47 protein-coding genes (1 of these 47 cut by a window edge) are annotated in these 57671 nt (G+C 72.5%); 16 read left to right on the top strand and 31 right to left on the bottom strand.

The genetic code is table 11. The features are described from left to right. Positions 1-168: 168 nt before the first annotated feature. Both IH00_RS0118245 and IH00_RS0118240 read left to right on the top strand, forming a co-directional pair. Complete coding sequence (locus tag IH00_RS0118245) at positions 169-408, top strand: hypothetical protein (protein WP_031074856.1); 240 nt, start codon at positions 169-171, stop codon at positions 406-408. A gap of 95 nt (positions 409-503) precedes the next feature. Next, positions 504-1058: a hypothetical protein gene (locus IH00_RS0118240; RefSeq protein ID WP_031074855.1), complete on the top strand. Its 555-nt coding sequence runs from the start codon at positions 504-506 to the stop codon at positions 1056-1058. Here IH00_RS0118240 and IH00_RS0118235 read toward each other — a convergent pair. The 6 genes from IH00_RS0118235 to eccD all read right to left on the bottom strand — a co-directional run bounded on the left by IH00_RS0118235 (position 1048) and on the right by eccD (position 8464). Next, on the bottom strand, positions 1048-1503 hold the full coding sequence (locus IH00_RS0118235) for a tetratricopeptide repeat protein (RefSeq protein ID WP_031074854.1): 456 nt from the start codon (positions 1501-1503) through the stop codon (positions 1048-1050). The two genes, IH00_RS0118240 and IH00_RS0118235, sit on opposite strands and share 11 nt — an antisense overlap. 3 nt (positions 1504-1506) lie before the next feature. Beyond that, on the bottom strand, positions 1507-2262 hold the full coding sequence (dapB, locus tag IH00_RS0118230) for a 4-hydroxy-tetrahydrodipicolinate reductase (protein ID WP_031074853.1): 756 nt from the start codon (positions 2260-2262) through the stop codon (positions 1507-1509). Between the two features lie 34 nt (positions 2263-2296). After that, complete coding sequence (locus tag IH00_RS0118225) at positions 2297-3676, bottom strand: M16 family metallopeptidase (protein ID WP_031074851.1); 1380 nt, start codon at positions 3674-3676, stop codon at positions 2297-2299. Continuing rightward, a complete protein-coding gene (locus tag IH00_RS0118220) occupies positions 3673-5895 on the bottom strand; it encodes a polyribonucleotide nucleotidyltransferase (protein ID WP_031074849.1) in 2223 nt (740 codons plus the stop codon). Before IH00_RS0118220 ends, IH00_RS0118225 begins: the two co-directional genes overlap by 4 nt. Before the next feature lie 561 nt (positions 5896-6456). Next, on the bottom strand, positions 6457-6747 hold the full coding sequence (gene rpsO / locus IH00_RS0118215) for a 30S ribosomal protein S15 (RefSeq protein WP_023586232.1): 291 nt from the start codon (positions 6745-6747) through the stop codon (positions 6457-6459). 214 nt (positions 6748-6961) lie between these two features. Next, a complete protein-coding gene (eccD, locus tag IH00_RS0118210) occupies positions 6962-8464 on the bottom strand; it encodes a type VII secretion integral membrane protein EccD (RefSeq protein WP_031074846.1) in 1503 nt (500 codons plus the stop codon). 556 nt (positions 8465-9020) lie between these two features. On the opposite strand from eccD, the gene eccCa reads away from it, so the two are divergent. Next, positions 9021-12992 (top strand): type VII secretion protein EccCa, encoded by a 3972-nt coding sequence (gene eccCa, locus IH00_RS0118200; protein ID WP_031074844.1) that lies wholly within the window; start codon positions 9021-9023, stop codon positions 12990-12992. Positions 12993-13296: 304 nt separating this feature from the next. On the opposite strand, the gene IH00_RS0118195 is transcribed toward eccCa, so the two are convergent. The 7 genes from IH00_RS0118195 to eccB all read right to left on the bottom strand — a co-directional run bounded on the left by IH00_RS0118195 (position 13297) and on the right by eccB (position 20647). Further along, positions 13297-13596: a WXG100 family type VII secretion target gene (locus IH00_RS0118195; protein WP_324615787.1), complete on the bottom strand. Its 300-nt coding sequence runs from the start codon at positions 13594-13596 to the stop codon at positions 13297-13299. A 61-nt stretch (positions 13597-13657) separates the two neighbouring features. Continuing rightward, positions 13658-14020: a WXG100 family type VII secretion target gene (locus IH00_RS0118190; RefSeq protein WP_031074841.1), complete on the bottom strand. Its 363-nt coding sequence runs from the start codon at positions 14018-14020 to the stop codon at positions 13658-13660. Between the two features lie 76 nt (positions 14021-14096). After that, positions 14097-15380, bottom strand: coding sequence for a S8 family serine peptidase (locus IH00_RS0118185; RefSeq protein ID WP_234334880.1), 1284 nt, complete (start codon positions 15378-15380; stop codon positions 14097-14099). A 37-nt stretch (positions 15381-15417) separates the two neighbouring features. Beyond that, entirely contained in the window at positions 15418-17208 is a 1791-nt protein-coding gene (locus IH00_RS41935; RefSeq protein ID WP_031074837.1) for a hypothetical protein, read from the bottom strand. Between the two features lie 6 nt (positions 17209-17214). Then, a complete protein-coding gene (locus IH00_RS0118175) occupies positions 17215-17658 on the bottom strand; it encodes a hypothetical protein (RefSeq protein ID WP_052411461.1) in 444 nt (147 codons plus the stop codon). A 161-nt stretch (positions 17659-17819) separates the two neighbouring features. Continuing rightward, on the bottom strand, positions 17820-19103 hold the full coding sequence (gene mycP, locus IH00_RS0118170; protein WP_052411460.1) for a type VII secretion-associated serine protease mycosin: 1284 nt from the start codon (positions 19101-19103) through the stop codon (positions 17820-17822). 17 nt (positions 19104-19120) lie between these two features. Continuing rightward, entirely contained in the window at positions 19121-20647 is a 1527-nt protein-coding gene (gene eccB, locus IH00_RS0118165) for a type VII secretion protein EccB (RefSeq protein WP_031074831.1), read from the bottom strand. Between the two features lie 181 nt (positions 20648-20828). Here eccB and eccE point away from each other — a divergent pair, with 181 nt between their 5' ends. The 9 genes from eccE to IH00_RS0118120 all read left to right on the top strand — a co-directional run bounded on the left by eccE (position 20829) and on the right by IH00_RS0118120 (position 32931). Then, positions 20829-22163 carry a type VII secretion protein EccE gene (gene eccE, locus IH00_RS0118160; RefSeq protein WP_031074830.1) on the top strand — a complete coding sequence of 445 codons (1335 nt, stop codon included), beginning with the start codon at positions 20829-20831 and terminating at the stop codon, positions 22161-22163. Beyond that, on the top strand, positions 22163-22927 hold the full coding sequence (locus tag IH00_RS0118155; protein ID WP_078887817.1) for a hypothetical protein: 765 nt from the start codon (positions 22163-22165) through the stop codon (positions 22925-22927). Before eccE ends, IH00_RS0118155 begins: the two co-directional genes overlap by 1 nt. A gap of 156 nt (positions 22928-23083) precedes the next feature. Continuing rightward, the gene (locus IH00_RS0118150; RefSeq protein ID WP_031074826.1) at positions 23084-23317 is read left to right on the top strand and encodes a DUF397 domain-containing protein; all 234 of its coding nucleotides are present in this window, start codon (positions 23084-23086) and stop codon (positions 23315-23317) included. Between the two features lie 353 nt (positions 23318-23670). Next, the gene (locus IH00_RS0118145; protein ID WP_031074824.1) at positions 23671-26946 is read left to right on the top strand and encodes an SCO5717 family growth-regulating ATPase; all 3276 of its coding nucleotides are present in this window, start codon (positions 23671-23673) and stop codon (positions 26944-26946) included. Between the two features lie 169 nt (positions 26947-27115). Then, entirely contained in the window at positions 27116-28924 is a 1809-nt protein-coding gene (locus IH00_RS0118140) for an ABC transporter substrate-binding protein (RefSeq protein WP_031074822.1), read from the top strand. A 3-nt stretch (positions 28925-28927) separates the two neighbouring features. Then, on the top strand, positions 28928-29968 hold the full coding sequence (locus IH00_RS0118135; RefSeq protein ID WP_031074820.1) for an ABC transporter permease: 1041 nt from the start codon (positions 28928-28930) through the stop codon (positions 29966-29968). Further along, complete coding sequence (locus IH00_RS0118130) at positions 29965-30849, top strand: ABC transporter permease (protein WP_031074819.1); 885 nt, start codon at positions 29965-29967, stop codon at positions 30847-30849. Before IH00_RS0118135 ends, IH00_RS0118130 begins: the two co-directional genes overlap by 4 nt. Continuing rightward, complete coding sequence (locus IH00_RS0118125) at positions 30846-31814, top strand: ABC transporter ATP-binding protein (RefSeq protein ID WP_031074818.1); 969 nt, start codon at positions 30846-30848, stop codon at positions 31812-31814. Before IH00_RS0118130 ends, IH00_RS0118125 begins: the two co-directional genes overlap by 4 nt. 28 nt (positions 31815-31842) lie before the next feature. Continuing rightward, the gene (locus tag IH00_RS0118120; protein WP_078887816.1) at positions 31843-32931 is read left to right on the top strand and encodes an ABC transporter ATP-binding protein; all 1089 of its coding nucleotides are present in this window, start codon (positions 31843-31845) and stop codon (positions 32929-32931) included. 47 nt (positions 32932-32978) lie between these two features. On the opposite strand, the gene IH00_RS0118115 is transcribed toward IH00_RS0118120, so the two are convergent. The 9 genes from IH00_RS0118115 to rimP all read right to left on the bottom strand — a co-directional run bounded on the left by IH00_RS0118115 (position 32979) and on the right by rimP (position 44701). Further along, the gene (locus IH00_RS0118115) at positions 32979-33938 is read right to left on the bottom strand and encodes a bifunctional riboflavin kinase/FAD synthetase (RefSeq protein ID WP_031074814.1); all 960 of its coding nucleotides are present in this window, start codon (positions 33936-33938) and stop codon (positions 32979-32981) included. Positions 33939-33980: 42 nt separating this feature from the next. Continuing rightward, positions 33981-37508 (bottom strand): S1C family serine protease, encoded by a 3528-nt coding sequence (locus IH00_RS0118110; protein WP_031074812.1) that lies wholly within the window; start codon positions 37506-37508, stop codon positions 33981-33983. 205 nt (positions 37509-37713) lie between these two features. Further along, entirely contained in the window at positions 37714-38628 is a 915-nt protein-coding gene (truB, locus tag IH00_RS0118105; RefSeq protein ID WP_031074810.1) for a tRNA pseudouridine(55) synthase TruB, read from the bottom strand. Then, positions 38625-39071, bottom strand: a complete 447-nt coding sequence (gene rbfA, locus IH00_RS0118100; protein WP_031074809.1) for a 30S ribosome-binding factor RbfA — start codon at positions 39069-39071, stop codon at positions 38625-38627. The genes truB and rbfA overlap by 4 nt, the downstream gene beginning before the upstream one ends. 63 nt (positions 39072-39134) lie before the next feature. Then, positions 39135-39428: a DUF503 domain-containing protein gene (locus IH00_RS0118095; RefSeq protein ID WP_031074807.1), complete on the bottom strand. Its 294-nt coding sequence runs from the start codon at positions 39426-39428 to the stop codon at positions 39135-39137. 138 nt (positions 39429-39566) lie between these two features. Continuing rightward, on the bottom strand, positions 39567-42635 hold the full coding sequence (gene infB, locus IH00_RS0118090) for a translation initiation factor IF-2 (protein ID WP_031074805.1): 3069 nt from the start codon (positions 42633-42635) through the stop codon (positions 39567-39569). A gap of 156 nt (positions 42636-42791) precedes the next feature. Further along, the gene (locus IH00_RS0118085; protein WP_078887815.1) at positions 42792-43061 is read right to left on the bottom strand and encodes a YlxR family protein; all 270 of its coding nucleotides are present in this window, start codon (positions 43059-43061) and stop codon (positions 42792-42794) included. 141 nt (positions 43062-43202) lie between these two features. Further along, positions 43203-44201 carry a transcription termination factor NusA gene (nusA, locus tag IH00_RS0118080; protein ID WP_031074801.1) on the bottom strand — a complete coding sequence of 333 codons (999 nt, stop codon included), beginning with the start codon at positions 44199-44201 and terminating at the stop codon, positions 43203-43205. Between the two features lie 2 nt (positions 44202-44203). Continuing rightward, positions 44204-44701, bottom strand: coding sequence for a ribosome maturation factor RimP (gene rimP, locus IH00_RS0118075; RefSeq protein WP_031074800.1), 498 nt, complete (start codon positions 44699-44701; stop codon positions 44204-44206). Positions 44702-44855: 154 nt separating this feature from the next. On the opposite strand from rimP, the gene IH00_RS0118070 reads away from it, so the two are divergent. The 4 genes from IH00_RS0118070 to IH00_RS0118055 all read left to right on the top strand — a co-directional run bounded on the left by IH00_RS0118070 (position 44856) and on the right by IH00_RS0118055 (position 48026). Next, positions 44856-45449, top strand: coding sequence for a hypothetical protein (locus IH00_RS0118070; protein ID WP_031074798.1), 594 nt, complete (start codon positions 44856-44858; stop codon positions 45447-45449). A 33-nt stretch (positions 45450-45482) separates the two neighbouring features. Continuing rightward, a complete protein-coding gene (locus tag IH00_RS0118065) occupies positions 45483-45905 on the top strand; it encodes a DUF4439 domain-containing protein (RefSeq protein WP_031074796.1) in 423 nt (140 codons plus the stop codon). 147 nt (positions 45906-46052) lie between these two features. Next, positions 46053-46952, top strand: a complete 900-nt coding sequence (locus tag IH00_RS0118060; protein WP_031074794.1) for an aminoglycoside phosphotransferase family protein — start codon at positions 46053-46055, stop codon at positions 46950-46952. 105 nt (positions 46953-47057) lie between these two features. Continuing rightward, positions 47058-48026: a slipin family protein gene (locus IH00_RS0118055; RefSeq protein ID WP_078887814.1), complete on the top strand. Its 969-nt coding sequence runs from the start codon at positions 47058-47060 to the stop codon at positions 48024-48026. A gap of 12 nt (positions 48027-48038) precedes the next feature. On the opposite strand, the gene IH00_RS0118050 is transcribed toward IH00_RS0118055, so the two are convergent. The 9 genes from IH00_RS0118050 to IH00_RS0118010 form a co-directional block, all read right to left on the bottom strand. After that, positions 48039-49733, bottom strand: coding sequence for a proline--tRNA ligase (locus IH00_RS0118050; protein WP_031074791.1), 1695 nt, complete (start codon positions 49731-49733; stop codon positions 48039-48041). A 68-nt stretch (positions 49734-49801) separates the two neighbouring features. After that, positions 49802-50359, bottom strand: a complete 558-nt coding sequence (locus IH00_RS0118045) for a GNAT family N-acetyltransferase (RefSeq protein WP_031074789.1) — start codon at positions 50357-50359, stop codon at positions 49802-49804. 16 nt (positions 50360-50375) lie between these two features. Further along, entirely contained in the window at positions 50376-51221 is an 846-nt protein-coding gene (locus tag IH00_RS0118040; RefSeq protein ID WP_031074787.1) for a GNAT family N-acetyltransferase, read from the bottom strand. Positions 51222-51362: 141 nt separating this feature from the next. Next, positions 51363-52520, bottom strand: coding sequence for a flavodoxin-dependent (E)-4-hydroxy-3-methylbut-2-enyl-diphosphate synthase (gene ispG, locus IH00_RS0118035; RefSeq protein WP_031074786.1), 1158 nt, complete (start codon positions 52518-52520; stop codon positions 51363-51365). 136 nt (positions 52521-52656) lie between these two features. Next, complete coding sequence (locus tag IH00_RS0118030) at positions 52657-53958, bottom strand: M50 family metallopeptidase (RefSeq protein ID WP_031074784.1); 1302 nt, start codon at positions 53956-53958, stop codon at positions 52657-52659. Further along, on the bottom strand, positions 53955-55226 hold the full coding sequence (dxr, locus tag IH00_RS0118025; RefSeq protein WP_031074782.1) for a 1-deoxy-D-xylulose-5-phosphate reductoisomerase: 1272 nt from the start codon (positions 55224-55226) through the stop codon (positions 53955-53957). The genes IH00_RS0118030 and dxr overlap by 4 nt, the downstream gene beginning before the upstream one ends. Before the next feature lie 61 nt (positions 55227-55287). Next, positions 55288-56076 carry a hypothetical protein gene (locus IH00_RS42775; RefSeq protein WP_031074781.1) on the bottom strand — a complete coding sequence of 263 codons (789 nt, stop codon included), beginning with the start codon at positions 56074-56076 and terminating at the stop codon, positions 55288-55290. 106 nt (positions 56077-56182) lie between these two features. Further along, a complete protein-coding gene (gene aroA, locus IH00_RS0118015; protein WP_031074779.1) occupies positions 56183-57415 on the bottom strand; it encodes a 3-phosphoshikimate 1-carboxyvinyltransferase in 1233 nt (410 codons plus the stop codon). Between the two features lie 235 nt (positions 57416-57650). Beyond that, on the bottom strand, positions 57651-57671 hold the final stretch of the coding sequence (locus tag IH00_RS0118010; RefSeq protein ID WP_031074777.1) for an acyl-CoA dehydrogenase family protein. Its footprint extends 1917 nt past the window's final position; only the last 21 of its 1938 coding nucleotides appear in the window; its start codon lies beyond the right edge, outside the window — the gene reads right to left on this strand; its stop codon occupies positions 57651-57653.

Genomic DNA, 57671 nt, shown 5'->3' with positions numbered 1-57671 from the left:
GTCGCTCGGGCGGCGCCCACTCTACGGCCCGGCACCGACAACCCATGACCGGACGGATCTCGGGGACATTGTTCGGCCGATCCGTGGAAACCGGGCACCAAAGTGCTGCTTCATGCGTCTGTTCCAGTAGCAGCGTCCGTCACGAGTCACAAGGAGGGTTCTCACATCATGTTCCGCCGGCGTGAGGCAGTCCCGTTCGCTTTCGTCGCCGAGGCCGAGCGCTTCCGGAGTAACGTCACTCCTCCGCCCCGCGAGCGTCCCAGTCTGTCCGAGGTCGCCGGTCGTACGCTGATCGGGCTGACCGTCGTGGCCGGGCTGGCGGGATCGCTGCTCTTCGGGATCCCGGCGCTGGAGAGCGGCCCGGCGACCGGTCATACGCAGCAGTCCGAGGCATCCCAGGGCCGGTAGCCCTTTCGGCCACCCTGAGGTGGCCCGTCCGGAAGGTGCTGGGTAGCCTCACCGGGCACAGCCCCATCGAGCGTGCGTATGAGTGAGGATCAGTCGTGCCCCTGCCCTTCCTGACGGCCGACAGTGCTTTCGACACCAGCGAGGACGACGTCGCGCTCCCTTACGAGGATCTCGACCAGTGGCGTCGTCCGTACCGGCCGGGGCCGTGCCGGGTGGGTGCCGCCGCGCTGGCCCTCCTCCTGGCGTCGTTCGTGCTGCTGGCTGCCATGATCATCGCCTTCGCCGGGGCACTGCCGGGCGCGCTGAGCTGTCTGGCGGTGGCCGCGCTGGTGATCGGCGCAGCGCTGCGCCTGCTGCGCATGGGCACCTGGGTGAGCCGGGAAGGGGTGCGGCGCGTCGGGTTCTTCCGGACGGAGACCGTGCCGTGGGCGCGGGCGACCGCCGTGCGGACCGTGCAGCAGCCCGTGCGCTGGCTCGGGCTGCCGCGCACCGTGCAGGGGCAGGCCCTCCTCCTCGTACGGCAGGGGGAGGGTGAGCCGCTGACGCTGCTCACCGATCACAACGCGGACTTCCTGGCGCGGGTCGAGGCGTTCGACCGGGCGGCCGACGCGGTCGAGGCGTGGAGCGCGGAGTACGCGGTCAGTTCCTGACCGGCCGCCGGCCCTCGTGGAGGGCGATGGCGCGCTGCATGGCCTTGCGGGCGCGCGGGGTGTCCCGGGCGTCGTGGTAGGCGACCGCCAGGCGGAACCAGCAGCGCCAGTCGTCCGGTGCGTCCTCGGTCTCCGCGCGGCGCCGGGCGAAGACGGCGTCGGCCGAGTCGCGGTCGATGCGGCCTCCGGGCGTGCGCTTCAACTCGTCGACGGGGAGGCCGCCTTCGGCTTCGAGTTCGGCGGCGAGGCGGTTGGCCCTGGTGACGAACTGCGTGTTCTTCCAGAGGAACCAGACGCCGATGACCGGCAGGACGAGCACCGCGCCGCCGAAGGCGACGGTCAGCGCGGTGCCCTGCTGGATCAGCATCACGCCACGGCTGCCGACCAGGACGAAGTAGACGACCAGGACGGCTGCCGTGACGAAGTAGGTGATCTTGGCGCGCATGACTCAGTTCAGGTCGAGGAAGTTTTCCAGGCCGAAGGTGAGGCCGGGAGTGGTCACCACGCGGCGAGCGCCGAGCAGGATGCCGGGCATGAAGCTGCTGTGGTGCAGCGAGTCGTGCCGGACGGTCAGCGTCTCGCCCTCGCCGCCGAGCAGCACCTCCTGGTGGGCCAGCAGGCCCCGCAGGCGTACGGCGTGCACCGGGACTCCGTCGACGTCCGCGCCGCGGGCGCCGTCCAGGGCGGTCGTCGTCGCGTCGGGCTGAGGGGCGCAGCCGGCCTCGCGGCGGGCGGCGGCGATCAGCTGGGCGGTGCGGGTGGCGGTGCCGGAGGGGGCGTCCACCTTGTTGGGGTGGTGCAGTTCGACCACCTCGACCGACTCGAAGTACGGCGCCGCGATCTGCGCGAACTTCATGGTGAGGACCGCGCCGATGGAGAAGTTCGGGGCGATCAGGACACCGGTGTCGGGGGACCCGTCCAGCCAGCCGGACAGCTGGGCGAGGCGCTCCTCGGTCCAGCCGGTGGTGCCGACGACCGCGTGGATGCCGTGGCGCACGCAGAAGTCGAGGTTGCCCATGACGGAGGCCGGGGTGGTGAGCTCCACGACCACCTGCGTACCGGACTCGACCAGGGTCTCCAGCTTGTCGCCCCGGCCGAGGGCGGCGACCAGTTCCATGTCGTCGGCGGCCTCGACCGCGCGGACGGCCTCCGAACCGATGCGTCCCTTGGCTCCGACGACCGCGACCCGCAGCTTGCTGCTCATGCTCGTACTTCCTTCGGTTCCGTCATGAGTGTCGTCAGGCGACCGCTTCGTGGAGGCGGTCGGCCTGCTTGTCCTTGAGGGGGCCGATCACGGACAGCGAGGGACGCTGTCCGAGCAGCTCGGCGGCCACTTCTCGTACGTCGTCGGGGGTGACCGCCGCCATGTGGGCGAGCATGTCGTCGACCGACATGTGGTCGCCCCAGCACAGCTCGCTCTTGCCGATGCGGTTCATCAGGGCGCCGGTGTCCTCCAGGCCGAGGACGGTGGAGCCGGAGAGCTGGCCGATGGCGCGCCGGATCTCGTCGTCGGACAGACCTTCGCGCGCGACCCGGTCGAGCTCGTCCCGGCAGATCCTGAGGACGTCGTGGACCTGGCTGGGGCGGCAGCCCGCGTACACGCCGAACAGGCCGCAGTCGGCGAAGCCGGAGGTGTACGAGTAGACGCTGTAGGCCAGACCACGCTTCTCCCGCACCTCCTGGAAGAGGCGGGAGGACATGCCGCCGCCGAGGGCGGTGTTCAGCACGCCCAGGGCCCAGCGGCGGTCGTCGGTGCGGGCGAGGCCCGGTACGCCGAGGACGACGTGCGCCTGCTCGGTGCGACGGCTGAGCACCTCGACCCGGCCGGCCGTGCGCAGGGCGCGGGAGCCGCCGCGCGGGGCGACCGGGACGGCGTCGGTGCGGGTGAGGGCGCCGGCCTTCTCGAAGGCGCGGCGGACCTGGCGTACGACCGTGGCGTGGTCGACGTTGCCCGCGGCGGCGACGACCAGGTGGGTCGGGTCGTAGTGCTTCTTGTAGAAGCGGCGGATGCGGTCCGCCGTGAGCGCCTCGATGGTGTCGACGGTGCCGAGGACCGGGCGGCCCAGCGGTGTCTCGCCGAACATCGTCTTCGCGAAGAGGTCGTGGACGACGTCGCCGGGGTCGTCCTCGGTCATCGCGATCTCTTCGAGGATGACGCCGCGCTCGGCGTCGACGTCCTCCTGGAGGATCAGCGAGCCGGTGAGCATGTCGCACACCACGTCGATGGCGAGCGGCAGGTCGGTGTCCAGCACGCGCGCGTAGTAGCAGGTGTACTCCTTCGCCGTGAAGGCGTTCATCTCGCCGCCGACCGCGTCGATGGCGGAGGAGATGTCGAGGGCGCTGCGCTTGTGCGTGCCCTTGAAGAGGAGGTGCTCCAGGTAGTGCGTGGCGCCGTTGAGGGCGGGCGTCTCGTCTCGGGAGCCGACGTGCGCCCAGATGCCGAAGGTGGCGGAGCGTACGGACGGCAGGGTCTCGGTGACGATGCGCAGGCCGCCGGGGAGGGTGGTGCGGCGGACCGTGCCGATGCCGTCCTTGCCCTGGAGAAGCGTTTGGGTACGGGCGACGGCCCGCGCCTCCGGGGAGGTGCGGGCCGTCGCCTGTGAGCTACGGGACGTCACTGGTCGGTGTCGTCCTTCGCGTCGTCGGAGGCGGCGTCCTCGTCCGCGATCACGGGGATCAGGGAGAGCTTGCCGCGCTGGTCGATCTCGGCGATCTCCACCTGGACCTTGGAGCCGACCGCGAGCACGTCCTCGACGTTCTCCACGCGCTTGCCACCGGCGAGCTTGCGGATCTGCGAGATGTGCAGCAGGCCGTCCTTGCCCGGGAGCAGGGAGACGAACGCACCGAAGGTGGTGGTCTTGACGACCGTGCCCAGGTAGCGCTCGCCGACCTCCGGCATGGTCGGGTTGGCGATGCCGTTGATCGTGGTGCGGGCGGCCTCGGCGGAGGGGCCGTCGGCGGCACCGATGTAGATGGTGCCGTCGTCCTCGATCGTGATCTCGGCGCCGGTGTCCTCCTGGATCTGGTTGATCATCTTGCCCTTGGGGCCGATGACCTCGCCGATCTTGTCCACGGGGATCTTGACGGTGATGATCCGCGGGGCGTTCGGGGACATCTCGTCCGGGCGGTCGATCGCTTCCATCATCACGTCGAGGATGTGGAGGCGGGCGTCGCGGGCCTGCTTGAGGGCCGCGGCCAGGACGGAGGCCGGGATGCCGTCCAGCTTGGTGTCGAGCTGGAGGGCGGTGACGAACTCCTTGGTGCCGGCGACCTTGAAGTCCATGTCGCCGAAGGCGTCCTCCGCACCGAGGATGTCGGTGAGGGTGACGTAGTGCGTCTCGCCGTCGATCTCCTGGGAGATCAGGCCCATGGCGATACCGGCGACGGGGGCCTTCAGCGGCACACCGGCGTTCAGCAGCGACATGGTGGAGGCGCAGACCGAGCCCATGGACGTCGAACCGTTGGAGCCGAGGGCCTCGGACACCTGGCGGATCGCGTAGGGGAACTCCTCGCGCGTCGGCAGCACCGGCATGAGCGCGCGCTCGGCCAGGGCGCCGTGGCCGATCTCGCGGCGCTTCGGGGAGCCGACGCGGCCGGTCTCGCCGGTGGAGTACGGCGGGAAGTTGTAGTTGTGCATGTAGCGCTTGCGGGTCACCGGGGAGAGGGTGTCCAGCTGCTGCTCCATGCGGAGCATGTTGAGGGTGGTGACGCCCAGGATCTGGGTCTCGCCACGCTCGAACAGCGCCGAGCCGTGCACGCGCGGGATCGCCTCGACCTCGGCGGCCAGCGTGCGGATGTCCGTCAGGCCACGGCCGTCGATGCGGACCTTGTCCTTGATGACGCGCTCACGGACCAGGGACTTCGTCAGCGAGCGGTACGCCGCGGAGATCTCCTTCTCGCGGCCCTCGAACTGCGGGAGCAGCTTCTCGGCGGCGACGCCCTTGATGCGGTCGAGCTCGGCCTCGCGCTCCTGCTTGCCGCCGATGGTGAGCGCCTGGGCGAGCTCCGTCCTGACGGCGGCGGTGAGGGCCTCCAGGACGTCGTCCTGGTAGTCCAGGAAGATCGGGAACTCGCCGACCGGCTTGGCGGCCTTGGCGGCGAGGTCCGACTGCGCCTTGCACAGGACCTTGATGAACGGCTTGGCGGCCTCGAGACCGGCGGCCACGACCTCCTCGGTCGGGGCCTGGGCGCCGCCCTTGACGAGCTCGATGGTCTTCTCGGTGGCCTCGGCCTCGACCATCATGATCGCGACGTCGCCGTCCTCCAGGACGCGGCCCGCGACCACCATGTCGAAGACGGCGTCCTCGAGCTCGGTGTGCGTCGGGAAGGCGACCCACTGGCCCCGGATCAGGGCGACACGGGTGCCGCCGATCGGGCCGGAGAAGGGCAGGCCGGCCAGCTGGGTGGAGCAGGAGGCGGCGTTGATGGCGACCACGTCGTAGAGGTGGTCGGGGTTGAGCGCCATGATCGTCTCGACGATCTGGATCTCGTTGCGGAGCCCCTTCTTGAAGGAGGGGCGCAGCGGGCGGTCGATCAGGCGGCAGGTGAGGATGGCGTCCTCGGAGGGCCGGCCCTCACGGCGGAAGAAGGAGCCGGGGATCTTCCCGGCCGCGTACATCCGCTCCTCGACGTCGACGGTCAGCGGGAAGAAGTCCAGCTGGTCCTTCGGGTTCTTGGAGGCGGTGGTGGCCGACAGCACCATGGTGTCGTCGTCCAGGTACGCCACGGCGGAGCCGGCGGCCTGCTTGGCCAGGCGGCCCGTCTCGAAGCGGATGGTGCGGGTGCCGAAGGAGCCGTTGTCGATGACGGCCTCGGCGTAGTGGGTCTCGTTCTCCACTAGCGGTTTCTCCATTTACTTGTCGTCTTTGCGTCCCCTGAACGCCCGTGTGGCGGGGGACGTGGCGGAGAAGCGCGCCTTGGGTGCGGGCCGGTCTTCGATCGAAGCACCCGGGGTGATGTGTCCCGGGGGCCACTACCGAGGACCGGCGACGGCGAGGGCGCCCCTCCCTGCCAGCCTTGCGGCTTTTATGGCGTTTTCGTTATTGCGTTGTGCGACCAGATTACTGAGCTCGGGCTCAGGTTGGCATTCCGATCACCCTGCGTACGGGCTGCGGGCCGGTACGGCGGTGCCGTACCCACGTCCCGCAGTGCGTCTCGTACGGCCGGTGCGTGGTGCACGGGCGTACGGCGCGTGCGTCCCGCACGTCTCTGTCCTACGGGTACCCCGTGTACCGACGGCACATCCCGTACCCCGGGTACCGGGCGTGCACACCCGGTACGGGGACCACGCGTGCGTCCCGTGGATCACGCGGGTCACGCGCGTCACGTGTGTCACGCGCAGCGCGTACAGCAAAGGGAGCGGCTCCCTCAGCGTGGGAACCGCTCCCTTCACGGCGTCTTACTTCGCACCGCCGGCCGCACCGCGGCGGATGCCGAGGCGGTCGACCAGCGCACGGAAGCGCTGGATGTCCTTCTTGGCCAGGTACTGCAGCAGGCGGCGGCGCTGGCCGACCAGGATCAGCAGACCACGACGGGAGTGGTGGTCGTGCTTGTGGGTCTTGAGGTGCTCGGTCAGGTCCGAGATGCGGCGGGAGAGCAGCGCGACCTGGACCTCGGGGGAGCCGGTGTCGCCCTCCTTGGTGCCGAACTCGGCCATGATCTGCTTCTTCGTAGCGGCGTCGAGAGACACTCGGTACTCCTCGTGGTGTTCGATGCGCCTGCGAGTGCCCCTGGTCTTGGTCTCAGGGGAGCTTCCGTGACTCGGAGGCGAAGGCACGATGGGCGCTGCTCCCAGATGCTCCGGAAGCGCGTACACAAACGGCCGTCACACAGCGTACCAGCCCCGGAAGGGCCCCTTGCACTTGCGTACCGGGGCCCCGCCTCACCTGCTCGTCACTCGCTCATCACTTGCTCGTCATCGAGCGGATCGAGTGGTAGACGTCGAAGACCGCCAGGCACAGCGGGATCAGCGTCAGCAGGACGAAGGTCTCGGCGATCTCCAGGAAGCGTCCCCAGAAGGGGGTGACGCCCTTGCGCGGCACGATCAGCCCGATCGAGACGATCACCGCGGCGACCGCCGCGACGGCCGCGGTGAGCCAGATCGTACGGATGTCGAGCGCCGTACCGTCCCCGCGCAGCGCGTCCTGGAGCAGTTCCGCCGGAGGGTTGAGGCACAGTCCGAGGCCCAGCAGGACCAGCGAGCCCAGCCCCGCGGCCAGGGCGCAGCCGACCTGCGCGGTGTAACGGAACAGGTGGGCGCGCATCATCATCGCCACACCGGTGCCGAGCGCCAGGAGCTGGGCCCACACGTCGTCGGAGAAGCCGAGGACCGCCGCGGCGCCCACCGCCAGCAGGGCGCAGCCGCCGACGAGGCCGACCAGCAGTTCGTGGCCGCGCCGGGCCTGGGCGGCGATGCGCTCGGCGTCGACCGGGCCCTGCGGCTCGGGGTCGGTGCCGTACCCGCCGATCGCCGTACGGGGCGGCTCGAAGCCGATGGGCAGGCGGGCGAAGCGGGTGGACAGGCCGGGCAGGAAGGCGAGGGCGCCCACGGCGAGCGTCGCGCTCACGCCGGCGGACTCGACCGGCTCCAGCCGGGTGAGGACGGCGACGAAGGTCACCAGGAGCCCGACGGCGGAGGCAAAGACGAACGCCACGAAGGGGCCGTCGCCGCCGGGGGCGACGATCGTCAGCACGACGGAGAAGACCAGGACGGCGGCGCAGGCGAGCAGGAACTGCAGCCGGCCGATGCCCTGCCCGTCCGCCAGCGGCAGCAGACCGGATCCGGCGACGCCGGCGTTGGCCATGGCGCCGATGCCGAGGGCGACGGCCGAGCCGCGGTCGTCGTAGACGCGGGCGCGGACGCACGCCAGGGCCAGCAGCAGGACGCCGGTCACGGCGGCCAGGATGCCGGGCAGGCCGTGCATGTCGTGCCGGGGGTCGGACGACCACAGCACGAAGGCGAGCAGCACGAGCAGGACGGAGCCGCCGAAGAGGCCGGCGCCCCGCATCAGGGCGTCACTCCACAGCGTGCGGTCGCGGGCGACGGCGGAGGCCACGGCGTCGGACACGTCGTCGAAGACGGCCGGCGGCAGCGACTCGGCGAAGGGCCGCAGCGACAGCAGTTCACCGTCGAGGATGCGCTGCGCGGCCAGTGAGCGCGCGCCGTCGAGCACGGTGCCGTCACGCCGCACGAGGTGGTATCCGACGGGGGCGCCGGGTGCCGGGCTCTGCCCGGACAGCCGGAGCACCTCCGGATAGAGGTCGGCGACGGGGATGTCCTCGGGCAGTGCCACGTCGACGCGGCCGTCCGGTGCGACGACCGTGACGCGACAGAAACCGGTTCCGCCGCCGGACGGAGTCACGGGAGCCGGGTGGCCGGTTCCGGTGGCCGCGGCTGGGGCCGTCATACTCACCTGCTGCTTCCCCTCGTGGTTCTCATGCGGCTGGTTCTTGTGTGCGTTCCGCGTCCGGCACGGAGGTTCCGCGTCCGGCGCTCGCCTCCGCGCCCGCTGTGCGCGCGTCCGCGTCGGCGTGCCGGCACCGCGGCGCTCCGTTTCCGGCTCCGTGAACCGTGCCCCGTACTCCGCGGGTCCGGTGCATGGTTCCGGCACCGGGACCCGCTGCTGTCGCGGCGCCCGTTCAGGCCCCGGATCCGGTGCTGGTTCCGGCAACCGTTCCGGTTCTGGTTCCAACTGCCGTTCCGGTGCCGGCTCCAACCGCCGTTCCGGTGCTGGATCCGGCAACCGTTCCGGTGCCGGTTCCGGCACCGGGTGGTCCGTTCCGGGCGACCCGTTCCGAATCACCGGATTCTTTGCGGAGGTTCACAGGTGCGCGTGCACTTCGCGCCACCCTACCGCCCACCCGTAACCCCCTGCGCAAGTAGGATCCTTCCCCGCGGTCGGAACCCGTCGCCACGGGGGCGCCGATAGGAACGTTTCCGTCCGCCAAGGGAATTGGTGAGCTGTGAGTCAAATCGTCGTCAAGCGCCCACCACGGGCCCTGCCCTCCGAAGTGCCCGGTGAGCAGGTGCAGCTGCAACCCCCGCCCGAGCTGCCGAGAGGGCAGCAGGAGGGCGTGCTGATGCAGCTCCTGCCGACGCTCGGCATGGGTGGTTCGGTCGTCTTCTTCTTCATGACGCCGAACCCCATCATGCGGATCATGGGCATGGTGATGATCGCGTCGACGGTCGCCATGGCCATCGCGATGCTCGTGCGCTACCGGCGCGGCACCCAGGGCCAGCTCGCGGACATGCGGCGCGACTACCTCAAGTACCTCACCCAGATCCGGCGTACGGTGCTGAGGACGGCACGGCTCCAGCGCGACGCGCAGTACTACCTCCACCCGTCCCCCGAGCAGTTGTGGGCGCTGGTCGCCGAGGGCAGCCGGGTCTGGGAGCGGCGCATCGGCGACGACGACTTCGGCCAGGTGCGCATCGGTCTGGGGAGCCAGCAGCTCGCGACTCCGCTCGTCGCCCCCGAGACGGCGCCCGTCGACGAGCTGGAGCCGCTCACCGCCGGTGCGATGCAGCAGTTTCTCAGGGCTCACAGCACCCTCGACGGTCTGCCCATGGCCGTGTCCCTGCGCGCCTTCTACTCCTTGACGGTCAGCGGTGACACGGAGTCGGTGCGGTCGGCGGCGCGGGCGATGATCGGCTCGCTCGCTTCGCTGCACTCCCCCGAGGACCTCGTCATCGCCGTCGCGGCCGGCCAGGAGGCGGCCCACCACTGGGAGTGGACGAAGTGGCTTCCGCACGTGCAGGCGCAGGGTGACGGCGACGGCGCGGGGACACGGCGCCTGATCACCACGGACGCGCGCGACCTGGAGGACATGCTCGCGCGGCGCCTCGAAGGCCGGCCGCGCTTCCAGGGCGGCGGCCACCCGCTGCTGGACCAGCCGCACATCGTGGTGGTGCTCGACGGCCAGTCGGTGCCGCCCATGTCGGCGCTGGCGGCGGCGGAGGGCCTCCAGGGCGTGACGATCGTCGAGGTCGTACCGGGTGAGCCGGCCGGTCCGCGCGGCGGCGGCCTGTCGGTGGTGGTCCACCCCGACGCGCTGCGACTGGAGTCGGGCCACGGCCTGGTGTACGAGGGTGTGCCGGACGGGCTGAGCCTGGAGGCCGCCGAGGCGCTGGCCCGTCAGCTCGCTCCGCTGCGGGTCGCCTCCGGCTCGGACGACGACGAACCGCTGCTGGCCAACCTCGACTTCACCGACCTGCTCAACCTGGGTGACGCGGCGTCCATCGACGTCAGCCGGACGTGGCGGCCGCGCTCGCAGTCGGAGCGGCTGCGCGTGCCCATCGGTGTCGGTGAGGACGGCGTCCCCGTGATGCTGGACCTCAAGGAGGCGGCGCAGGAGGGCATGGGGCCGCACGGCCTGTGCGTGGGCGCCACCGGTTCCGGCAAGTCGGAGCTCCTGCGCACGCTGGTGCTGGGTCTGGCCGTCACGCACTCGTCGGAGACGCTCAACTTCGTCCTCGCGGACTTCAAGGGCGGCGCCACGTTCGCGGGGATGTCGCAGATGCCGCACGTCGCGGCCGTCATCACCAACCTCGCGGACGACCTGACACTGGTCGACCGCATGGGCGACTCCATCCGCGGTGAGCTGAACCGCCGCCAGGAGATGCTGCGCGACGCGGGCAACTACGCCAACATCCACGACTACGAGAAGGCGCGTGCCGCGGGAGCCCCGCTCCAGCCCATCCCCTCGCTGGTCCTGGTCATCGACGAGTTCAGCGAGCTGCTCACGGCCAAGCCGGACTTCATCGAGATGTTCGTGCAGATCGGCCGTATCGGCCGCTCGCTGGGCGTGCACCTGCTGCTGGCCTCGCAGCGCCTGGAGGAGGGCCGCCTGCGCGGCCTGGAGACGTACCTGTCGTACCGCGTCGGTCTGCGGACCTTCTCCGCGGCGGAGTCGCGGGCGGCGCTGGGCGTGCCGGACGCGTACCACCTGCCCAATGTGCCGGGCTCCGGCTATCTGAAGTACGGCACGGACGAGATGGTGCGGTTCAAGGCCGCGTACGTCTCCGGCGTGTACCGGTCGAACCAGCACGCCGCGGTGCCCGGCGGCCCGCTGCCGGTGGACCGGCGGCCCGTGCTGTTCACGGCCGCGCCCGTTCCGGTGCGGTACGTCGAGCGGCCCGCGCAGCCGGTCGTGCCGGAGGCCCGTACGTCCGAGGACGACGCGCTGGCGGACTCCGTGCTCGATGTGATCGTGCGGCGGCTCGAAGGGCGGGGAGCGGAGGCCCACCAGGTGTGGCTGCCGCCGCTGGACAACCCGCCGCCGCTGGACGAGTTGCTGCCCGGCCTCGCCGCGGTGCAGGGGCGCGGGCTGACGCAGCCCGGCTACCAGGGGGCGGGGCGCCTCGTGGTGCCCCTCGGTGTGGTCGACAAGCCGTTCGAGCAGCGGCGTGACACGCTCTACCGGGACTTCTCGGGCGCGGCCGGCCACATGCAGATCGTCGGTGGTCCGCAGTCGGGCAAGTCGACGCTGCTGAGGACGCTGATCTCGGCGTTCGCGCTGACGCACACCCCGTACGAGGTGCAGTTCTACGGTCTCGACTTCGGTGGTGGCGGTCTGGCGTCGGTCGCCGGCCTGCCGCACGTCGGCGGGGTCGCCTCGCGTCTGGACCCGGAGAAGGTGCGGCGCACGGTCTCCGAGGTGTACTCCGTCCTGGAGCGGCGCGAGGAGTACTTCCGCAGCGCGGGCATCGACTCGATCGCGACGTACCGCAGGCTGCGCGAGCGCGGGGACATCTCCGTGACGGAGCAGCCGTGGGGTGACGTGTTCCTGGTCATCGACGGCTGGGGCAACTTCCGGACCGAGTACGAGGGCCTGGAGTTCGCCGTGCTGGACATCGCGGCGCGCGGCCTCGGCTACGGCATCCACGTGATCCTGACCGCGTCGCGCTCCATGGAGGTCCGGGCGAACCTCAAGGACCACCTGATGAACCGGCTGGAGCTGCGCCTCGGCGACACGATGGACTCCGAGCTGGACCGGAAGGCGGCCGTCAACGTGCCGCAGGGCGTACCGGGGCGTGGTCTGACACCGGAGAGCCTGCACTTCATGGCCGCGGTGCCGCGTATCGACGGCATCAACTCCGACAGCGACCTGGCGGAGGCCACCGCGGCGATGGCGCAGGAGGTCGGCCGCCACTGGACGGCGCCGGGTGCGCCGGCGGTGCGGCTGCTGCCCCGGGAGCTCCCGGCGGACCAGCTCCCGGCGGGGTACGCGGAGCCGAATCGGGGCATCGCCTTCGGTATCGACGAGAACAGCCTGGAGCCGGCCTTCGTCAACTTCGACCGCGATCCGTTCTTCCTGGTCTTCGGCGAGAGCGAGTCGGGCAAGTCCAACCTGCTGCGGCTGCTGATCAAGCAGCTGTGCGAGCGGTACGACGGGGACTCCGCCAAGTTCTTCGTGATCGACAACCGGCGCGCGCTGCTGGACGTCACCCCGGCGTCCCACCTGGCGGAGTACGTCCCGATGTCCAACAACATGGACCACCACGTGGACGCGCTGTCCGACCTGATGCAGCGCCGTACGCCGTCGCCGGACGTCACCGCGCAGCAGCTGCGCGACCGCAGCTGGTGGCGCGGGCCGTGCGTGTACGTCGTCGTCGACGACTACGACCTGGTGTCCACGTCGAGCGGCAACCCGCTGGGCAAGCTCACCGAGCAGCTGCCGTTCGCCCGTGACGTGGGCGTGCGCTTCATCATCGCCCGCAGCGCGGCGGGTGCGAGCCGGGCGACGTACGAGCCGTTCATGCAGCGCATGATGGAGCTCGGCGCGCAGGGCGTGCTGCTCTCGGGCGACCCGCAGGAGGGCGATGTCCTCGGCGGCGTGAGGATGCGCCCGATGCCGCCGGGCCGTGGCATCTTCGTCTCCCGCCAGCGCGGCAACCCGCTGGTGCAGACGGGGCTGATGCCGTCGCAGTTCTAGGCACGGGCAGGACGAGCGACGACACCGCGGCGTTCCTCATGGGAGCGCCGCGGTGCTGTTTTCCGGGGGTCCGTCTCGTGCCGCCTTGCTGGACGGCGCGACGGAGGGCCCGCGCAGGCTTGTGGAATTCGCGGGCGACAGCGGAACGGAGCTCGCCTTCACCACGGGCGCTCACCGGCCGCGCGGGTGCCTGGCTGTCGGCGAGCGGGGCGAGCGGGGCGAGCGGCCGGCGGACGCAGGGAACGAGTCAGGGTGGGCACCTCCCGCACGTGCCCACCCTGTCGTTGTGACCGCTACTCGGCTCCTAGTAGTAGCTGGCGGCCTTCTTGTCACCGGCCTGGTACGCCGGGCCGGCCTCACGGACCGCCTTGGCGATGCCCTTGAGGGCCTCGTGGATGAGGCGGGTCTCGGTGTCCCACTGCTTGTGGGCGCCGTCCGCGGCCGTCTTGGCCTCACCCTCGAAGGTGGAGGAGATGCTGCGGATCTTCCCCTGGATGGCCTCGAGGGCCTCGTCCAGGCTCTTCGCCTGCGTCTCGATCGTCGACGCCGCCTGCTCCAGGGAGGAGTAGGTGACGACCATCACGTCATCGGTTGCTCGTGGCACTGAGCCCTCCAAATGCGTTGTGTGTGCGGAACTGTGGGGTAAGTGCTGACGCCGTCGTGCGTCAGAGGCTTGCGATGTTCGAGGTGGCGCGGCGCGTCGCGGCAGCGTCACCCGAGAAGCCGCCGGTCACGTCGACACCGCGCAGCGCCTTCTCCACCTCGTCTTCGGTGTTGCCGGCGGTCGTGCGGGTGACCTGGATCGCTTCCTGGAAGTTCAGCAGCAGCTTCGCGATACGCACCATGGCCTGGTTGATCTCGGTCTGCTTGGTGTCGAAGGCACCGGCGCCGATGCCCTTCCAGTTGCCCTCGAGGCTGTCGATGACGCCCTGGAGGCTCTTCAGCTGACCCTTGACGGATTCGAAGCGGTTCGAGATCTCATCCTGGAAATCCTTGAGACTCTGATCGCCAACCTTCTGCACTGCCATGTGTCGCTCTTCCTTTCTTGGGTTCTCACGGAGCTGCGACGTGTCGGTTCACATCAGCAGCGGTGGTTTCTGTGGGTCAGGCGCTGCGTCGGCGCCGGAGCACGGCGAAAGCCGCTCCCGCGAGGACGACCACGACTGCGGCCCCGCCGATGATGAGGCCCGACTGGCTGTTGCTCCCTGCCCCGGCCTCAGCCCCGGCCTTCTTGCCGGAGCCTGCCACGACCGCGTCGCCGCCGGGCTTGGCCTGCGGGGCTTGTGACGAAGCTGGTGCAGACGGGTCGGTGGCGTCGGACGAGGCGCCTGCGCCGGGGACGCCACCCACCTTCTCCTTGGTCAGGGGGCTGACGTTCGGGTCGCCGGGCTTGCCCAGCCCCCGGGTGATGTGGGCGTTGGGGCGGACGACACCGTGCCCGAGGTAGTTGCTGACGCTGCCGGGCTTCCAGTCGTCGCCTCGGCTGGCCGACTCGAACATGACCCTGAGGACCTGGTTGCCGGTCCACTCGGGGTGCTTGGACCAGATGAGGGCGGCGGTTGCGGAGGCGAGGGCGGTGGCGGAGCTGGTGCCACCGTCGCCGTCACAGTAGGCCTTGAAGGTCTCGTCGCACCAGCGAGGGAGGGCGCCAGAGGGAGCGGCGATATCTACGAAGTCGCCATGCTGGGAATAGTCGGCCACCTTGCCGTCCGGGCCGGACGCTGCAACAGCGACAGCTTCCGGGTAGCTAGCCGGATACTGAGGCTTGTTGCCCTTCTTTGCACCGTTTCCGACACCGGCAAAGAGAAGCTTTCCTTTGCTCTGGGCGTACTCAACCGCGTCACGCACAGCAGAGTTGTAGTAATCGCTTGACATCGACACGTTGATGATTTGAGCGTCGCTGTCCGCAGCAGCACGAATTGCCTCCTGCATGTCGAAGCCGTTCACCTTCTCCGTGTTCTGGAGCTCGGTGTCCGACACTCGATACGGGATGATCTTCGTCTCCGGCGCCAGGCCCTTGATGCCGCCCCCCGCACCTGTGCCGGCGATGATCTCAGCCATCGTCGTGCCATGCCCCGTAAGGTCGTCCGTCTCCTCGCCCTTGACGCCCGTAAGGTCCTTCCCCTTAAGTACCTGCCCCTTGAGGGACGGCGTGGAGGGATTGACGCCGCTGTCGATGACCGCGACCTTGATGCCTTCCCCAGTGGCGGTTTTCCAGATCTCGTCGGCACGCATGGCGTTCAGGTACCACTGCTTCGACTGTGGGTCGGTAATAGTCGCTGCTGTGGCCGAACCACTGATGCCCACCGCCCACGCTCCCGCCGCGGCCACGGCACAGAGCAGGCCGCGCCGCGCGGTGGACGTGCTGCGCTTCGGGACCTGGCTCATTACTGGCGTCATCCTGACTTCCCGAACCTTCCGAGTCCTAGTCGATCACCGGCGGCACAGCACCGCGTCGCCGCGCTGCCCACGTCTCTTCGTCTTCGGTCAGGTAGTCCGGGCGGGTTGAGCCGGATCGCTCCTGCTCTTCATCACGCGACCGTCGCTGGCCACCACGACCGCCCGCCACACCTGCACCGGCAGGTCCCGTCGCGCTACGAGGAGTCCCGACCACACCGTTCACGCTGGGCGTGCCGCGTCCGGTGGGGCGACCAGCACCGGCCCCCTGGTTGGCTCCGATGACCCCGGACTGGCTCGGTCGGGCAGTGGAGGGACGACCCGTGGCGGGAACTTCTCCACCGATGACCGTTCCCTTCGGGAGACGTGCTCCGGTGTTTCCACCCGTGGGACGCTGCGGCGTGCCACCGACGATCCCGTTCGAGTGACCACCGCGGGGCGTGGCCGAGGGACCTTGACGTCCGGCCGGCGCCTGAGAGGGCATTCCCGGACGGCCGCCCATCGGGGTCTGGTTGGTGCCTCCGACCAGACCGTTCCGCCCGGCCGGGCCAGGACCGGTTCCCGTCATTCCCGGACGGCCGACGGGGTTCGCACTGCGTCCGGCTGCCGGCCCCGAGCCAGTGGGACCGGGCATCCCGGGACGTCCGACCGGCCCCGTGGTACGCGCGGTCGACGGACCGCTGCCGGTGGGACGGCCCACCGTGGTCGGTCCCTGAGCCGTGGGCCGAGGTACGCCCTGCGTCCCGATGATCTTGGGCGGCGTGGCGGCGCGCGGAGGCGTGCCCATGGGCCCGATCAGCGGAGGCGCAGAGTTGGTCGGTCCCGTGGGGCCAGGAGGCGGCGCGGTCGGAGGAGTGCCGACAGGCGCCGTGGGCGCGGGGGGCGTCGCGACGGTGTCGATGACCACCGAGGGGTTCGAACCCACGGGCCCGGCGGGCTTGTCCGGGACCTCAACCGGCTTTCCGGGCACGTCCGGCCGGGACACGCTCTCGACTTCGCTGACACTTGCGCGGCTCACCGAAGTGGGTGCGGCCGTCGCTTGCCGGACGTCGGCAGAACCGGATGCACCCTGCGAAGGGGATTCGTCATAGATGCCGCCTGACGGCTGCGGCACCGCAACCCCCAACGGCTTCGGCGGCGTCGGCGGCTCCTGGGCCGCCAGAGTGCTTTCCGAGACCGCGTAGAAGGACGCCAGGCGGTTCATCTGGTTGATGGCCTCCTGGCGGTCCTTCTCGACCTGGAGGGCCTTCTGGTAGTCCTGGTTGTCCTGCGTGCGCTCCGGCAGCGCGAAGTCGTCGGGCTTCTTCTGGACCAGCCGGCCGTCGCGCGGCGGCTTGGAGTTGCGGACCGAGGCCAGGCCCGTGCTCGCCACCTTCATCTGCTCGCCGACCGTGTTGGCGAAGGTGCCGAGGCCGTACGTGTAGGTGACGAGCTCCCCGCCGTAGCGGCGGAACTCGTTGGCCGCCTCGCCCTCCCAGTCGGTGTCCTTGACGAAGTGGGCGAGGTCCGACGCCGCCTTGTTGAGGGCGGTCGTCGCATCGGTCAGCGCGATACCGGCCTGCTCCAGGTCCTCCGGGTTGGCGCTGTCCAGGAGGTCGAGCATCGCGTTGAGCGGGGCGTTCTCGAAGCTGGTCGTGCCGAAGAGGCTGACTCCGGCGGTGGAGCCGAAGACGTCGCTCAGGATCGAGGAGACGCGCTGCGCCATGTCCGTGGCGGCGAACTGGCCGTGGATCTGGGCGTCGTCGGCGTTCTGCTGCTGCTGTGCCTGCGTGGCCTGCTGCTCGGGATCCGGCAGCGTCGGCGGCTTGTTGTCAGTCATCGATCATCACCCCAGGTCCGCATCGGCGCCCTGGACCTCGTTGCGAGGCTGCTCCGGCGCATCACTCTTGTCCTTCGCCTTCCGGCGTTCCACGGCGTCGTCGTACTGCTTGTCCAGCCGCGCGTGGATGACGTGGAACCGGCGGCGCATGTCCTCTTCCACGTTGTCGAAGCCGACGTCGGCCGCGTGGACCGCGATGCTGTACATCTCGATCTGGTCGTTGAGGGACTTGGAGAGCGTGACGAGCGCCTTGTGGACGCGGTTGTACTGGGTGTAGAAGCCGTCCGCCTCGGAGAACTGCATGCCGACTCCGAGCGAGCCGCGGGTCATCCGCTCGTTCGCGACCTTGGAGCCGGTGCCTGTGGCCCCTTCGAGGTTCGACAGGACGTCGTTCACCCGGTCACGGAATTTCTTCAGCGCGCCTACGCCGCGCTCGAGGTCACTCGCCACAGCCGTCGCCCCCGATACCTACAGCCACGAGCACGTTGCTCATGCCTCCCCGTTTACTCAGTCGTCCAGCACATCTCTGTGCCACAGCCACTCTAGTCACTGGCTATGACAACTGAAGTGCCTTGTCTGTCACGCCTGTTCCCTGCGATGCGGTTGCAACGTCAGCCGCCCGCCCCGGTCGCGACCCGTCTCGCGCGGCGCCGTGCATCGCGTACGGCGACCGCGCCGCCGGCGATGGCGGCGACCAGGACCCCTCCGCCCACGACCACGTACGTCGCGAGGCGGGCCGTGCGTTCCTCCGGTGATTCGCCGAGGTGGGCCACGGCCGGGGTCGGTGCCTCGGCGCGGGTCAGGCCCTCGTGGGCGACGGGCTTCTCGATGGGCTTGTCGTCCTCGGTCAGCGCACGGACCGGGTCGACGACGCCCCAGCCGACGAGGCGGTCATGGCCCGCGACCGAACGCTCGGCGGTCTGCTGGATCTGGGCGACGATCTGCTGCCGCGTCCACTTGTCGTGCTTGCTCTTGATGAGGGCCGCGACGGCGGCGACGTACGGCGCGGAGAAGCTGGTGCCGTTGTCCGCGCAGTGGCCGCCGCCGGGAACGGTGGAGATCATATCCACACCCGGCGCGGCGACGCCGACGAAATCCCCGGACTGCGAGAAGGCGGCGCGCTCGTTGTTGCGGTCCGAGGAGGCCACCGCGAGGACCCCCTCGTACGAGGCGGGATAGGTCTTCTTGACGTTGCCGCCCAGGCCGTCGTTGCCCGCCGAGGCGACGACCACGATCTCCTTCTCCAGCGCCGCGTCGACGGCCTGCTTCAGCTCCGGCGCCGGCTCCACCGCGTTGGCGGTGTCCTGGGAGATGTTGATCACATCGGCTTCTTCGTCGATGGCGTGCCGGATGGCCCGGGCGAGGGACGAGGCCGTGCCGTTGCCGTCGGCGTCGTTCTGCTTGATGGGAATGATCGTGGCGCCCGGTGCCAGGCCGACGAAGCCGGTGCCCTTCGCGGGGCGGGCGGCGATGATGCCGGCGACCTTGGTGCCGTGGCCCACGGTGTCCGTGGTGCCGTCGGCCTTGCCCCGGTCGAGCTTCTCGCCCTTCGCGTCCTTCTCGGGCAGCAGGTTCGCCCCGCTCCCGGTGTCGACGGCCTTCGCCAGCTGCGGGTGCTTGACGTCGACGCCGGTGTCGATGACGGCGACCCGCACGCCCTTGCCGGTGGACTGCTTCCACAGTTCGTCGAGCAGGACCCGCTGCAGCGCCCACGGACGCCCTGCGTACGTCTTCCCCGGGAAGGTGCACTGCGTGGACTCCTCCGCGGCGGCGGGGGGCGCCGGCAGCGCGAGGACCGTGAGGGCCGTGACCGCGGTGACCGCGGCGGCGGTCCGCGGGCGCCTGCGGGTACGCGGGTGCGCGGCCGCGTCCGCGCTCGTCTTCGTGTACGTCATCGTCGTCGCCCCGGCCCTCAGGAGCCCTGCGGCTGGGCGGCGGCGCCGCTCGACAGACGGGGCCCGGTCGGCAGGAAGGTCGACCACGCGGCCGGTACGGGCACGGGCTCGACGTTCTTGTAGCCGAGCTTGTTCTGTGCCTGCTGCGCCTCCATCATCCGCGCCTGCTTCTCCTCCTTCGAGCCGGAGTCGCCGATGCCGGAGTCGTCGGTGGCGTTGTCGCCGTTGGACTGCATGGCGTAGCGCAGTCCGGTGTCGGTGACGAGGAAGAGAAAGCCCGTGTCGGTCCTGGCGCCCTTGTACTGCCGGAAGAGCTGGCCGGATCCGGGGGTGACGTAGGCGCTGCTCGACCCGGTCGGCAGCGGGGCGGGGAAGTCGGTGCCCGCCCAAGTGCTGAGCGTGGTGGCGCCGTTGTCGCGGTCCACGTCGCGCAGCACGTTGCACACGGTGTTGCGGCTGCCCTCGGCGGTGCCGGCCTCGTTGACGGGCTTGGGCGCGAACCGCGGCCACTTCTTGTCCTGTCCGAACGCCTCGCTCGGCTGGAAGGCGGCGGCGCTGACCGAGGTGGCGCGGCCCGCCTGCCCCAGCTTGATCAGCTGGCGGCTGTTGAGCAGCAGCTTGGCGGTGAAGTCCGAGACGGGTGCGACGCGGCCGCGCAGCACGACGTACTGCTGGTCGCGGGTGCCGTCCGTGGCGGTGAGCACCATGCCGACCTTGTTGGTGGCGTCGTCCAGGTCGCCGGGGACGCCCGCGTCCTCGCCGGCGGTGCCGGGGACCGTGGGGAAGCTGATGGTGTCGCCCTTGTGGAGGGTGTCCAGCCAGGCGGCGGAGACGCGCTGCGCGGCGCGGCCCTGGCCGACGAGCTGGCGCAGGAGCAGCTCGTCCTCCTCGACGGGGTACGCGGTGCCCTGGGCGTCGACGACGTACCGCTTCTTGTCGGGGCCCTCCACGTACAGCAGTTCCCCGCCGCGCAGGCGGTCGCTGCCCTCGGTCTTCTTCTCCTCGCGCTGGGCGAGGACGAAGGCGGCCTTCTGGATGGCCCGGCCGCCTTCGCCCGGCCGCTCGCAGACGGCCCAGCGCTTGGCGGTGCCGGCGTCCTTGGGGTCGGGCAGCCGGTCGGGGGCGTAGGGGATGCCGAGGGTGGCGCCGTGCGGGATACGGCCGCTGTCGAGCACGGACTCGTCGACGTTGATGACCTTGCCCTTGTCGGGGTCGAGGAGCAGCTTGGCCGACGACATGTTGAGGACGGGGTGGAGCTGCGTCTTCCTGCCGGTCTTCAGGACGACGTAACGGGTGGTCGACTTACTGGCGATGATGACGTTCTCGCCGGGCCGGTCCCAGCCCTGCGGAGCCACCGGCTTGAACATGCCCCAGGCCGCGAACACCGCGAGCACCACCACACCGACGATGGCCCCCGGCAGCACCGCGCGCAGCGGCCGTGGCGCGGCCTCCTCCGAGCCGGTGGCGTTCGGCTGCACGAACTGCGCGACAAGCCTTCGCTTCGCGAAGGTGTAGGCGTTGAGTTCGTCCCGACGTGATGCCATTTATCTGCTGTCCCTCTCCCCGCTGGGCTGCCAGGTTCCCACACGCATCGCGTGGGCCCTGCCGCCGTGGCGACCTCTACTATGCCTGCTGGCGGCTGCGTGTTACTGCTCAGGTAGGGTGATCGCCCGGTCAACGCCCATAGGAATTTGGTAATTACGGACACGAGGGGGCAACGCGGCGATGGGTACGGCGACGCGCGCGCGCAATGGGCGGACTACCGGTCGGGCCCCTGATACTTCCCGACGGCAACGCAGCAACGCCCCGGCGGCCCCGCCACCGCCGGCCGTCCCCGCGACGACGACCCTGCGCCCCGTGTCGGGCCACAGCCGTCTCGGTCCGCTGCAGCTGCGCCAGTTGGTGCTCGTGGAGTCGGCGCTCGGTCTCGCCGCGGTCGGCGTCGCCCTCGGTGACCTGTGGCTGGTGCCCGCGTGTGTGCTCGGTTGCGTACTGGTGCTGTTCGCCGTGATACGCCGTCGCGGTCACGCGCTCCCGGACTGGCTGTCCACCGTCCTGGCGATGCGCTCACGCCGGCGGGCCGCCGCCCCGGCCGCGCCCGACGTCGACCCGTCGCTGGCGGCGATCGCGGAAAGCGTGCCGGACTTCGGTCCGTACCCCTTCGTCGACGCCAAGCGCCGCACCGTCGGCATGCTCGGTGACGGCACGTTCCTCACCGCGGTCGTACGGGTGGAGGCGAGCGGTTCCGCGCTGCGGCCCGCGTTCGGCGCCCGTGCGCTGCCCCTGTCGGTCCTGGGCGGTGCCCTGGAAGTGGACGACATCGTCCTGGAGTCGGTGCAGGTCGTGCAGCACGTCCGCCCGGCGCCCGCCCCGCACCTCCCCCAGCAGTCGGTGGCGCGGCTGTCGTACGCCCCGCTGCAGGAGCGGACCGGGGCGCCGGCCCTGCGCATGACGTGGGTGGCCGTGAAGCTCGACCCGGAGCTGTGCCGTGAAGCGGTGGCGGCGCGCGGCGGCGGGATCGAAGGCGCCCAGCGCTGCCTGGTGCGCGTGGCGGACCACGTCGCGAGCCGCATGACCGGGGCCGGTTTCCAGGCGGTCGTGCTGGACCAGGAAGAGCTCAACTCGACGGTGGCCATCGCCGCCTGCGCCAGCCCGCGGCTCGCCGCCCGCGCGAGCCGGCCCGACGCGGCGCCGCAGCGCCGTACCGCCGAGACGTCCCGGGTGTGGCGGTGCGACGACCGCTGGCACACCACGTACGCGATCGGGCGCTGGCCCGAGTTGGGGCGGGGGGCGTCACCGCTGCCCAAGCTGATCGCGCTGCTCACCGCCGTTCCGGCGTACGCCACCACCATCAGCCTCACGCTGCGGCGGGGCACCCGCCAAGGGGCGATGAACGTGCTCGGGCATGTACGGATCACCGGTGGTTCCGACACGGAACTGGTCGGGGTGCGGCGGGCCCTGGAGCAGGCGGGCCGCACCGCGAAGGTCGGGCTGCTGCGGCTGGACCGTGAACAGTTGCCGGGCGTGCTCGCCACGCTGCCGCTGGGAGGTGCCCGCTGATGGCCCGTACCGCATCCCGCTCGACCGCGCCGTCGGCATCGTCCGCCCCGGCGTCCGCACGCGGCAGGCGCGGCCTGCGGGGCCTGTTCGGGCCGCGTCACGCCGGGCACACCGTCGCCACGGACCACCTGGCGGCGCTGTCCCTGCCGGTCGGGGACGACGGCGTGGTCATCGGCGACGACGCCGAGGGGCGTCCGCAGATGGTGGGCTTCCACCGTTCGACGCCGTACGAGGTGCTGCTGATCGGCGGCCTGTGGACGGCTCAGGTGCTGGCGCTGCGCGCGGCGGGCACCGGTGCACGGGTGGCGGTGGAGACCGGCCGCGCGCAGGAGTGGAGCGTCCTCGCGCAGACCGCGGGCGCCGGCCTGGAGTGCGTCACGCTGCACGACGTGGGGCGCGTCCCGCCGATGGGCGCGACCGTGAGCAGCCCGGTCCTGGTCGTACGGGACTGCGGGATGCGGCCGCCGCGCGGACGGGTGGTGTCGTCGCCCTGGCAGTCCGTGCTGACGCTGCTGCCGTACCTGAGCCCGGTCGCGCCCCGGTTGATGCGGGCGTCGACGCTGGTGGGCGTCCAGCGGGTGTCGCCGCAGGAGGCGGAGCAGATCGGCCGCATCCTGGGGCTGTCCCGGGCCGAGAGGGAGGCACTGCCGACCCTGGCGGACGGTGTCACGCTCTGGTGCTCCGGGCGCGAGCGCCACTGGGTGATGACGAACGCCACGGACGCGGAGTCGGGTCTGCTGGGCATGCCCCGGCGCATGGACTGAGGTCCCGCCGGTCGTTTTCCGCCGCCCGAGGGACGTTTCCGCGCCCCCCGGGTGGCCTAGGATTGGAACGACGGTGACGCGCAGCTACCGACAACTACGCGCCGCCACGGGCCGTTTGGGATCCGTTCGCCGCGACCGTGATCGAGAGGAAGCCTCATGGGGAGCGCACAGGAGAAGGACGAGCTGTACGCCCTCGACATCTCGGGTGTCGAGTGGCAGGGCGCTCCCGGGACCAGCGCCGACGAGGAACGCGTCGAGATCGCGTACCTGCCGGGCGGCGCCGTCGCGATGCGCTCGTCCCTCGACCCCGACACTGTCCTGCGGTACACGGAGGCGGAGTGGCGGGCGTTCGTGCTCGGGGCGCGTGACGGGGAGTTCGACCTCCAGTAGGGCGGCTCCCGGGGTGCGGTCCGTCGCTGCCGAGACGGAATTGTGAGCAGCGCCCGCCACCGGGACGGGTATCCCTTTCTTTTCATGGGGCTTGTGCCGGTTTCGCCCGGCGCGCTCTTCACGCTGCGCCCCGCCCGTGTCACCAACGGGCAGTGCGGGGCGCGGGGGACGACGGGCGACCGCCGACGGGCCTGCCGGTCCGGCACCCTTGACGATTAGGGTGGGGGCAGGGCGCCGTGGACGGACGACAGCCGCATGCGCCGCGTCCCAGGGGGAGAGCCGGGCCGATCGGACGTCAACGGTGGCCCCCGCCCACCACGACACAAGGGTGCTCGACCACACCAGGAGGCAAAGTGAACGGCGATCGGGACGACATCCACGGGAGCTGGAACCTTCCCGTCGACGAGTCCGACGCGGATCCCGTCGAGATGACGGGTGAGTTCACCATCGACTACACCCCGCCGGCCTGGTACACGCAGAACGCGGGTGACACGTCCGGTGGCGGCGCGTCCCCGTCGGTGCCCGCGCAGGGCGGTACGCCCGGGGTCGCCCCTCCCCCGCCGCCCGGGGCCCAGCCGGTGTACGTGCCCGGCCTGCCCTCGGGCAGCGGCTTCGAACCGCACGGGGCCCCGGCGCCCGCGGTCCCGCCCGCCGCGCTGCCCACCCCGCCGCCCGCGGCGCCGGTGACCCCCGCGCCGGCCGCCGGCGAGGCGTCGCCGCACGGAAGCGGTGACGCCGCCGAGGCACCCGCGGGTGACACTCCCCATGTCCCGGACGCGCCGCAGCCGTTCGGTGGCGGCGACCTGGAGAGCGGCGCGACCATGCGCTTCTCGCCCGCCGCGCTGAAGCGGGAGATGGCCGAGATCGCGGAGCGTGAGGCGGCCGCGTCGGCCGGGGCCGAGGCGGCTTCCGGTGACGGCTCCGCCGAGACGGCGACGCGGGACGCGGACGGCGTGACGTCCGGATCCTCGGCCGAAGCGGACGGCACGGGAGGCACGGGAGGCACGGAGGGTCTGGGCGACGCGGGCGGCTCGGAAGGCGACGGCCTCGCCGCCCCGGTGGACGTGAACACCGAGGTGGCCGAACCGGAAGCCGTCGCTGAGGCCGAGGCCGTGGCCGATGTCCACAGCGGCACCGAGGCCGCGGCCGAGGCCGCAGCCGGCGGCGAGGACGCCCCTGAGCCCGGTCCCGAGGCCCGGGCGGAGGCCGATGAGGACGCACCCGGGGACACCGGCGCGCCGCAGGACGCGGTCGTCGCCGACGCCGTACCGCAGGCCCCGGTGTTGCAGGACGCGCCGTCGGCCGAGGCGCCGCCCGCCGACGCTCCCCCGGCCGACACCCCCGCCACGGACGCTCCCGCCGCCCCGGTGCCCGCCGCGGAGGCGCCGGTCCAGCCGTGGTCTCCCCCGCCGGCTGCACAGGGCACGGCCCTGCCGCCGTTGCCGCCCGCGTTCCAGCCGGCCGCACCGGCGGGAGCCCCGCAGTGGCCGGTTCCGGCCCCGGCGGCGGAGCAGCCCGCCCTCCCGGCCGCCGACCGGCCGCACGCCCCCGCGCAGCCCGCGCCGCAGGGCGGCTACGGGTTCCCGCAGCCCGCAGCGCAGCCGCAGCCGCAGCCGGGACAGCCGCAGCCGGGTGCCGCGCTCCCGCCGCAGGCCCAGCCCGCCCCGGGCGGCTACGGCTTCCCGCACCCCGGCCAGCCCGGCGCACCCGGCCACCCGCAGCCCGGCGTATCCGCACAGCCGCAGCCCGGAGCACCCGGACAACCGCAGCCGGGACAGCCGCAGCCGGGTGCCGCGCTCCCGCCGCAGGCCCAGCCCGCCCCGGGCGGCTACGGCTTCCCGCACCCCGGCCAGCCCGGCGCACCCGGCCACCCGCAGCCCGGCGTATCCGCACAGCCGCAGCCCGGAGCACCCGGACAACCGCAGCCGGGACAGCCGCAGCCGGGTGCCGCGCTCCCGCCGCAGGCCCAGCCCGCCCCGGGCGGCTACGGCTTCCCGCACCCCGGCCAGCCCGGCGTGCCTGCCCAGCCGCAGCCCCACGCGGGACCGCCCGTACCGGCGCAGCACGGGCAGCCGCAGGCCGCGCAGCCGCAGCCCGCTCCTGGCGGCGCGCTGCCGGCCCAGGCGCCCGCGCCGCAGGGGGGTTACGGCTTCCCGCAGCCCACGGCGCAACCGCAGCCTCAGCCCGCCCCCCAGGCCGGCTACGGCTTCCCGCACCCCGGCCAGCCCGGCCAGCCCCAGGCCCAGCCGCAGCCGCAACCGGGCCAGCCGCACGCCCAGCCCGGTCAGCCGCAGCCCGGTGCCCACGACCCGCGGACCGGCGCCGCCTGGCCCACACCCGTCGCGCACGACCAGCGGGAACGCTCCGTGCCGGGCGCGCCGCTCGGCTACACCGCGGCCGTCGAGCTGTCCTCCGACCGCCTGCTGCGCAACAACAAGCAGAAGGCCAAGTCGAGCCGTACCCCCTCCGCCGCCTCGCGCTTCAAGCTCGGCGGCAAGAAGGAGGAGCAGGAGCGGCAGCGCAAGCTGGAGCTGATCCGTACACCGGTGCTGTCCTGCTACCGGATCGCGGTCATCTCCCTCAAGGGCGGTGTCGGCAAGACCACGACGACCACCGCCCTGGGTGCCACGCTGGCCACCGAGCGGCAGGACAAGATCCTCGCGATCGACGCCAACCCGGACGCCGGGACGCTCGGGCGGCGCGTGCGCCGCGAGACCGGGGCGACCATCCGTGACCTCGTGCAGGCGATCCCGTACCTGAACTCGTACATGGACATCCGCCGCTTCACCTCGCAGGCGCCCTCCGGTCTGGAGATCATCGCCAACGACGTGGACCCGGCCGTCTCGACGACCTTCAACGACGAGGACTACCGGCGGGCGATCGACGTCCTGGGCAAGCAGTACCCGATCATCCTCACCGACTCCGGCACCGGACTGCTGTACAGCGCCATGCGCGGGGTCCTCGACCTCGCCGACCAGCTGATCATCATCTCGACCCCGTCCGTCGACGGTGCGTCGAGCGCGTCGACGACGCTCGACTGGCTCTCGGCGCACGGGTACGCGGAGCTGGTGCAGCGCTCGATCACGGTGATCTCGGGGGTCCGCGAGACCGGCAAGATGATCAAGGTCGAGGACATCGTCCAGCACTTCGAGACCCGCTGCCGCGGCGTCGTCGTGGTGCCGTTCGACGAGCATCTGGCGGCGGGCGCCGAGGTGGACCTCGACATGATGCGGCCGAAGACCCGGGAGGCGTACTTCAACCTCTCGGCGATGGTCGCCGAGGACTTCGTACGGGCGCAGCAGGCACAGGGGCTGTGGACCGGTGACGGGCAGGGCGGCATGCCGCCGCAGATGGCGCCTCCGGTGCCGGGCCAGTCGTACGCCCCGCAGCAGCCGGGGCAGCCCGTCCCCGGACAGCCGTACCCGCCGCAGGGCCAGCCGTACGCGCCGCAGCAGCCGCCGCCGGGCCAGCCGTACGCCCCGCAGCAGCCCGCACCCGGACAGCCGTACGGACCGCCCCAGCAGTGGCAGCAGCAGCCGCCGCAGCAGCAGGGTCAGGCACCCGGGCAGCCGCCCGTCGGATGGCCCGCGCAGCAGCCTCCGCAGGCGCCGCCAACCCCTCAGCAGTAAGGCGGCAGAGGACTGGACCATTGAGGGCCCGCACCATCACCACGGTGCGGGCCCTCGGCCGTATTCCCCCAGCGCAGAACGGGTTTGACGCATCGTTGACGCGGCCCTCCGGCGCTGGTAGACCTCGCTTCACCAGCTGGCGCCCCGAGATCGACGCGAGGTTCACCTCATGGTCACCATGGCTCCGCACCGCTCCCTCAGACTGCTTCTCGCCTCAGGCGTCACCGCCACCACTCTCGTCTGCTTACCGGCACAGGCGGCCGGCGACGACGGCTCCCCGAGCGTCCTGACGATCGCCGTCTCGCAGAGCGTGGACTCCCTGAGCCCCTTCCTCGCGCAGCGGCTGGTCTCCACCACCATCCACCGGCTGACCTACGAGTACCTGACGAACTACGACGTCAAGGACGCCCGGACCATCCCGGGCCTGGCCACCGCGTGGAAGCCCTCCGCCGACAAGCTGACGTGGACGTACACCATCCGCGACGACTCCAGGTGGTCGGACGGCAAGCCGGCGACGGCCGAGGACGCCGCCTGGACCTTCAACAAGATGATGACGGACGAGGACGCCGCCACGGCCAACGGCAGCTTCACCGCCAACTTCCGGAAGGTCACCGCGCCCGACCCGCGCACCCTCGTCATCGAGCTGAAGAAGCCTCAGGCGACGATGACCGCACTCGACGTCCCGATCGTGCCCAAGCACGTCTGGGAGAAGGTCGGCGACTTCTCGAAGTTCAACAACGACAAGCAGTTCCCGATCGTCGGCAACGGCCCCTTCGTCATCACGGACCACAAGGTCGACCAGTACGTGAAGCTCAGGCCGAACAAGCATTTCTGGCGCGGGGCGCCGAAGTTCGACGAACTGGTGCTGAGGTACTACAAGGACGGTGACGCCGCCGTCGCCGCGCTGCGCAAGGGCGAGGTCTCCTTCGTCCCCAACCTCACCCCGGCCCAGGCCGCGTCCCTCCGGTCCACCGCCGGCATCAAGGTCAACGACGCGCCCGGCCGCCGGTTCTACGCCCTCGCCACCAACCCGGGGGCGCGCGCCCAGGACGGCAAGAGGTTCGGCACCGGGCATCCCGCCCTGCTCGACCCGCAGGTCCGCAAGGCGCTCTTCCTCGCCGTCGACCGCAAGGCGATCGTGGACAAGGTCTTCCAGGGACACGCCGTGGAGGGCGCGGGCTACATCCCCCCGCGCTTCGACCGGTACTTCTGGAAGCCGGAGGGCTCCCAGGAGCGGGCGTACGACCCGGCCGGGGCGGAACGGATCCTCGACGCCGCCGGCTACCGCAGGAACGCCGCGGGCAAGCGCGCCGGCAAGGACGGGAGGCCGCTGGACTTCCGGATCCTGTGCCACGCCACCGACCCCAACGACAAGGCCGTCGGCAAGTACCTCCAGGAGTGGTGGTCGGACCTCGGCATCGGGCTGAAGGTCGACTGCCTCGACAATGTCTCCGACCCCTGGATGAAGGGCGACTACGACCTGGCCTTCGACGGGTGGTCGGTGAACCCCGACCCCGACTTCGTCCTCTCCATCCACACCTGCGCGGCGCTCCCCGCGACGCCGAAGGACACCGGCGCCACCGACAACTTCATCTGCGACCGGCAGTACGACGCGCTGTACGCGCGGCAGGCGGCCGAGTACGACCCCGCGAAGCGGGCCGGGATCGTCAAGCAGCTTCAGTCGCGGCTGTACGACACCGGGTACATGAACGTCATGGCGTACCCGAACGCGGTGGAGGCGTACCGCACCGACCACATCGCGTCCATCAGGACGATGCCGGAGGCGGCCGGCAACCTGTGGGGCCAGGACGGCTACTGGAGCTGGTGGTCGGCCGAGCCCGCGGCGGCCGGGGACGGCGAGGACGCCGGCTCCCCGACGGGCGTGTGGCTGGTGATCGGCCCCGCCGCGCTGATTCTCCTCGCGGTCGGGGTCTGGACTGCGGTCCGCCGCCGGTCCACCGCCGACGACCGCGAGTAGCCGGTGACGACCGCGAGCGCGCCCGCCGGTGCGGCCGGGGGCGGCGTCACGGCGCCGCGCGGGGCCACGGCGTACCCGCGCTACCTTGCGGGCAAGCTGGGGGGCGCGGTGGTCTCCCTGCTCGCCGTCCTCGTCACCAGCTTCTTCCTCTTCCGGATCCTCCCCGGTGACCCGGTCAAGGCGATGACGCACGGCCAGCCGACGTCCGCCGCGCAGATGGCCACGCTGCGGCGGCAGTTCGGGCTGGACCTGCCGTTGTGGCAGCAGTTCACGGATTACTGCGGCAAGGCACTGACCGGCGATCTGGGGATGTCGTACCAGTTCCGCGCGCCGGTCGGCGAGCTGATCGCGCAGAAGGTCCCGGCGACGCTGCTGCTGACCGGGGTGGCCGTGGTGATCTACTCGGCGATCGGGCTGTGGCTCGGCACCCGGACGGCCTGGCGCCACGGCGGCGTCGGCGACCGGGTGCACACGGGCGTCGCGCTGACCTTGTGGTCGGTGCCGTCGTTCTGGCTCGGCCTGCTGCTCATCATCGTGTTCGCGGTGGGGATCGGGCCGGTCCCCGGGATGTTCCCGACCGGCGGCATGGAATCGGGCGACGGCGGTACGGGGTTCGCGCACGTCCTCGACGTGGCGCACCACATGGTGCTGCCGGTGGTGACGCTGGTGGCCGTCGGGTACGCGCAGACGCTGCTCGTGATGCGCTCCTCGCTCCTCGACGAGATGGGCGGGGACTACCTGACGACGGCGCGGGCCAAGGGCCTGCGCGACGATGCCGTACGCCGCCGCCACGCGGTGCCGAATGCGCTCCTGCCGACCGTGACCATGGTCTTCATCAACCTGGGCCATGTGGCCGCCGGTTCGATCCTCGTCGAGACGGTCTTCTCCTGGCCGGGTCTCGGCGGCCTGTTCTACCAGGCGCTGTCCGTGCCCGATCTGCCCCTGGTGCAGGGGCTGTTCGTCGTCTTCGCGGGAGCGATGATCCTGATGAACCTGCTGGCGGACCTGCTGTATCCGCTGCTCGACCCCCGGGTGGGCCGATGACGTCCCTGGCGTGGGCCCGGCGGCGTGAGTCGGCAGGGCGTTTCTGGCGGCAGTACCGCACGCACCGGGCCGGGCTGTGCGGGCTGGCCGCTCTCGCCCTGATCGCGGTGGTCGCGCTCGCCGCGCCGCTGCTGGTCGGTGATGACGTGCAGAGCGTGACGGACGCGCGGGGTGCGGCGCTGGAGGCGCCGAGCGGCGCGTTCCCGCTGGGTACCGACCAGTTCGGGCGGTCACTGCTGGGGCTGCTGGTCTGGGGGGCGCGGGTGTCGCTCGCCGTGGGGCTGCTCGCGGCGGCGCTGTCGGTGGCCATCGGGACGCTGGTCGGGATCGTCGCGGGCCACTACGGCGGCCGGCTGTCCACCCTGCTGATGCGGATCACCGACTGGTTCCTGGTGATGCCGTCGCTGGTGCTGGCGATCGTGCTGGCGACGGTGATGTCGCGGAGCATGTGGACGGTGATCCTCGCGATCGGCGTGACGAGCTGGCCGACCACGGCGCGGCTGGTGCGCGCGCAGACGATCGCCGTCGAGTCGCGCCCGTACATCGAGCGCGCCAGGGCGCTCGGCGGCGGGCACGGGCACGTCATGAGCCGCCACGTGCTGCCCAACGTGATGCCGCTGGTGCTGGCCCAGACGACGCTGTGCATCTCCACCGCGATCCTGACCGAGGCGACGCTCGCGTTCCTCGGGCTCGGCGACCCGACGGTCGTGTCGTGGGGCGGCATGCTGCAGGACGCGCGCGAGGCGGGTGCGGTGTCGTCCGGGCACTGGTGGTACCTGGCGCCGCCCGGGATCGCGATCGCGGTCGTCGCGCTCGCCTTCACCCTGTGCGGGCGGGCGGTCGAGTCGGTGCTCAACCCGAGGCTGGGGGTGGGGCGTTGAGCCTGCTGGAGGTCAGGGACCTGAGGGTCACCTACGGGTCGGGGGCGGGCGCCGTGCCGGCCGTCCGCGGTGTCGACCTCACCGTCGGCGCGGGGCGGAAGCTCGGCATCGCGGGCGAGTCCGGGTGCGGGAAGTCGACGCTGGCGCTGGCGTTGCTGCGGCTGCTGCCCGCGTCGGCGCGGCTGAGCGGCCGGGTCCTGCTGGACGGCGAGGACGTGCTGGCCATGAAGTGGGGGCGGCTGCGGGCCGTGCGGTGGGCGGGCGCGTCGATCGTGTTCCAGGGCGCGATGCACTCGCTCAACGCCGTGCACCGCATCGGCGACCAGATCGCCGAGCCGCTCCTCGTGCACGGCATGGCGGCGCCCGCGACGGCGCGCCGGCGGGCCGGTGAGCTGCTGGAGCAGGTGGGGCTGCCGGCGGCCCGGGCGACCGCGTACCCGCACGAACTGTCCGGCGGGCAGCGGCAGCGGGTGATGATCGCGATGGCGCTGGCCTGCGATCCGCGGCTGATCGTCGCGGACGAGCCGACCACCGCACTCGATGTGATGGTCCAGGCGCAGATCCTGCGGCTGATCGAGCGGCTGGTCGCCGAGCAGGACATCAGCCTGGTGATGATCAGCCACGACCTGGCGGTGCTGGCCGACACCTGCGACCGGCTGGCGGTGATGTACGCGGGGCGGGTGGTCGAGGAGGGACCGGCACGTCAGGTGTACGACGCGGCCGCGCACCCGTACGGGCGGGCGCTGTCCGCCGCCTTCCCGCGCATCGGGGACCCGGCGTCGCGGCGGGCCCCGCGCGGCCTGCCGGGTGATCCGCCGGACCCCGCCTCTCCGCCGCCGGGGTGTCCCTTCCATCCGCGGTGCCCGGTGGCGCTGGAGACGTGCGCGACCGCGGTACCGCCGCTGGCCGAGGTGGCGCCGGGCCACCGTTCGGCCTGCGTCCTGACGACCGGGACCCGTGCATGAGGTCCCCGCTGACGACCGGGAGCCGCGCATGACGTCCTTGCTGTCCGCCGAGGGACTGCACGTGACCTTTCCGGGGCGGCGCGGCGGCCCGTCCGCTCGGGCCGTGGACGGGGTGGACCTGGGAATTGGGGCCGGCGAGATCGTCGCTCTCGTCGGGGAGTCGGGGTGCGGCAAGACGACCCTGGCGCGGACGCTGCTGGGCCTGGTGCAGCCGACATCCGGCTCGGTCTCCTTCGCCGGAGCACCGCTCCGGTACAGGAGCGGCGCTCTCAAGGCGTACCGGCGGCGCGTCCAGCTCGTGCTGCAGGACCCCAGCGGCTCGCTCAACCCACGGCACACGGTGTACGACGCGGTCGCCGAGGGCCTGCGCATCCACGGGTACGAGGGGAGCGAACGCGCCGCCGTCGGCGAGGCGCTGGCGCGCGCGGGGCTGCGCCCGCCGGAGCGCTTCTTCCTGCGCTACCCGCACGAGCTCTCGGGCGGTCAGCGGCAGCGGGTGGTCATCGCCGGCGCGCTGGTCCTGGAGCCGGAGCTCATCGTCGCCGACGAGCCGGTCGCCTCGCTCGACGCGTCGGTGCGCGGCGAGATCCTCGCGCTGCTGCTGCGCCTGCGCGACGAACTCGGCCTGGCCGCGCTCGTCGTCACGCACGATCTGGGACTGGCGTGGAACATCGCGGACCGGGTGGCGGTGATGTACCTCGGTCGCATCGTGGAGACCGGCACGGTGGAGGAGGTCCTGTCGGCACCCCGGCACCCGTACACGCAGGCGCTGCTGTCGGTCCTGCCGGAATCCCCCGCGCAGCCGGTGGTCCTCGCGGGTGAGCCCCCGGACCCGTCGCGCATACCGCCGGGCTGTCGGTTCCACGCGCGGTGCCAGGTCCTCGCCTCGGGCGAGGCGGCCCGCGCGGGGGTCGCGGACGCCTGCCGCACGCGCGACCTTCCGGTCCTCACGGGAGCGGGCCGCGGAGCCGCCTGCCACTGGGCCCCGGACCCGTCCGGCGGCTCGGATCGGCCGGGGCGCCCGGACCCGTCCGGCGGCTCGGACCTGCCCGCAGGCTCGGACCCGTCCGGCGGCCTGCCGGGTGCGGACCATCCCCGGGGCAAGGAACCGCACTAGCCGGGCCCCACGGCCCCCGAGGCCCCCAGCGAGGGCCGGTCAGCCGGTCAGGACTGCTTCCCGTCGTACGCGTCCGTCAGGGCGCGGCAGCGCTTGACGTCCTCCGCGATGGCTTCGAGGAGCGCCTCGATGGAGACGAACTTCTCCTGGCCGCGGACGTAGGCGAGGAAGTCGACCGCCACGTGCAACCCGTACAGGTCGAGGCCGACGCGGTCGATCGCGTACGCCTCGACGGTCCGCTCGGTGCCGTCGAACTGCGGGTTGGTGCCGACCGAGATGGCCGCCGGCATGCACTCGCCGCCGGCCGTGAGCCAGCCCGCGTACACGCCGTCGGCCGGGATCGCGGTGTGGGGCAGCGTCTCGACGTTCGCCGTCGGGTAACCGAGCTCGCGGCCGCGCTGGGCGCCGCGGACCACCACGCCCTCGACGCGGTGCGGGCGGCCCAGGATCTCGGCGGCGCCCTCGACGTCGCCCTCGGCGATCAGGCGCCGTGTCAGGGTGGACGAGAACGGCTCGCCGCCGCCCGCGTCGCCGGTGACGTACAGGTCGATGACCTCGACCTCGTAGTCGTACGTGCCGCCCATCTCGCGGAGGAAGTCGACGTTCCCGGCCGCCTTGTGGCCGAAGCGGAAGTTGGGGCCCTCGATGACCGTGCGGGCGTGGAGCTTGTCGACGAGGACCTTCACGATGAAGTCGGCAGGCGAGAGCTGGGAGAACTCGGCCGTGAACGGCAGCACCAGCACTGCGTCGACCCCGAGGTCCGCCATCAGCTCGGCGCGCCGGTGGTGCGGCGCGAGCAGCGGCGGGTGGCTGCCGGGGCGGACCACCTCCGACGGGTGCGGGTCGAAGGTGACGACGACCGAGGGGACGCCGAGCTCGCGCGCCCGCTCCACCGCGCGCCCGATGATCAGCTGGTGCCCGCGGTGCACTCCGTCGTAGGAGCCGATGGTGACGACGCTGCGCCCCCAGTCCTGGGGGATGTCCTCCAAGCCACGCCAGCGCTGCACTGTGACCGCTCCTCGCCCGAACCCGTGTACGTCATGGACCGCTTACGCAGGTCTAAGACTGCCATGCCCGTGGCTTCCGGCCCGCATCGGCATCGGTCTGCCCAGCGTCCCGACGGTCCACCGGGTGCTCGGTCCGACGACGAGGACCCAGTCCTCGGGCGCCTCGGCCAGCCATCCGGCGGTGAGGGCCGCGAAGCCGGGGACCTCCCGGGCGAGCTCGACGAGAAGCCGGTCGAAGCGGGTGGCGCCCTCGGGGGTGCGGACCATCAGCAGGCCGGTGCGGTGCACCAGCTCGCGGGTGCGGAGCTCGGGCCGGTGCGCGGCGCCGAGGGCGACGGCCCGCAGGAGCGCCTCCGGTACGGCGAGGTCGCGCTCGGCGCGCCGGTCGTACTCGTACTCCAGGAGCACGTCGAGGAGCTCGTCGCGCAGCGGCCCGGAGGTTCCGGTGCCGGGCGCCGCGAGGATCCGGGCCAGCTCTGCGCGCGCCTGCGCGGGGCGGTCCTGGAGCAGGCCCGCGACGAGCGGGAGGAGCACCGCGCGGGCGGCGGGGCCGTGCTCCAGGCGGCGGTCGAGGTACGCGGCGGCGTGCGCGGCTCCCTCGGGGTGCAGGACGACGTACTCGTGGACGAGCGCGGCGGCGCGGCGGGCGAGCGCGGGTGTGTGGAGGTCGGCGAGGGCGGCCAGGACACCCTCGGCGCGGGCCCCCCTCCCGGTTTCCGCCCCCGCTTCCCGCAGGCGTGCCCGGAAGGCCGCGAGGACCGGTTCGGGGTGGGTGTGCGCGGCGGCGGCGAGGGAGCCCGGGGGCAGCCCGGGGTCGCCGTCCGTGAAGGCGGCCAGGGCCCGCGGGAGGTGGTGCGCCCGGCTGTCGGGGTCGCGGACCAGCAGGCCCAGCGCCGGGCCGTGCAGGGCCCGGTCCGCGGGGCGGGCGAGCAGCGCGAGGGCGGCGTACCGCAGGAGCTCGCGGTCGGCCGCGGTGGTGGCGTGACCGGCGACGAGCTGCCCGTACGCGGCGGCGGCGACGCGGCGGCCGGGGCGCGTGTCGTCGTGGGCCCAGCGGTCGACGGCGCGGCACAGGGCGGACGGCTCGTCCTCGGCGAGGGCGGCGAGCAGTTCGTCGGCGCGTGGATGGACCGTGGTGACGAGCGCTTCGCACAGGTCATCGACCGCAAGGGCACGGTGGGCGTACAGCAGGGCCTGCGCCGCTCCGGCGACGGTGGGGCGCACCCCTGCACCGGGTGCGGCGGGCAGCGGCCGCTCGTCGCCGAACCAGCGGCACAGCAGCGGCTGGACGCCCCGCGCGTCCGCCACGAGCAGCGCGGCGACGCTGTCGAGGTAGCGGGGCGGCCGGGGGGTCTCGTACGGGCCCGGTGCCGCGGGGGCGCCATCGGCGGGCACGAGCCGCCGCAGCAGGTCGACGCGCTCGTCCTCGCCGAGCCGGAGGCCCTCCCAGAAGGGGGGCCCGAACTCCGCGAGGCCGCCCAGGTGCCCGGGCCCGCCGGCGCGCAGGGAGCGGTCGGTGATCCGGTCGGCGAGCATCCGCAGCACCCGCAGGTACGGCCGTGTGTCCGGCACCCTGGCCAGCACCTCCCGCAGCAGCCGGGCGGCCCACCACACGGCGTCCCCGGCATCGTCGGGCGCGTCCGGGCGGTGCAGGGCGCCGACCAGGCCCTCCAGGCGCTCGGCCAGGGCCGACGGGCCGTGGACGCGGTGGAGGCGCAGCAGTGCCTGGAGGACCGGGCCGATGCGGTGGCGCGGCACCGGCAGCCCGGGGGCGGCGTCCGGCGGCGCGGGGGCGGCGTCCGGCGGCGCGGGGTCCGTGTACCAGCGGTGCACCAGGCGGTGCAGTGCCGCGTCGACGTCGAGGTGGGCGCCCTGGAGCCAGTCGGCGAGTTCCTCGTGGGCGAAGCGGTAGCCGGATCCCGCCGGGGTGAGGAGGCCCTCGGTGAGGACCGCCGAGGCCCAGCCGGCGTTCCAGGGGAAGAGCTCCTCGAACGCCGCCCGGTCCAGCTCGCCCTGGCCGGCGCCCAGGCAGCGGCGGGCCGCCTCGTGGACGCGGCCGGACACGCGCGCGGCGAGCCGCCGCACCGCGGTGCCGCGCACCGGGGGCCGGGCGGCGGCCGCGAGGCGCACCGCGATCCGCAGGCACATCAGGTCGAGGTGCGCGGTGAAGATCTCGTCGCGGCCGGGGCGGCCCGGGACCTCGCCGGGCAGCGCTTCCCGTACCTCGGCGAGCAGCCGCAGCGCCAGCGGGTGGCGGGCGTCCTCGGCGGCGACGGCCTCGCCCGGCACTCCGTACCGTGCGCGGGCCCGCCGCGCCTCCCGCGCCGTGAGGTCGCCGACCGGTACGCGCCGGACCGTGCCGGCCGGGTACAGCGGGCCGGCCTGCTCCCAGTGCTCGGGGCGGCAGGCGATCAGCAGCCGGGCGTGGTGCGCGCGCAGCCAGGTGGCGGTGCCGCCCGTCCAGTCGGGCAGCCGGTGGGCCAGCTGCGGCGGCATCTCCTCGGGGCTGTCGAGGAGGACGAGCAGGGGGCGGCCCTCGGTGCGGGCCAGCCGTGCGATGCGTTCGGGGGTTGCGGCGGCCGACTCGTCCCACAGGCCCTGCCGGCCGGAGGCGGCGACGATCCGCCCCGCCCGGCGCAGGGCGCGGCCGACGGCGTCCGCCACCGAGCTGTCGTCCGCGCGCAGATCGGCGCCGCGCAGCCACACGGTCGGGGCGGGCTCGGCGCCCCGGGCCCGGCGGGCGGCGATCGCGGCGAGCTCGGTGGTGCGCCCGGTGCCGGGCTCCCCGACGAGGCCGAGCACCGGTGTCCCGGAGGCGGCGGACAGCTCGTACGCGCGGGCCACCCCGGCCCGCTCCACGGGGTCCGGCCAGTGGCCGGGCCCGCCGATCGCGCCGCCGGAGGTGGCGGTGAGTTCGAGGACGCCGGCCAGGTTCAGGTCCCGCCCGTAGGCGGGGACGGTCGCGGCACTGCGGCGGAGCAGGGCGGCGAGCGGCCCGTCGGGGTCCTGGGCGGCCACCGCCGCGAGCGGTACGGCGAATCCGGCCGCCCGGCGCTCGGCGTGCAGCGCGGTGCCGAGCACGGCGAGGACCGCGCCGGTCTCCGCGTCCACGACGGGGCCGCCCGCGGCCTCGCCGCCGAGCCGCAACGCCTCGCTGCCTTCGGTGCCGATGGCGAGTTCGAGGACGCCGCCGAGGTGGTGGAACCGGTCGGTGGCGGTGTACGTCACGTCGGCCGTGCCGAGGACCCGGGCCTGGCGCCAGCCGCCCGCGGCGATCCGTACGTACCCGCCGGGTTCGACGTGCTCCCGCCCGGCCAGCGGCAGGGGGCGCAGACCGAGTCCTTCGGTGCGGACGAGGGCGAGGGCGGCGCCGGGCAGCGGGGTGATGGCGTCGGCCCCGGCGGTGAACGTGCGGCCGCCCGGTGCGTGCAGGACGACCCGTACCAGTCCGTCGACGGCTTCGTGGCTGGTCACGACCGTGCCCAGGTCGTCGGTGGCGAAGCCGGTGCCGCGCAGCCGGCCCGCCGGGTCACAGATCTTCACCAGCGTCGCCCGGTCCCCGCGTTCCATGGTTCGACGGTAGGACCGCGATGATCACGGGGAGAAGGAGCGGGACGAAAAGCGCCCCCCGGCGCTCCCTCGGTTCGCTCCGAGCGCCTCGCCAAGTGGGTGAAAATCGGCGTCGGGACGGATAGAACCGGGACAAGGGGGATCGTGGAGCGGGCCGGGGCTCCGCAGGAAGCGCCCGGGGCCCGCTCCACGGTGGGCGGCGGGGTCAGCCGAACACGGCGAGGCTCTTGGCCTTGCCGTTCTTCTCCTCCACGAGGGCGAGGAAGCGGCCGTCCGGCCCGAACACCGCGACCGGTGCCGGGCTCGCGGCCGGGGAGGCGTCCGGGGCCGGCATGTCGAGCCGTACGCCGTTGAGCAGGAGCTTCGCGCGCCGTTCGTCCACGTCCCAGCGCGGGAACGCCGCTGCCGCGGCCTCGGCGATCGGCATCACGGTCAGCTCCTCCTGGAGCTGGTCCAGGGTGCGGGCAGCGTCCAGCTTGTACGGCCCCACGCGGGTGCGCCGCAGCGCGGTGAGGTGGCCGCCGACGCCGAGGCCGGCGCCCAGGTCGCGGGCGAGCGCCCGGATGTACGTGCCGGAGGAGCAGACCACCGACACGACCAGGTCGACGACCGCCGTGCCGTCCTCGGCGACGGCCTCGCGCATGTCGTACACCTGGAAGGACGACACGGTCACCGGCCGGGCGGGGATGTCGAACTCCTCGCCGCCGCGCACCCGCGCGTAGGACCGCTTGCCGTCGATCTTGATGGCGCTGACCTTGGACGGCACCTGCATGATGTCGCCGGTCAGCCCGGCGACCCCGGTGTCGACGGCCTCGCGCGTGACGGCGGAGGCGTCGGTGGACGAGGTGATCTCGCCCTCGGCGTCGTCGGTGATGGTGTTCTGCCCGAGCCGGATGGTGCCCAGGTACTCCTTCTCGGTCAGCGCGAGGTGCCCGAGGAGTTTGGTGGCCTTCTGGACACCGAGGACGAGTACGCCGGTGGCCATCGGGTCGAGCGTCCCCGCGTGTCCGACGCGGCGGGTCCTGGCGATCCCGCGCATCTTCGCGACGACGTCGTGCGAAGTGAAGCCGGACGGCTTGTCGACGATGACAAGGCCGTCCGGCGTGGTGTGCTGGCTCATTCGGCGGCGGCGTCCTCGTCGTCCTCCGGCTTGCGGTACGGGTCCGCCTCGCCGGCGTAGGCGGCACCGGAGGCCGCCTCGCGCACCTTGGCGTCCGAGGCGCGGGCCTGGTCGAGGAGCTCCTCGATGGTCCGGGCCGTCTCGGGGAGGGCGTCCGCGACGAACGACAGGGTGGGCGTGAACTTGGTCCCCGCCGCCGCGCCGACCGCCGAGCGCAGGATGCCCTTGGCGCTCTCCAGGCCGGCGGCGGCCGCCTTGCGGTCCTCGTCGTCGCCGTACACGGTGTAGAAGACGGTCGCCTCCCGCAGGTCACCCGTGACCCGGGTGTCGGTGATGGTCACGTGCGTACCGAGCCGCGGGTCCTTGATCCCGCGCTGCAGCTTCTGCGCCACCACCTCCCGGATGAGGTCCGCCAGCTTCTTCGCCCGCGCGTTGTCGGCCACTGGTCCGTCTCCTCTTTCTCGCGCCGTGCACTGTCGTGTGCACCTTTCGCGCTTCTTGCTCGGTCAATCTTCGTCGGTGTGCAGCCGCCGCCGTACGGACAGCAGCTCCACCTCGGGCCGGGCGGCGACCATCCGCTCGCACCGGTCCAGTACCTCCGTGAGATGCCCGACGTCACCGGAGACCATCGCCAGGCCTATCTCGGCCCTGCGGTGGAGGTTCTGATCGCCGGTCTCCGCCGCGCTCACCGCGTACTTGCGCTGGAGCTCCGCGACGATCGGGCGGACGACGGAGCGCTTCTCCTTCAACGACCGTACGTCGCCGAGAAGCAGGTCGAAGGACAGTGTCCCCACATACATGTATGCCCGGATGTCCCGCCGGTTCGGGTTCGAACGGCCCCGCCGTCCACGCGGCGGGAACACAAGAACCGTACACGGAACGGCCGGGGCCGATCGACGGATATTCTCCGCCGACCGGCCCCGGCTGCCGCATGGGGATTAGACGCGCGGCTTCTCGCGCATCTCGTACGTCGCGATGACGTCGTCGACCTTGATGTCGTTGAAGTTTCCGAGGTTGATACCGCCCTCGAAGCCTTCGCGGATCTCGGTGACGTCGTCCTTGAAGCGACGCAGACCCTCGATGTTGAGGTTCTCCGCGATGACCTTGCCGTCGCGGATGAGGCGCGCCTTGGTGTTGCGCTTGACCTCGCCGGAGCGGATGAGCACACCCGCGATGTTGCCCAGCTTGGACGAGCGGAAGACCTCGCGGATCTCCGCCGTACCGAGCTCGACCTCTTCGTACTCCGGCTTCAGCATGCCCTTCAGGGCCGCCTCGATCTCCTCGATGGCCTGGTAGATCACCGAGTAGTACCGGACGTCGACGCCCTCGCGCTCCGCCATCTGCGCGGCACGGCCGGCCGCACGGACGTTGAAGCCGATGACGATGGCGTCGGAGCCCATCGCCAGGTCGATGTCCGACTCCGTGACCGCACCGACCCCGCGGTGCAGGACCCGGATGTCGACCTCTTCGCCGACGTCGAGCTGGAGCAGCGAGGACTCGAGAGCCTCCACCGAACCGGACGCGTCGCCCTTGATGATGAGGTTGAGTTCCTGGATCTGACCGGCCTTGAGCACCTTGTCGAGGTCCTCGAGGGACACCCGGCGGGTGCGCTTGGCGAAGGCGGCGTTGCGCTCGCGCGCAGCGCGCTTCTCGGCGATCTGGCGGGCCGTACGGTCCTCGTCGACGACGAGGAAGTTGTCGCCGGCGCCCGGGACGTTGGTGAGACCCAGGACCAGGACGGGGGTCGACGGACCCGCTTCCTCGACGTTGTTGCCCTTGTCGTCGAGCATCGCGCGGACACGGCCGTACGCGTCGCCGACCACCATCGTGTCGCCGACCCGCAGCGTGCCGCGCTGGACCAGGACGGTCGCGACGGCACCGCGGCCGCGGTCGAGGTGCGACTCGATCGCGATGCCCTGCGCGTCCTGCTCCGGGTTGGCACGCAGGTCGAGCGAGGCGTCCGCCGTGAGGATCACGGCCTCCAGCAGGGAGTCGATGTGCAGACCCTGCTTGGCGGAGATGTCGACGAACATGGTGTCGCCGCCGTACTCCTCGGCCACCAGGCCGTACTCGGTCAGCTGACCGCGCACCTTGACCGGGTCGGCGCCCTCGACGTCGATCTTGTTGACCGCGACCACGATCGGCACGTCGGCCGCCTTGGCGTGGTTCAGCGCCTCGATCGTCTGGGGCATCACACCGTCGTTCGCCGCCACCACGAGGATCGCGATGTCGGTGGACTTGGCACCACGGGCACGCATGGCGGTGAACGCCTCGTGACCCGGGGTGTCGATGAAGGTGATCTTGCGCTCTTCGTCGTTGACCTGGGTCGCGACCTGGTAGGCACCGATGTGCTGGGTGATGCCGCCGGCCTCGCCCGCGACGACGTTCGTCTTGCGGATCGCGTCCAGCAGTCGCGTCTTGCCGTGGTCGACGTGACCCATGACGGTCACGACCGGCGGACGCGGAGCGAGGTACTCCTCGCCGCCCTCGTCCTCGCCCCACTCGAGGTCGAAGGACTCGAGCAGCTCGCGGTCCTCCTCCTCCGGGGAGACGATCTGAACCGTGTAGTTCATCTCGTCACCGAGGAGCTGCAGCGTCTCGTCGGAGACGGACTGCGTGGCGGTGACCATCTCGCCGAGGTTCATCATGACCGCGACGAGCGATGCCGGGTTGGCGTTGATCTTCTCCGCGAAGTCGGTGAGGGACGCACCGCGCGACAGGCGAACGGTCTCGCCGTTGCCGCGAGGCAGCATCACGCCGCCGACCGACGGGGCCTGCATGGCCTCGTACTCCTGGCGCCTCTGCCGCTTCGACTTGCGACCGCGACGCGCCGGACCGCCGGGACGGCCGAAGGCGCCCTGCGTGCCACCACGGCCACCGGGACCGCCGGGACGGCCGCCGAAGCCGGGACGGCCACCGCCGCCGCCGAAGCCGCCGCCACCGGGAGCACCGGGACGACCGCCGCCACCGCCACCGGGACGGCCGGCGAAGCCGCCGCCACCGCCACCGGGACCGGCCGGACGACCGGCGAAGCCGGGACGGCCACCGCCGCCGCCACCGGGACGACCGCCGGCCGCGGGACCGCGACCGCCGCCACCGGGGCCCGGACGCGGGCCGGCAGCGGGACGCTGCGGCATCATGCCCGGGTTCGGGCGGTTACCGGCGGGGCCGCCGCCCGGACGCGGGGCCTGGGGCCGCGGCATGCCGCCGGGGGTGGGACGCGGACCACCGGGACCGGCCTGCGGACGGGGACCGCCCTGACCGGCGCCCTGCGGACGCGGACCGCCCGGAGCGCCGGGAGCACCCGGACGCGGGGCGCCGCCCGGACGGGGCGCCTGCGGGCGCGCCATGCCGGTGGAGCCGCCGGAGGTGAAGGGGTTGTTGCCCGGACGGGGACCCGCGGGACGGGCACCGCCCGGACGCGGGGCCTGCTGACCGGGGCGCGGGGCGCCGGGGCGGCCACCGCCCTGGCCGCCGGGACGTGCGGCCGGCCGGGGGCCGGGGGTCGCACCGGGGCGCGGACCGGCGGCCGGGGCCGACGGAGGCGCGGTGAACTCCGGGTTCGCCGGAGCCGGGGACGCGGGCGCCGGCTTGGGCGTCGCGGGGGCCGGCTTGGGACCCGGGGTCGGACGCGGGCCGGGGGCCGGCGTCGTGGGTCCGCCCGGGCGGCCGGCCGCCGCGGGGGAGGACGATTCGGCCGCCGCGGGCTTCGGTGCCGGGGCACCGGGCTTCGGGGCAGCCGGACGGGCGGCCTGCGCCGGGGAGGGCGCGGGTGCCGCGGGCTTGGGGGAAGGCGCTGCCTTGCGGGGCGCGCCGGGCTTCGCTGCGGTCTTGCCGGCGGATCCGCCGGGCCCCTGCAGCGCGTCGGTCAGTTTGCGTACAACCGGCGCTTCGATCGTCGAAGACGCCGAACGGACGAATTCACCGAGTTCCTGGAGCTTGGCCATGACGACCTTGCTCTCCACACCGAACTCCTTGGCGAGTTCGTATACCCGGACCTTAGCCACTTCGCTCCTTTTAGGTCCGGGTTACCGCCGGACCGTCGCTACTTCATGGGCGTACTCATCGCGTACTCATCGAGTGCTCATCGCAATCTCGACCTACTTCCACTCGCGAGGTACCTGACCGCACGGGGTTCCGTGCCGTACTTCTTTCTTACAAGGTCACTGCTCTGCGTACCGGCGCAACTCCGCGGTTTCGAGCGGCCCCGGGACCTTGAAGGCCCTCGGGAACGCCCGGCGGCGGACCGCCAGGTCGAGACAGACCGAGGCGGGATGCACGTATGCACCCCGGCCGGGCAGCGTACCGCGTGGATCGGGGACGCAGGCCCCCTTGATCAACACGATGCGCAGCAGATCGCGCTTGGCCGCCCGCTCCCGGCATCCCACACAGGTGCGCTCAGGGCATACGCGGGCATGCGTCCGGCCAGACACGGTTAAGTCTACCTCCCCGCACCGACCTCACCCCTTTGGGGCAAAAATCGAACGGTTGTTGTCGTGATCTCATCGTGGCACAACGTGACCATGGCGGGTTCTATTCCCGGAGCGCCCCGCCAGGGGCGCTCCCGGGCGGCCTCAGTCCTGCTCGGCCGGCTGCTGCTCCGTGTCGGGACGGATGTCGATGCGCCAGCCGGTGAGGCGGGCGGCCAGGCGGGCGTTCTGCCCCTCCTTGCCGATCGCCAGGGACAGCTGGTAGTCCGGCACGGTCACCCGGGCGGAACGGGAGGCCAGGTCGACGACCTCCACCTTGGACACCCGGGCGGGTGACAGCGCGTTCGCCACCATCTCGGCCGGGTCGTCCGACCAGTCCACGATGTCGATCTTCTCGCCGTGCAGCTCGGCCATGACGTTGCGGACACGGCCGCCCATCGGGCCGATGCAGGCGCCCTTGGGGTTCAGGCCCGAACGGGTGGACCGTACGGCGATCTTGGTGCGGTGACCGGCCTCACGCGCGATCGCGGCGATCTCCACCGAACCGTCGGCGATCTCCGGGACCTCCAGGGCGAAGAGCTTCTTCACCAGATTGGGGTGCGTACGCGAAAGAGTGACGGACGGACCGCGCACGCCCTTGGCGACGCGGACGACGTAGGTCCGCAGCCGCAGGCCGTGCGTGTACTCCTCGCCCGGCACCTGCTCCTGCACCGGAAGGATCGCTTCCAGCTTGTCGTCCAGCTTGACGAGGACGTTCTTGGGGTCCTTGCCCTGCTGCACCACACCGGCGACGACGTCGCCCTCGCGGCGCGCGTACTCGCCGAACGTCACGTCGTTCTCGGCGTCCCGCAGCCGCTGCTGGATGACCTGGCGGGCGGTGCTCGCGGCGATCCTGCCGAAGTCCGACGGCGTGTCGTCGAACTCCTTGGGCTCCTGCCCCTCCTCCAGATCGGCCGGGTCCTCCTTCGCCCACACCGTCACGTGCCCGGTCTGCCGGTCCAGCACGACACGGGCGTGGCGGCGGGCTCCCTCGGTGCGGTGGTACGCGATGAGGAGGGCCGACTCGATCGCCTCGACCAGCAGGTCGAAGGGAATCTCCTTCTCCTGTGCCAAGCCCCTCAGGAGCTTCACGTCGATGTCCACGGTTACGCCTCCTCTTCCTTCTTGTCCTTGCGGTTGAACTCGATCTCCACGCGCGCCTTCGCGATGTCCGGGAACTCCGCGCGGCGGGTGGTGGGCTTGCGCCCCTTCACGCCCGGCACCTCGAGATCGAGGCCCTCGTCGTCCACGGAGAGGATGCGTGCCACCAGCTCGCCGGCTTCCCGCAGCTGCAGTCTGACCAGCCGGCCGGTGGCGCGTACGTAGTGGCGGTGCTCGGTCAGCGGGCGGTCGGCGCCCGGCGAGCTCACTTCGAGGACGTACTCCTCGTCGCCCATCGCGTCCGTCTCGTCCAGCGTGTCCGAGATGGAGCGGCTCAGCTCGGCGCAGGCGTCGAGTTCCACGCCCTCGTCCGAGTCGACGACGACCCTCAGCATCCGGCGACGGCCGGCCCGGGACACCTCGATCTCCTCGAGATCCAGACCCTTGGCGCTGACGAGCGGTTCCAGCAGCCCGCGCAGCCGTTCGCTCTGGGTGGTGCTCATCCGGGTGACTCCTCGGCCGCGTGTGCTGTTGTGGGTTCGTCGCGTGTCAGACCAAAGGGTATCCGGTCGCGGGGGGTGTTGCCGTCCACCTCGCGCCGAGCCGCAGGTACGCTCGCCTGCGGTGATCTTCGGGCCCGGCCGATGGGAGAGACGCGTGGGGCGCACGGGTACGACACGCAGGCGCGCGCTCCTCGCGACGGGCGCCCTGGCCACGGCGGGTCTGTGGGCCGCCGGGTGCTCGTCCGGCGAGGGGGCCGGTACGCCGCGCACCGCGTCCGCGGCCGAGCGCGCGGCACGCGAGGAGGCGCGGCTGCGGCGGCGCTCCGTGGCGGTCAGCGCGGCGCTGCTGGCCCGGTACGACGCGGTCCTGGCCGCCTACCCTTCGCTGGGCGTCCGGCTGTTCCCGCTGCGCGCGGCGGTGGCGGCCCACACGGCCGCCCTGGGCGAGGACGGCACGGGCGCCCCCGCCACGCCGGGCCCCGACTCCGGAGCGGCCGCGCCCGGCGCGGTGACACCCTCCCCCGGCGCCCCGGCGGCCCCGGCGAGCTCTCCGGCCGCCGCGGCCGACCCCGTGCCGCAGGACCCGGGCGCCGCCCTCGCCGGGCTGGCCACGGCCGCCCGGAAGGCCTCCGACGCGCACACCGCCGCGCTGGCGGACGCCCCGCCGGAGTACGCGCGGCTGCTCGCGTCCGTCGGGGCCGCGACCGCCGCGCAGGCATACCTGCTGACCGCCGGCCGGGGCGCGTAGCGCCCCGCGCGACGAGAGGGAGAGGAACCGCTCATGAGCGCCCTGGACGCCGTCCAGGCGGCACTCGCCGCCGAGCACGCGGCCGTGTACGGGTACGGGGTCGTCGGCGCCCGCGTCGGCGAGGACCGGCGGGCCGAGGCGACCGCCGCGTACGCCGCGCACCGCGCCCGCCGGGACGCGCTGGTGCGGACGGTGCGCGATCTGGGCGCGAAGCCCGCGGCGGCGGCCGCCGGGTACGCGCTGCCGTTCGCGGTGCCGGACGCGGCCGCGGCGGTCCGGCTGGCCGCCGAGCTGGAGGACCGGATCGCGGGCGTCTACGCGGATCTCGTGCGGGCGGCCGAGGGCCCGCTGCGGCGGGAGGCGGCGGGTGCGCTGCGGGAAGCCGCGGTGCGGGCCGTGCGCTGGCGGGGCAGCGGCGTAGCCTTTCCTGGGCTCGCCGAGCGGCCGGGCAGCTGAGCCGGGCCGGCGCGGAGGGCAGGAGCCGCCCGGCGGCTTCGGGGTGCGGCTCGCCGTGTGGCGACGGCGGCGCCCGTTCCGCGGCGCCGCGGAACGCGACGACGAGAGGACTGTGAGCCCCGGCCGGTGGAAGGGAACAACGCACGCATGGCTTTCGAACCGCCGCAGCGACTGGTGCGGGCGCTCGGCGAGGTGTACGGGGACGCGGCCGCTCGGGACTGGCTGGACCGGCTGCCGGGCATCGTCGAGGACGCGCTGGCCCGCCGGGAGCTCCGGGCGGAGCGGGTCGTCGTCCCGGGCGGCCGCAGCAGCGTCGTCGTGCTCGTGCGGGACCGTGAGGAGCGGGCCGCGGCGCTGAAGCTGGCCCCGCCGTCCGCCGCGCCGGAGCTCGAGCTGGCGGCACTGGCGCACTGGGACGGCTGGGGTGCGGTGCGGGCCCTGGACGCCTCCCCCGGGGGGCCGGGGCTCCTGCTGGAGCGGCTGCACACCGAGGTGTCGCTGCGCTCGCTGCCCGAGGCCAAGGCGCTGCTGGAGGCGGCGGGCACGGTGCGGCGGCTGTGGGTGGGTCCGCCCGAGGGCCACGGTTTCCCGTCGGTCGCAGAGCGCACGGCGGGCCAGGCGGAGGCCATGCGGGCGGCGAAGGACGCGGAGAACGCCGATCTGGTGGCGGCGGCGCTGGCTGCGCGCGAGGAACTGGTGGCGAGCGCGCCGGAGGAGCTGCTGCTGCACGGGGCGTTCCGGCAGGGCAAGGTGCTGGCCGGGGACCGTACGCCGTGGCTGGCGGTGGGGCCCGACCCGGTGGTGGGCGAGCGGGCGTACGACCTGGCGCGGCTGGCGCGGGACCGGGTCGAGGACCTGGTCGCGACGGCCTCGGGGGCGTCGGTGGCGCGCCGCCGGGTGAACAGGCTGGCCGACTCGCTGGACGTGGACCGCGAGCGGCTGCGCGGCTGGACGCTGTTCCGGGCCGTGGAGTCGGGCACCCGCGCGCTGGCGGCGGGGCGGCGGCAGGACGGCGAGCTGCTGCTGGAGTACGCGGGCTGGCTGTAGGCCGTCCGGGGCCCCGGCTCCGACCTCCCCGAAACACCCCTTTGGTGCAATATTGGGCATAACACACCCGTATGTACCACCCGGCTTCGACGGCAGGGGGTTGTCATGGTCGAGGAACTGCTGACCGTGGTCGCGGCGACGGCATCCGCGGGCGCCGTGTACCTGGTGGCCGCCGCCCGGGTCGTGAAGCAGTACGAGCGGGGCGTCGTCCTGCGGTTCGGCCGGCTCCGCACCGGCGTCCGGCCGCCCGGGTTCACCATGATCGTCCCGTTCGTGGACCGGCTGAACAAGGTCAACATGCAGATCGTGACCCTGCCGGTGCCCGCCCAGGAGGGCATCACCCGGGACAACGTCACGGTCCGGGTGGACGCCGTCGTGTACTTCAAGGTCGTGGACCCGGCCGCGGCGATCATCCGCGTCGAGGACTACCGCTTCGCGGTCTCGCAGATCGCCCAGACCTCGCTGCGGTCGATCATCGGCAAGAGCGACCTCGACGACCTGCTGTCGAACCGGGAGAAGCTCAACCAGGGCCTGGAACTCATGATCGACAACCCGGCGGTGGAGTGGGGCGTGACGATCGACCGGGTCGAGATCAAGGACGTCTCGCTGCCGGAGACGATGAAGCGCTCGATGGCCCGGCAGGCCGAGGCCGACCGGGAGCGGCGGGCGCGCGTCATCAACGCGGACGCGGAGCTGCAGGCGTCGAAGAAGCTGGCGGAGGCCGCCGGAGTGATGTCGCAGACGCCCTCCGCGCTCCAGCTGCGGCTGCTGCAGACCATCGTGGCGGTGGCCGCCGAGAAGAACTCGACGCTGGTGCTGCCCTTCCCGGTGGAGCTGCTGCGCTTCCTGGAGCGGGCCGGGCAGAACCCGGCGCCGGAGGAGCGGCCGGTGGCGCCGCACGCGCCGGCGCTCCACGTCCAGGAGCCGCACGCGCACGTCGCCGAGCAGGACGGGGCGCACCCCGACGAGCCGCCCGAGGCGGGCGCGCACGAGGCCCTGATGCACGAACCGGCGCCGCCCTCCCACGTCAGGGACGTGCGGGAGGACGACACCGGTACGGCCGGCTGCATGTGAGGACTGCGGCGACTACGCGGACAGGCGGGCGATCGCCTCGTCGACCGTGACGTCCTCGCGCTCGCCGGTGCGGCGGTCCTTGAGCTCCAGGACGCCCTCGCCGGAGCGGCGGCCCGCGACGAGGATCTTCGGCACGCCGATGAGCTCGGCGTCGGTGAACTTCACGCCCGGGGAGACGCCGGCCCGGTCGTCGACCAGGACCCGCAAACCCGCCTCGCGGAGCTTCTCGGCGACGTCGAGCGCCAGCTCGGTCTGGAGGGCCTTGCCGGCCGCGACGACGTGGACGTCGGCGGGTGCGATCTCGCGGGGCCAGCACAGGCCCTGCTCGTCCGCGTGCTGCTCGGCGAGGGCGGCGACTGCGCGGGAGACGCCGATGCCGTACGAGCCCATGGTGACGCGGACGGGCTTGCCGTTCTGGCCGAGCACGTCGAGCTGCATGGCGTCGGTGTACTTGCGGCCGAGCTGGAAGATGTGGCCGATCTCGATCGCGCGGTCCATCCGCAGGCCGGTGCCGCAGTTCGGGCACGGGTCGCCGTCCTCGACCTCGACGACGTCGAGGTACTGGTCGACCTCGAAGTCGCGGCCCACGACGACGTTCCGGGCGTGCTTGCCGGGCTTGTTGGCGCCGGTGATCCAGGCGGTGCCGGGGGCGACGCGCGGGTCGGCGATGTACCGGACCTTGTCGAGGCCCTGCGGGCCGACGTAGCCGCGGACGAGGTCGGGGCGGCCGGTGAAGTCCTCGCCGGTGACGAGTTCGACGGTGGCCGGGGCGAGGTGGTCCTCCAGCTTGCCGAGGTCCACGTCGCGGTGGCCCGGGACGCCCACGGCGACGATCTCACCGTCCACCTTGACCAGCAGGTTCTTCAGGGTCGCGGCGGCCGGGACGTCCAGGTGCGCGGCGAGCGTCTCGATGGTCGGCGTGTCGGGGGTGTCCAGCTCCTCCACCGGGCCGTGCGCCGAACCGTCGACCGGGGTCAGCGGGTGCGTGACGGCCTCGGTGTTGGCGGCGTAGTCGCAGGAGGGGCAGTGGACGAAAGTGTCCTCACCCGCGGCGGCAGGGGCGAGGAACTCCTCCGACGCGGAGCCGCCCATGGCGCCCGAGACGGCGGAGACGATCTTGTGCTCCAGGCCGAGGCGCTGGAAGATCTTGATGTACGCCTCGCGGTGCAGCCGGTAGGACTCGGCCAGGCCCTCGTCCGTGGTGTCGAAGGAGTACGAGTCCTTCATCTGGAACTCGCGGCCGCGCAGGATGCCCGAGCGCGGACGCGCCTCGTCGCGGTACTTCGTCTGGATCTGGTAGAGGATGACCGGCAGGTCCTTGTAGGACGTGCACTGGTCCTTGACCAGGAGGGTGAAGATCTCCTCGTGCGTCGGGCCGAGCAGGTAGTCGCCGCCCTTGCGGTCCTTCAGGCGGAACAGCTCCGCGCCGTACTCGTTCCAGCGGCCCGTCGCCTCGTACGGCTCCTTGGGCAGCAGCGCCGGCAGCAGGACCTCCTGCGCGCCGATCGCGTCCATCTCCTCGCGCACGACCCGTGCGACGTTCTCCAGGACCTTCATGCCGAGCGGCAGCCAGGACCAGATGCCCGCGGCGTTGCGGCGCACGTAACCGGCGCGGACGAGCAGCTTGTGGCTGAGCGTCTCGGCGTCCGCCGGGTCGTCGCGCAGTGTCTTGACCATCAACCGGGACATGCGCTGGACCTGGGCCATGGGGAACTCTCCTGCGGTGAAAAGTGTGATGGCTAGGAGGTTAGCCCTGGGCCCCCGCCCGGCGGAAATCAGTTCCGTGGCGCGGCGGCACCGCGCCGCCGCAGCGGCAGCCCCGCCCCCATCACCGCGTACGGCCTGGCCGCACTGGGGAAGTGCACGCGGCGGGCCAGGTCCTGGTAGCCGAGGGAGCGGTAGAGCAGGCGGGCGGGGTTCTCGATGTCGATCGCGGAGAGAATCGAGCGCGGCTGGCCGGCGGTGTCCGTGATGGTGGTGATCAGCTCCCGGCCGATGCCCCGGCCCTGGAAGCCGGGGTGGACGTGGAGCTCGGTGATGACGAAGGAGTCGTCGAGCCAGCCGTCGTTGCCGTTCATGCGCAGGTACGGCTGGACGACGGTGGACCACCAGTGGGCGCGGTCGTTGGGCATGCCGTACACGAAGCCGACGAGCCGGTCGTCGGGCGTCGTCGCGGCGTACGCGGTCGCGCCGGGGCAGAGCAGGTGGCGCAGCACGATGTGGCGTCGTACGGCGACTTCGTCCTCGCTCAGGCCGAAGGCGAGGGCCTGCACCGCGAGGGCCGCGTCCACGCGCGCCGCGAGGTTGACCGGTCCGACCACGACGTCTTCCATGGGCCGAACCCTAGCCTCAGAACAGCACGCTCATGAAGGCGCCGACCTCGCGGAATCCGACGCGGCGGTACGCCGCCCTGGCGGGGGCGTTGTAGTCGTTGACGTACAGCGAGACGACCGGGGAGACGTCGGCGAGGGCGTAGCGCAGGACGGCCGCCATGCCGCTCTCGGACAGGCCGCGGCCGCGGTGCTCGGGGGCGACCCAGACGCCCTGGATCTGGCAGGCCTGCGGGGTCGCGGCGCCGATCTCGGCCTTGAAGACGACCTTGCCGTCCTCGATGCGGGCGAAGGCACGGCCGGCGCCGACGAGTTCGGCGACGCGCGCCTGGTAGAGCAACCCGCCGTCGCCGGCGAGCGGCGAGACGCCGACCTCCTCGGTGAACATCGCCACGGACGCCGGCATGATCACGTCCATCTCGTCCTTGCGGATCCGGCGGACCAGCGGGTCGGGCTCGATGTCCGGCGAGGGCTGTTCGGTGACCATGAGCGGCTGGTGGGGGCGGACGTCACGGGCCGGGCCCCAGCTCGGTTCGAGCAGCCGCCACAGCCGGGCGGTCGGTTCGGCGGGGCCGACGATCGAGGAGCAGCGGCGGCCGGCCCGGCGGGCGCGGTCGGCGAAGGCGCGGACGGCGTCGGGGGTGGCGCAGATGGGGACGAGGTTGGCTCCGGAGTAGCACAGCGAGGTCAGCCGCCCGTCCGCGTACCAGCCCCACATCTCGCCGCCGAGGCGCCACGGGTCGAGGCCGGCGGCCCGGACGCGGGCGGTCACGAACGCGTTGGAGACGGGGTCGCTCTCGAGGATGGCCAGCGCGGCTCCGAGGTCGCCGGGTTCGAGGACCCGGGTGGTGGTCTGCGTCAGCACGAGGGGGCCTCACCGTGGTCGAACAGGGTCCTGGCACTGTACCTGGCACGGCGGGGCGCGTGGCAGGGACGACGGCGGCCCGGACGCGAGGAGCCCCGCCGCACGGGCGGCGGGGCTCCTGCGCTGCGTGCGCCGGGCGGGTCAGCCGGCGACCGAGACGGAGGGTTCGCCGGAGGCGATGCCGTCCTTCTCCATCTGCTCGGCGATCTTCATGGCCTCTTCGATGAGCGTCTCGACGATCTTCGACTCGGGGACGGTCTTGATGACCTCGCCCTTCACGAAGATCTGGCCCTTGCCGTTGCCGGACGCCACACCCAGGTCCGCCTCGCGGGCCTCGCCGGGGCCGTTGACGACGCAGCCCATGACGGCGACGCGCAGCGGCACCTCCATGCCCTCGAGACCTGCCGAGACCTCGTCGGCGAGCTTGTAGACGTCGACCTGCGCGCGCCCGCAGGAGGGGCAGGAGACGATCTCCAGCCGCCGCTGGCGCAGGTTCAGCGACTCCAGGATCTGGATGCCGACCTTGACCTCCTCGGCCGGCGGCGCCGACAGCGAGACCCGGATGGTGTCCCCGATGCCCTCGCTGAGCAGGGCGCCGAAGGCGACGGCCGACTTGATGGTGCCCTGGAACGCGGGGCCGGCCTCCGTCACACCGAGGTGCAGCGGGTAGTCGGACGCCGCGGCCAGCTGCCGGTACGCCGCGATCATCACGACCGGGTCGTTGTGCTTCACCGAGATCTTGATGTCCCGGAACCCGTGCTCCTCGAAGAGCGACGCCTCCCACAGCGCCGACTCCACCAGCGCCTCCGGCGTGGCCTTGCCGTACTTCTGCAGCAGCCGGCGGTCCAGCGAGCCCGCGTTCACCCCGATCCGGATCGGCACACCGGCGTCGCCGGCCGCCTTCGCGATCTCCTTGACCTTGTCGTCGAACTGCTTGATGTTGCCCGGGTTCACGCGTACCGCCGCGCAGCCCGCGTCGATCGCCGCGAACACGTACTTCGGCTGGAAATGGATGTCCGCGATCACCGGAATCTGCGACTTCTTCGCGATCACGGCCAGCGCGTCGGCGTCGTCCTGCGTCGGACAGGCCACCCGCACGATCTGGCAGCCGGACGCCGTGAGCTCCGCGATCTGCTGCAGCGTCGCACCGATGTCCGACGTACGCGTCGTCGTCATCGACTGCACCGAGACCGGGGCGTCACCGCCGACCGGGACGTTTCCCACCATGATCTGCCGGGACACGCGGCGGTCGGCGAGCTTGGTGGGAACGGACGGGATACCGAGAGAAATCGCGGTCATCTGGTGTGCAACCCCAAGGTGTGGATCGAGGTCCCGAGATCGGCGGGCTCCGGCTTCGAGATTACAGCCCCGGTACCGGCCGGCCGGACACCACGGGGTGTCCGGCGGCCGGCGTTCACCTGTGCGCCGGCCACGGCTAGGAGATCTTCACCGGGTTCACGATGTCCGCGACGAGCACGAGCAGCGTGAAGCAGATGAAGATGCCGGCCACCACGTACGCCACGGGCATCAGCTTGGCCACGTCGAACGGGCCGGGGTCGGGGCGCCGGAAGACCTTCGCCACGTTGCGGCGTACGGACTCCCACAGCGCGCCCGCGATGTGCCCGCCGTCCAGCGGCAGCAGCGGCAGCATGTTGAACAGGAAGAGCGAGAGGTTGAAGGTCGCCAGGAGCATCAGGAACGACGCGACGATGTTCTGCGTCGGGATGTCCAGGTTCATCACCTCGCCGCTGATGCGGGCGGCACCGACCACGCCCACCGGGGAGTCGGCCTTGCGCTCGCCGTCGCCGAACGCCGCGTCCCACAGGTCGGGGATCTTGGACGGCAGGGCGATGACGGAGTCGACGCCGTTCTCGATCATGTCGCCCATGCGGTCGAGCGACTGGCCGAAGGTGAGCGGCTGGATCTCGGTCCGGGAGGCGAAGCCCAGGTAACCGGCCTTGACGTACTTGTCGGGGATCACCTCGCCGTCGGCGTCCTTGGCGACCACCAGGTTCTCGATCAGGTTCGGACGCAGGGTCACCTCCTTGCCGTCGCGCACGACGGTGAGGGTCGCCGGGCCGATGGTCTCGCGGATGCGCTCGGAGAGGGTGGGCCAGTCCTTCACGGGCTCGCCGTCGAAGGCGACGATCCGGTCGCCCTCCCGCAGACCGGCGGCGTGGCCGGGCGAGACGGGGTCGCCCTTGGCGCAGGTGTCCCGCTTCTCGCTCTGCTCGATGACGCACTTCTGGACCCCGGCGACCTCGGTCGTCTGGGTCTGCATCCCGAACGTCATGCAGACGCTGAGGAAGATCGCGACGGCGAGCACCAGGTTCATGAACGGGCCCGCGAACATCACGATGACGCGCTTCCAGGGCTTGCGCGTGTAGAAGAGCCGGTTCTCGTCGCCGGGCCGGAGCTCCTCGTACGCCGCCGAGCGCGCGTCCTCGATCATGCCGCGGAACGGCGAGGTGGAGCGGGCCTCGATGCGGCCGTCGTCGCCGGGCGGGAACATCCCGATCATGCGGATGTAGCCGCCGGCGGGGATGGCCTTGATGCCGTACTCCGTCTCGCCCTTCTTCCGCGACCAGAGGGTGGGCCCGAAGCCGACCATGTACTGGGGGACGCGGATGCCGAAGAGCTTGGCCGTCGAGAGGTGGCCGAGCTCGTGCCAGGCGATCGAGAAGAGCAGCCCGAAGGCGAAGAGCGCGATGCCGAGGACCGTCAACAGAATCGTCATGCGCGAGCCTCCGCGGTCGTTTTCGCTGCCGTGCCGACGGCCTGCGCCGCCAGTTCGCGGGCCCGGGCGCGCGCCCAGGTCTCCGCCTCCAGGACGTCCGGGACCGTCAGCCGGGTTCCCGTGTCCGGTGTGCCGTGCTCGGCCACCACGGCCGTGACCGTGTCCATGATGCCGGTGAAGGGGAGCCGTCCGGCCAGGAACGCCTCGACGCACTCCTCGTTGGCGGCGTTGAAGACCGCCGGGGCCGTGCCGCCCAGCTCGCCGACGTGCCGGGCGAGGCCGACGGACGGGAAGGCCTCGGTGTCGAGGGGGAAGAACTCCCAGGTGGACGCCTTCGACCAGTCGAAGGCGGGTGCCGCCTCGGGGACGCGCTCGGGCCAGCCGAGCCCGATGGCGATCGGACCGCGCATGTCGGGCGGGGTGGCCTGGGCGAGGGTCGACCCGTCGCTGAACTCGACCATCGAGTGGACGTACGACTGCGGGTGCACCACCACCTCGATCCGCTCGAAGGGGATGTCGTAGAGGAGGTGCGCCTCGATGACCTCCAGGCCCTTGTTGACGAGCGTGGCGCTGTTGACCGTGATCACCGGGCCCATGGCCCAGGTGGGGTGGGCCAGGGCGTCCTCGCGGGTCACGTGCGCCAGTTCCGCCTTCGTACGGCCGCGGAAGGGGCCGCCGGAGGCGGTGACGACGAGCTTGCGGACGTCGGCGCGGGTGCCGGCGGCCAGCGCCTGGAACAGCGCGGCGTGCTCGGAGTCGACGGGGATGATCTGGCCCGGCTTGGCGAGGGCCTTCACCAGCGGGCCGCCGACGATCAGCGACTCCTTGTTGGCGAGGGCGAGGGTGCGGCCCGCTTCGAGGGCGGCGAGGGTGGGCGCGAGGCCGATGGAGCCGGTGATGCCGTTGAGCACGGTGTGGCAGTCGGAGGCGGCGACCTGGGTGGCGGCGTCCGGCCCGGCGAGGACCTCCGGCAGCGGCTCGGTGCCGTACTGCGCCTTCAGCGCCTCGCGCAGCGCCGGCACCGCGTCCTCGCGCGCCACGGCGACGGTCCGGACCCGCAGCCGGCGCGCCTGCTCGGCGAGGAGCTCGGCCCGGCCGCCGGCGGCGGACAGGGCCGTGACGCGGAACCGGTCGGGGTTGCGCAGGACCAGGTCGATGGCCTGGGTGCCGATGGACCCGGTGGAGCCGAGGACGACGATGTCCCGGCGGCCTTCGGACGGATCGAAGGCGATGTGCGGGTCGGCGAGGGGGGCTGGACTGTCGCTCATGCCCCCCATTCTTGCCGCAACGGCCGGGCGCCCGGACACAGGTGCCCCCGAGCGGTGTGCTTCACGCCGTGTTGGCGTGTGCCGCGCGGAACTTCTCCCACTGGGCGGTGACGACCTCCCGCGGGACGCCGCCGAAGTCCTTGGTGTCGAGGATGTCGGCGCGGAAGGAGAGCGTGGTGGAGCCGGACCGTACGACGGTGAGGTACTCGTACAGCTTCAGGTCCTTGTTCTTGACGTCCTGGATGGTGAAGCGGAACGCGACGGCCTCGTCCCCGATGGCCGGGGCCTCGATCCGCTCCGCCTTCAGATAGCGGGCCTTCGCGATGACGCGCTCCTCGGTGAAGCCGCTCGCGCAGGCGGTGCCCGCCTTCCGCAGGGCCGCCATGACGGCGCGGGCGCCGCCCGCGCCGTACGAGCGGAGCTGGACGGTGACGTCGACGGAGCGGAGTTCTCCCGGGATGCTCAGGTCGCGGTTGACCTCGGCGGCGGGGTCGTGGGGCGTGGCGCCCGCGGCGAGGCTGACCAGCGGCTGGCAGACGGCCGGGTCGGCGGTGTAGGCGTCGCTGAGCGGTGTGTCCCCGACGAGGAGGGCGCCGGCGGTGTACGGGCCGGCCTTCTCGCCCTCGCCGAAGGCGGCGGCGGTCAGCCGGTCCTCGGAGAGGGGCTTCGGATCCTTCGCCCCGCCGCCCGGGGACGAGCCGCCGCCCGCGGAGGCCGGGGGCCGCTCCGACGCCTTGCCGTCTCCCCCGGGCCCCGGGTCCGCGCTGCAGGCGGCCGCCAGCGCGAGCGCGGTGAGCGCGACGGCGAGGCGTCCTGCCTGCCGGGGGCGCTCCTGCCGGTCCCGCCCCACCCCGGACCGCCCCTGCTCGCACGGTCCTCGCCCGTTCCGTCCTCGTCCGTACCGCGGCATCCGTCCGCCCCCGTCCCGTTGGTGATCGCGCTCGATTATGGGGCTTCTACGGGGCCTCGGCGCGGAACTCCGCGAAGACCCGGTGGAAGTCGGGAAACGTCTTGCGGACGCAGCCGGGGTCGTCGAAACCGATGCCGGGGGTGCGCAGGCCCGTCACGGCGAAGGACATCACGATCCGGTGGTCGCCGTGGGTGGCGATCTCGGCGGGGCGCGGAGCGCCGGGGTGGATCTCGATGCTGTCGGGGCCCGTGGTGACGGTGATGCCGAGGCGGCGCAGGTTCGCGGCGCAGGCCTCCAGCCGGTCGCACTCCTTGACCCGGGTGTTGGCGACGTCCTCGATGCGGACCGGGCCGTCCGCGTACGGGGCGATCGCGGCGAGCGTCGGCATGGTGTCGGAGATGTCGCGCATGTTCACGGTGAGGCCGTGCAGGCGCCCGGTGCCGCGCACCGTGGTGGCCCGGTCGGTGATCGCGACGTCGGCGCCCATGCGGCGCAGCACGTCGACGAAGCCCAGGTCGCCCTGGAGGGCGCCGCTGCCGAGGCCGGGGACGGTGACCTCGCGGCCGGTGAGCGCGGCGGCGGCGAAGAAGTAGCTCGCCGTGGAGGCGTCGGGCTCGACGGCGTAAGTGGTGGCGCGGTATCCGGTCGGCGGGACGGTGAAGACGTTCCCCTCGCGGGCGGGCTCGGCGCCGAAGGCCCGCATCATCGCGAGCGTGATCCCGACGTACGGCTCCGAGACCAGGTCCGTGACGGTGATCTCCAGGCCCTCGGCGGTGAGCGGGCCGAGCATCAGCAGCGCCGTGAGGTACTGGGAGGACTGCCCCGCGTCCAGGAGGAGGGACCCGCCCTTGACGCCGCGGGCGGCGATGCGCAGCGGGTGGTGGCCCTCGGCCTCCTCGTGGCGCAGGTCCACGCCCAGGGTGCGCAGGGCTTCGGTGAGCGGTCCGACCGGGCGGCGGCGCATCTGCGCGGAGGCGTCGAAGCGGAAGTCGCCGTGGCCCGCGGCGGCGAGGGCCGGCAGGAAGCGGGCGGTGGTGGCGCCGTCGCGGCAGTGGACGTCGGCGGTGGCGGCCGCGGGGCCGGCCGGGCGGCCCTGGACGCGCCATGCGCCGGCGGTCCGCTCGACCTCGTACCCGAGGGTCGTGAGGCCTTCGGCGAACCCTTCGGTGTCGTCCGAGGCGAGCGGGCGCAGGAGGGTGGTGACGCCGTCGGCCGCGGCGGCGAGGAACAGCGCGCGTGCGGTGACGGACTTGGAGCCGGGGATCTCGATGACGGTCACGGCGCCCATCCTGCCGTTCGGGGCGGGACGGGCGCCGGGCGTCTCAGCCGCTGGTCGGCGCGGGGCCGGCGGCGGGCGTCTCAGCTGCTGGTCGGCGCGGGCCGGCGGCGGGCGTCTCAGCTGCTGGTCGGCGCGGGCCGGCGGCAGGGCCGGCACCGCCGCCGGTCGCGGCGGACCGGCGGCCGTGGCGGTCGCAGCCGGTCACCGGCCCCGCGGACCGGCGGTCCCGGCGGTCTCAGCGGATCGGGCGGTGGAC

The sequence above is a fragment of the Streptomyces sp. NRRL S-118 genome (assembly GCF_000716335.1).
In the GTDB taxonomy this organism is placed as follows: Bacteria; Actinomycetota; Actinomycetes; order Streptomycetales; family Streptomycetaceae; genus Streptomyces.
The sequence above is the reverse complement of the archived record's forward strand: the minus strand, read 5'-3'. Positions and strand labels throughout refer to the sequence as shown.

Bases quoted from the DNA above. Each gene is read 5' to 3' on its own strand.
- IH00_RS0118065 (WP_031074796.1), top strand. From the start codon at position 45,483: ATGAGCGCCCTGGACGCCGTCCAGGCGGCACTCGCCGCCGAGCACGCG.
- IH00_RS0118185 (WP_234334880.1), bottom strand. From the start codon at position 15,380: ATGAGCCAGGTCCCGAAGCGCAGCACGTCCACCGCGCGGCGCGGCCTG.
- IH00_RS0118155 (WP_078887817.1), top strand. From the start codon at position 22,163: ATGGCCCGTACCGCATCCCGCTCGACCGCGCCGTCGGCATCGTCCGCC.
- IH00_RS0118190 (WP_031074841.1), bottom strand. From the start codon at position 14,020: ATGGCAGTGCAGAAGGTTGGCGATCAGAGTCTCAAGGATTTCCAGGAT.
- eccE (WP_031074830.1), top strand. From the start codon at position 20,829: ATGGGTACGGCGACGCGCGCGCGCAATGGGCGGACTACCGGTCGGGCC.
- IH00_RS0118055 (WP_078887814.1), top strand. From the start codon at position 47,058: ATGGTCGAGGAACTGCTGACCGTGGTCGCGGCGACGGCATCCGCGGGC.
- IH00_RS0118130 (WP_031074819.1), top strand. From the start codon at position 29,965: ATGACGTCCCTGGCGTGGGCCCGGCGGCGTGAGTCGGCAGGGCGTTTC.
- truB (WP_031074810.1), bottom strand. From the start codon at position 38,628: ATGAGCCAGCACACCACGCCGGACGGCCTTGTCATCGTCGACAAGCCG.
- eccD (WP_031074846.1), bottom strand. From the start codon at position 8,464: ATGACGGCCCCAGCCGCGGCCACCGGAACCGGCCACCCGGCTCCCGTG.
- IH00_RS0118140 (WP_031074822.1), top strand. From the start codon at position 27,116: ATGGTCACCATGGCTCCGCACCGCTCCCTCAGACTGCTTCTCGCCTCA.
- IH00_RS0118110 (WP_031074812.1), bottom strand. From the start codon at position 37,508: ATGGAACGCGGGGACCGGGCGACGCTGGTGAAGATCTGTGACCCGGCG.
- eccB (WP_031074831.1), bottom strand. From the start codon at position 20,647: ATGGCATCACGTCGGGACGAACTCAACGCCTACACCTTCGCGAAGCGA.
- IH00_RS0118030 (WP_031074784.1), bottom strand. From the start codon at position 53,958: ATGACGATTCTGTTGACGGTCCTCGGCATCGCGCTCTTCGCCTTCGGG.
- mycP (WP_052411460.1), bottom strand. From the start codon at position 19,103: ATGACGTACACGAAGACGAGCGCGGACGCGGCCGCGCACCCGCGTACC.
- IH00_RS0118150 (WP_031074826.1), top strand. From the start codon at position 23,084: ATGGGGAGCGCACAGGAGAAGGACGAGCTGTACGCCCTCGACATCTCG.
- ispG (WP_031074786.1), bottom strand. From the start codon at position 52,520: ATGACCGCGATTTCTCTCGGTATCCCGTCCGTTCCCACCAAGCTCGCC.
- dxr (WP_031074782.1), bottom strand. From the start codon at position 55,226: ATGAGCGACAGTCCAGCCCCCCTCGCCGACCCGCACATCGCCTTCGAT.
- IH00_RS0118245 (WP_031074856.1), top strand. From the start codon at position 169: ATGTTCCGCCGGCGTGAGGCAGTCCCGTTCGCTTTCGTCGCCGAGGCC.
- IH00_RS0118095 (WP_031074807.1), bottom strand. From the start codon at position 39,428: ATGTATGTGGGGACACTGTCCTTCGACCTGCTTCTCGGCGACGTACGG.
- IH00_RS0118120 (WP_078887816.1), top strand. From the start codon at position 31,843: ATGACGTCCTTGCTGTCCGCCGAGGGACTGCACGTGACCTTTCCGGGG.
- IH00_RS0118045 (WP_031074789.1), bottom strand. From the start codon at position 50,359: ATGGAAGACGTCGTGGTCGGACCGGTCAACCTCGCGGCGCGCGTGGAC.
- IH00_RS41935 (WP_031074837.1), bottom strand. From the start codon at position 17,208: ATGACTGACAACAAGCCGCCGACGCTGCCGGATCCCGAGCAGCAGGCC.
- rimP (WP_031074800.1), bottom strand. From the start codon at position 44,701: ATGAGCACCACCCAGAGCGAACGGCTGCGCGGGCTGCTGGAACCGCTC.
- IH00_RS0118050 (WP_031074791.1), bottom strand. From the start codon at position 49,733: ATGGCCCAGGTCCAGCGCATGTCCCGGTTGATGGTCAAGACACTGCGC.
- IH00_RS0118235 (WP_031074854.1), bottom strand. From the start codon at position 1,503: ATGCGCGCCAAGATCACCTACTTCGTCACGGCAGCCGTCCTGGTCGTC.
- dapB (WP_031074853.1), bottom strand. From the start codon at position 2,262: ATGAGCAGCAAGCTGCGGGTCGCGGTCGTCGGAGCCAAGGGACGCATC.
- IH00_RS0118060 (WP_031074794.1), top strand. From the start codon at position 46,053: ATGGCTTTCGAACCGCCGCAGCGACTGGTGCGGGCGCTCGGCGAGGTG.